The sequence below is a fragment of the uncultured Algibacter sp. genome (assembly GCF_947490405.1).
Classification (GTDB): Bacteria; Bacteroidota; Bacteroidia; order Flavobacteriales; family Flavobacteriaceae; genus Algibacter_B.
On record NZ_CANLGU010000001.1, the window covers coordinates 115343 to 173013 of the forward strand.

At 33.7% G+C, this 57671-nt stretch carries 29 protein-coding genes (2 of these 29 running past the window's edge); 3 read left to right on the top strand and 26 right to left on the bottom strand.

The annotated features are described in order from the left end of the window. The 3 genes from Q0772_RS00505 to Q0772_RS00515 form a co-directional block, all read right to left on the bottom strand. A protein-coding gene (locus Q0772_RS00505) for a glycosyl hydrolase (RefSeq protein WP_298338682.1) crosses the window boundary here: on the bottom strand, nucleotides 1-1048 show its 5' portion. 2339 nt of this gene lie to the left of the window's left edge; 1048 of the gene's 3387 nt are visible here — the first part of the coding sequence; its start codon is at nucleotides 1046-1048; its stop codon lies off the left edge, out of view. A gap of 7 nt (nucleotides 1049-1055) precedes the next feature. After that, nucleotides 1056-3170: a polysaccharide lyase family 8 super-sandwich domain-containing protein gene (locus Q0772_RS00510; RefSeq protein WP_298338685.1), complete on the bottom strand. Its 2115-nt coding sequence runs from the start codon at nucleotides 3168-3170 to the stop codon at nucleotides 1056-1058. A gap of 324 nt (nucleotides 3171-3494) precedes the next feature. Then, nucleotides 3495-6524 (bottom strand): sugar-binding domain-containing protein, encoded by a 3030-nt coding sequence (locus Q0772_RS00515; RefSeq protein ID WP_298338688.1) that lies wholly within the window; start codon nucleotides 6522-6524, stop codon nucleotides 3495-3497. A gap of 170 nt (nucleotides 6525-6694) precedes the next feature. Between Q0772_RS00515 and Q0772_RS00520 the strand changes: the two genes are divergently transcribed. Further along, nucleotides 6695-8371, top strand: coding sequence for a hypothetical protein (locus Q0772_RS00520; RefSeq protein WP_298338691.1), 1677 nt, complete (start codon nucleotides 6695-6697; stop codon nucleotides 8369-8371). 206 nt (nucleotides 8372-8577) lie between these two features. On the opposite strand, the gene Q0772_RS00525 is transcribed toward Q0772_RS00520, so the two are convergent. The 16 genes from Q0772_RS00525 to Q0772_RS00600 form a co-directional block, all read right to left on the bottom strand. Beyond that, complete coding sequence (locus Q0772_RS00525) at nucleotides 8578-12648, bottom strand: two-component regulator propeller domain-containing protein (RefSeq protein WP_298338694.1); 4071 nt, start codon at nucleotides 12646-12648, stop codon at nucleotides 8578-8580. A gap of 203 nt (nucleotides 12649-12851) precedes the next feature. Beyond that, a complete protein-coding gene (locus Q0772_RS00530) occupies nucleotides 12852-13892 on the bottom strand; it encodes a GntR family transcriptional regulator (protein ID WP_298338697.1) in 1041 nt (346 codons plus the stop codon). Between the two features lie 136 nt (nucleotides 13893-14028). Beyond that, entirely contained in the window at nucleotides 14029-15504 is a 1476-nt protein-coding gene (locus Q0772_RS00535; protein ID WP_298338700.1) for a sulfatase, read from the bottom strand. Between the two features lie 10 nt (nucleotides 15505-15514). After that, nucleotides 15515-17008: a sulfatase gene (locus tag Q0772_RS00540; RefSeq protein WP_298338703.1), complete on the bottom strand. Its 1494-nt coding sequence runs from the start codon at nucleotides 17006-17008 to the stop codon at nucleotides 15515-15517. A gap of 8 nt (nucleotides 17009-17016) precedes the next feature. Further along, nucleotides 17017-18696, bottom strand: a complete 1680-nt coding sequence (locus Q0772_RS00545) for a sulfatase-like hydrolase/transferase (RefSeq protein ID WP_298338706.1) — start codon at nucleotides 18694-18696, stop codon at nucleotides 17017-17019. Nucleotides 18697-18730: 34 nt separating this feature from the next. Continuing rightward, the gene (locus Q0772_RS00550; RefSeq protein WP_298338710.1) at nucleotides 18731-20260 is read right to left on the bottom strand and encodes a sulfatase; all 1530 of its coding nucleotides are present in this window, start codon (nucleotides 20258-20260) and stop codon (nucleotides 18731-18733) included. A gap of 25 nt (nucleotides 20261-20285) precedes the next feature. Next, entirely contained in the window at nucleotides 20286-21251 is a 966-nt protein-coding gene (locus Q0772_RS00555) for a family 43 glycosylhydrolase (RefSeq protein ID WP_298338712.1), read from the bottom strand. A gap of 4 nt (nucleotides 21252-21255) precedes the next feature. Beyond that, nucleotides 21256-24015 carry a family 78 glycoside hydrolase catalytic domain gene (locus Q0772_RS00560; RefSeq protein WP_298338715.1) on the bottom strand — a complete coding sequence of 920 codons (2760 nt, stop codon included), beginning with the start codon at nucleotides 24013-24015 and terminating at the stop codon, nucleotides 21256-21258. 14 nt (nucleotides 24016-24029) lie between these two features. Next, a complete protein-coding gene (locus Q0772_RS00565) occupies nucleotides 24030-26786 on the bottom strand; it encodes a family 78 glycoside hydrolase catalytic domain (RefSeq protein ID WP_298338717.1) in 2757 nt (918 codons plus the stop codon). Between the two features lie 229 nt (nucleotides 26787-27015). Beyond that, on the bottom strand, nucleotides 27016-29469 hold the full coding sequence (locus Q0772_RS00570) for an Ig-like domain-containing protein (protein WP_298338719.1): 2454 nt from the start codon (nucleotides 29467-29469) through the stop codon (nucleotides 27016-27018). Between the two features lie 118 nt (nucleotides 29470-29587). Next, nucleotides 29588-29902 (bottom strand): L-rhamnose mutarotase, encoded by a 315-nt coding sequence (gene rhaM, locus Q0772_RS00575; RefSeq protein ID WP_298338721.1) that lies wholly within the window; start codon nucleotides 29900-29902, stop codon nucleotides 29588-29590. A gap of 120 nt (nucleotides 29903-30022) precedes the next feature. Next, nucleotides 30023-30862 (bottom strand): T9SS type A sorting domain-containing protein, encoded by an 840-nt coding sequence (locus Q0772_RS00580; RefSeq protein WP_298338725.1) that lies wholly within the window; start codon nucleotides 30860-30862, stop codon nucleotides 30023-30025. A gap of 293 nt (nucleotides 30863-31155) precedes the next feature. Then, nucleotides 31156-33330 carry a beta-xylosidase gene (locus tag Q0772_RS00585; protein WP_298338728.1) on the bottom strand — a complete coding sequence of 725 codons (2175 nt, stop codon included), beginning with the start codon at nucleotides 33328-33330 and terminating at the stop codon, nucleotides 31156-31158. Nucleotides 33331-33357: 27 nt separating this feature from the next. Continuing rightward, a complete protein-coding gene (locus tag Q0772_RS00590; protein ID WP_298338731.1) occupies nucleotides 33358-34749 on the bottom strand; it encodes a cellulase family glycosylhydrolase in 1392 nt (463 codons plus the stop codon). 137 nt (nucleotides 34750-34886) lie between these two features. Next, on the bottom strand, nucleotides 34887-36467 hold the full coding sequence (locus Q0772_RS00595) for a RagB/SusD family nutrient uptake outer membrane protein (RefSeq protein ID WP_298338734.1): 1581 nt from the start codon (nucleotides 36465-36467) through the stop codon (nucleotides 34887-34889). Between the two features lie 10 nt (nucleotides 36468-36477). Continuing rightward, nucleotides 36478-39522, bottom strand: coding sequence for a TonB-dependent receptor (locus tag Q0772_RS00600; protein ID WP_298338737.1), 3045 nt, complete (start codon nucleotides 39520-39522; stop codon nucleotides 36478-36480). A gap of 249 nt (nucleotides 39523-39771) precedes the next feature. Between Q0772_RS00600 and Q0772_RS00605 the strand changes: the two genes are divergently transcribed. Both Q0772_RS00605 and Q0772_RS00610 read left to right on the top strand, forming a co-directional pair. Continuing rightward, a complete protein-coding gene (locus Q0772_RS00605) occupies nucleotides 39772-41025 on the top strand; it encodes a hypothetical protein (RefSeq protein WP_298338740.1) in 1254 nt (417 codons plus the stop codon). 13 nt (nucleotides 41026-41038) lie between these two features. Then, nucleotides 41039-41911, top strand: coding sequence for a hypothetical protein (locus Q0772_RS00610; RefSeq protein ID WP_298338743.1), 873 nt, complete (start codon nucleotides 41039-41041; stop codon nucleotides 41909-41911). 78 nt (nucleotides 41912-41989) lie between these two features. Here Q0772_RS00610 and Q0772_RS00615 read toward each other — a convergent pair whose 3' ends face one another. The 7 genes from Q0772_RS00615 to Q0772_RS00645 form a co-directional block, all read right to left on the bottom strand. Next, entirely contained in the window at nucleotides 41990-44968 is a 2979-nt protein-coding gene (locus Q0772_RS00615) for a carbohydrate-binding protein (protein ID WP_298338745.1), read from the bottom strand. Between the two features lie 294 nt (nucleotides 44969-45262). Continuing rightward, nucleotides 45263-48241 carry a sugar-binding domain-containing protein gene (locus Q0772_RS00620; protein WP_298338748.1) on the bottom strand — a complete coding sequence of 993 codons (2979 nt, stop codon included), beginning with the start codon at nucleotides 48239-48241 and terminating at the stop codon, nucleotides 45263-45265. A gap of 85 nt (nucleotides 48242-48326) precedes the next feature. After that, the gene (locus Q0772_RS00625) at nucleotides 48327-49088 is read right to left on the bottom strand and encodes a DUF1080 domain-containing protein (protein WP_298338751.1); all 762 of its coding nucleotides are present in this window, start codon (nucleotides 49086-49088) and stop codon (nucleotides 48327-48329) included. 8 nt (nucleotides 49089-49096) lie between these two features. After that, on the bottom strand, nucleotides 49097-50689 hold the full coding sequence (locus Q0772_RS00630; protein WP_298338753.1) for a sulfatase: 1593 nt from the start codon (nucleotides 50687-50689) through the stop codon (nucleotides 49097-49099). A 232-nt stretch (nucleotides 50690-50921) separates the two neighbouring features. Further along, nucleotides 50922-52712, bottom strand: coding sequence for a glycoside hydrolase 43 family protein (locus Q0772_RS00635; protein WP_298338756.1), 1791 nt, complete (start codon nucleotides 52710-52712; stop codon nucleotides 50922-50924). A 36-nt stretch (nucleotides 52713-52748) separates the two neighbouring features. Then, nucleotides 52749-55607 carry an alpha-L-rhamnosidase gene (locus Q0772_RS00640; protein ID WP_298338759.1) on the bottom strand — a complete coding sequence of 953 codons (2859 nt, stop codon included), beginning with the start codon at nucleotides 55605-55607 and terminating at the stop codon, nucleotides 52749-52751. 262 nt (nucleotides 55608-55869) lie between these two features. Further along, a protein-coding gene (locus tag Q0772_RS00645; RefSeq protein WP_298338762.1) for a glycosyl hydrolase crosses the window boundary here: on the bottom strand, nucleotides 55870-57671 show its 3' portion. 1039 nt of this gene lie beyond the right edge of the window; the window shows 1802 of its 2841 coding nt (coding positions 1040-2841); the start codon falls outside the window, past its right edge; its stop codon occupies nucleotides 55870-55872.

Sequence of the window (57671 nt, forward strand, 5' to 3'; positions counted from 1 at the left end):
AAACACCATTATCGTCCATTTTATCAGTTAGTACGACAATGTCTTTTTTATGAATAAACGTTTCCTTATCAGGATTTCCGGTAGGACGTTTGCGTCTTCTGTAGGAAGTAAATTCTAGTTCGTTTCCTAAGCTATAATTCGCTAAAAGTTTCATTTCATAAATACCAGTATCTAAGTCTGTAACCAATCTAAAATAGCGTGCAGTAACAGGTTTAAACTGTTCTTTAAAATAACATTCGTCTTTTCCAATACGTTCTTCATTGGGTTTACGAACTAAAATGAAATGTATACCATCGTCTGATTTTAACAAACTAAATCTTCCTTTTCTTTTATTAATAAAAATAGACAACGAACGTATGGTGTGTGGTTTACCATAATCGAACTGAATCCATTCTTTTTGCTTTAAATCTGCGTGCGTATTGGTTTGTTTATCGGTTGCTAATTTTGCATTAAACGCCTTATCTGAAGAAGTAATTATAGGCTCTACTTCTGCGTCTATTAATTCCGTTTTTAATGAAGGATACGCAACCACAGCAATATCTTTATAAAAATTGTGTCTTGAAGGTGGTTGTTCAAGTTTGGTGTTTATTTGACCTCCCTTTACAATCTGCTCACTATGTACCACAACTTTCATGGCGTTTTCTGGAGTAACCCAAGGACCACCACTAGACGTCCATCCATCGCAGTTATGCACACCAAAACTCAATCCTAATTTTTCGCACTCTTTGGCTGCGTGTCTTAAAATATCTCTATGTTCTTGCGAATTGTATTTTACATCGCCTTCTGGCAAACCCATAGAAACGTTAAATACCAAAACACCTCCAATACCCGCTTCTTTTATGGCTTTTAAATCTTTAGTAAACCCTTCTTTAGACATGTTATCACTATTTACATGATACCAAGTTCTCGGTTTTGATTCGTCAGGCGGATTTTGAAATCCTTTTGCTAATTCTTTTGTTGTTTTTACTTCCTTTTTAATGTTTTGACATTTTACTGCAAAAGCAAATGTGAACAACATTAGTATATAAAATACAACTGTCTTTTTCATCCTTTTTTTAATTTCTTTTTAATTGTAATTGAACCGTTTTTCCTACTTGTTCTTCTTGAGGTAAATGAATTATAAAATGAGTTTTACCATTGATGTATTTACTATTTTCAATACTATAATTCCCCTTAATAGATACGCCAATTTTAGTGAGCTTTTGAGAAGGATCGCTAATTGCAAAATCTAAATAATCTGATTTTTCTTCTAATAATATCACACAAGGTGCGTCTACAGAAATTCCTCCTTTAATTGTAGCTGTTCCTTTTTTATAAAATACAATACCAGCTTTTTTTTCATCAGACGAAACAACAGACTGCTGCACTTTGGTATTCACAATTTTAAAAGGATTGCTTTTGTACAAGCTCTTCATTTTTTCTTCAGAAGCATTTGGCACTAAAATGTAACTATAAGAGGCATTTTTAGGTTTTGCGCCATGAGACAACCACAATTTAAAAATATGCTCTGTTAAAAGTATTGGACGGTAACGTTCTGCCACATTATTCCAACTTCCAACTAGTATATTCGTTGCTAAATTGGCTTTCTGGTTTTTAGGAAAAAAATAGCCGATGCTATCGTGTAACACCCAATCTAAATCTGCATTTTTTTGTTTATGTACCGCTTTCTGAATATTACCTGCTTTACTGACAACAACATTGCCTTTTAAAAAGGATTGGTTAATTGCTGAAGTGATTTCAGCATTTTTATCCGATGAAATATCACTTCCCAAACACACGATAGCGTCATCAAACATAAACCAAGATTTTTTAGCCTTTACCCCATCTCTATCATAATCCATTACTGCAATGCCATTTTCTCCATTGGTGACACCGCCAACAAATTCACCATTGGTTTTAAAATCTCTAAATTTAATAATAGGCAGTTTTTCTGTATCCTGCAAAATGGTTGTTCCAGGTAGTTTTTTCCAATCCCAAAACGGAAATACATTTTGATAAGCTTTATTATTAACCGCTAATAAAGCAACCCCATCTCCCATATAATAACCTTGGATATTTTCGCTATTTACAGATTCTGTGCCCACCACTCTTTGAGAACTCATTTTAACAGAAAAGTAAAAGTTTTTACGACGGTGTACATGAAAATCTGATTTCCAAAAGTGTTTGTTTCCTGATAACATTTTAGTATCTAAAGCTTTATCATATTCTTCTGAAAAGGCTTTATCTAACTGTTTCATCTGCTCTAAACAGACTTTTAAGCGTGCTGCTTTCTTTTGCTGTTCATCTTTATAGAGATGTCTTCCTAAGGCGTTAACATCATAAGAATTGTTCCAATGTATCCATTGTTGACCCTCTAAAACGTAGTTTCTTAAAACAGCTATTTTATGTTTTTCAAATTGAAAAGGAGTATCATTTACAAACGCATAGCATTGTATCATATTTTCTAAATACCACAGCCCATAATTGCCAAATTGCAATTGTGCACCGTGTTCGTGATATGACCAATCAGATTTAATCCCAACATTTTTAGCTACTTTTAATTCTTCTTGAATGGCTTTACTTGCCTTGGCTACAGTTTCTGCATCTCGCAATAACAACGATTTTAAAAGTACGTTGGTGGCCAACCACACTTTATTTTGCCCAGACATTTTTATTTTAGCACGATTGGCGAGCACAATACCTTTATCTAATTGCGTTTTGGTCAATTCACTTTCCATTAGCAACAGCGTTGGTAATAAAAATTTAGGTACACCAATATGTTGATCGTGCCAATTGGCACTCAAAAAATCATGCTTTAACCAATAGTCTAAACTTTTGTGTATTTTTTTTGAAAGCGTTTTATCCTTATACAATTTAGAACTTTTAGTATTGTAACTAATAGCTAAGGTTTGCAGATATTTTAAATGATTTTTTACAGGCCACTCACTCTTTATTTTAGTGGTATAATCTATAGTTTTCCAAGAACCATCTTCCTGAAGGATTGACAATAGATGGTCTACTGTTTGCTGTTCTGGTTTGTCTTGCAAGTAATAATTTAAAACATTTTCATGCAATTGTGTTAGTTCTTCTGGGTAAGAGACCACTGTATCATTTTTCATTTTTGAATCTGCACAATTACATAGCATAGTTGCTATAAGTGCGATAAAAAAACGTGTAACGTATAACTTCATGAAAAAGGTGTTCTTTTGTGCGATGTTCGCTTTTAGTAAGCTAATGCATTTTTCTATTGTTATTTTTTAGTTGTAGAAGTACGCTATTAAAAGTATTGTCTTTGAACAATTTATCAATATAGAATAGACCTTTTTCTTTAGCTTAACTAGTTAGTAATACATCTAGTTTTTTTAAAATAAAACTAATCTATTTATACATATTAATTTTTTAAATTCAGAAGTATTTACTTGCCGTCATTATTAGAACTAAACTTAAATAACAAAATATTTATAAGTAACAAAACTGCAATTATATAAACAACTATCATCATATGCTTTCAAAATTTAGTCAATAAACAGTTCATCAATATAAGGTCCGCTTTCACCGGTTGTTTCTATCCTAATATTATTTGCTCCGGCTTTAAGTCTTAATATAGCGGGCACAAACTTCCATTCTTTTTCCCATCCTCCAGTTGGTTTGAATTCCAAATTCCTTACAAATTCATCATTCAAATACAATTTCATAGTATGCAATTTCCCTTCATTATTATGCATATATCTAAAACGCATACTGTAATCCCCTTCTTCACCATCGTTTTCTTGATAAAATGTTATTGCGCCTTCTTTTCCATCAAATCTCACAAAACCGCTACCTTTATAACGGCGCGCTTTGTTGCTTACTTTTGCATCACCTTCAAGAATACCCTCTTCGGCAGAAATATTTACTCCTCTTCCAATCCACATGTCTTTAGAATGTTCATCACCCCAAAACAAGCCTTCATTTTTACCAAAAGTTTCTTCCATATGTAAAACCACTTTTCCGTTTTGTTTTACAATGGCTTTTACAGTTGTACCATCTGAAATTTCAAAAGCACCTTTATACTCTAGCCCATTTGTTTCTGGGTTTTCTCCGTTTAAAGTGTATAGAATTTCTAAATTTGAAGATTTATTTTCGCCTAAAACTTGAACTGAAGCTGCATTAATACTTATTAGATTTGAAATGTATAGTGCTTTATCTCCTAAAATTGATGCGGTAACAATAGTCGCATTTTTTGCATTTGGTAGTTCTCTTAAAAACAATCTTGTTTTTCCAAAAAACAATGCTCTGTAATCTGATTTTGTTCTACTAGTTTGGTCTATAGGATTTCCATTTTCCATAGAAACCTTATTTACATCGCCTTGAATATTATAATATACCTTATTTTCTCCGTAAGGATACAAACTGTTGTTGCTATCTAAACTTTCTGATGTGATGATGTAACTTGCTTCAAAATTACCTTCTCCTGCTAATTTCTGCAAACTTGTCTTTAATTTTGAAGGCTGTTTGGCTGTAGAAAATGAGGTTTTTTTTACTTCCTTACCATCAATATACGCTACCGCTTCTAGTTTCCCTTCTTGGTAAGGCACCATCCATTCGCATTGCATTTCGTTCCAAACCGTTCCTGGTTTATCTTTTCCTAAAGATTTTCCGTTTAAAAATAATTCTACCTCATCGGCATTAGAATATACCCAAACAGGAATAACCGTTCCTTTTTTCATTCTTGGATGCGTCCAATGTGGCAACATGTGAATCATAGCTTCTGTTGTCCATTGGCTTCTATAAAAATGGAATAAATCTTTTTTAAATCCAGCTACATCTAAAGCGCCACCCATAAATAAATTAAAAGGTAAACCGCCATGTACCAAACCAGCTTCTCCATAATAATCGAAACCTGTCCATCTAAAATTTCCGCTATGCCAAGGATTATCCCGAACAACTTCCCAATATTTTCTTGCAGAAACTCTTACGGTTGTATTATCATAAGACGAATTGAAACTTTGTTTTCTATTTCTCCAGTTTTTAGGATTGATGCCTTCGTAAAAGAAAATTTCTTTTTCTGTTAAATTGGGTAATTCGTAAGTTCCTGGTAATTCGTTATCGCGCCACCAAGTTTGCGTTCTGTAGTACCCTCTAGTTTGCCAAGTATGAGGTGCTTCAGTTGAGATAAACGGTTTCTCTAACGTTTTACCTTCAATAAAGGATTTGGTTTCTGAACCTCCGTTTACACCCTCAATATCCATATCTTCTGGATTTCCTGCGCCTGAAGTAAACAATCGTGTTGGATCTAAATTTCTTCCAAATTCCACCATTTCTGGGGCAACATCACTATGTGTTTCGTTACCTAAACTCCAAACAAAAATACTGGCGTGATTTCTATCTCTTGTAATCCATTCTTTTACATCGCGTTTCCACCATTCGTCAAAGGCTTGTTTTCCATAATCTTGAGGTGCTTTTTTGTGCCAACCATCAAAAATTTCATCCATAACCAACAACCCAATTTCATCACAGATATCATAAAACATCGGTGGTGTTGGGTTATGAGAGGGACGAATGGCATTGATTCCCATGTCTTTTAAGGACTGTAATTTCCAACGTAACATTGGTTTTGTCCAAGCACCACCTACTGGTCCGCCTTCCCAATGTTCGCAAACACCTTTCAGTTTTACGTTTTCTCCATTTAGCCAAAAACCTGTTTTGGTTTCCCATTTTACAGTTTTGAATCCGAACCTTGTTTCTATTTCATCAACAACTTTTTTACCATCTAAAATTTGAGTCACGGCTTTGTATAGCGTTGGACTTTCTGGACTCCATAATTGTGGATTCTCTATTTCAAACTGATATGATGGATTTGTATTCTCTAGTTTTTCACAATTATTGGTCAACTCTTTTCCTTCTGGAGAGAATAGTTTCACTTCATATTTCAACTTTTTAATTTCACCATTAATTGCAGCATCAACCACAACCTGTGCTTTATTTTTATTGATGGAAGGTGTTTTTATAAAAATGCTGTTGGGTTGAATGTGGGTTTTGTTTACCTCAATCAATTTTACAGGTGCGTATATTCCACAAGGGTGATACCATCTTGCAGAAGGTTCTAAAGCATTATCTACTCTCACTGCAATAGTATTTTTTCCTTCTTTTAAGTATTTTGAAATATCGTATCTAAAACTAATATATCCGTAAGGTCTTTTTGCAATGTAATTTCCATTAATCCAAACTTCACTATTCATATACACGCCATCAAAATTGATATAAGTGATTTTTGATAGGCTTTCTTTTTTAATGTTGAAGTATTTTCTATACCAACCAATACCACCATCATGATAACCACCACCTTGACCTTGATCTCCGCCTTTTCTTACCCCTTTTTCAAATGACCAATCATGTGGAACGTTTAGATTTTTCCAATTGGTATCATCTACATTTTCTTTTGAAAACGATGGATTGTCTTCTAAAATAAAATTCCAGTTGTTATTAAAGTTGGTTTCTTTGTGCTGAGCATTAGTTATTAAAATACTAAGGAGAAAAATTAAGACAAAAAAAATGTTTTTCATTTTTATTAAGCTGTTTAGATGATAATTAAACAAACTTAATTTTTTAAAATTTATTTATAATCCTGTAGTGTTATGTATTATTCTTTATTGCGACGTATTTAATCAAGACACTACAGGTGAGTTATTTTACTACCAAATTGTAAATTTGAATCTAAATAAATTATTATGCTATGAAATATTTAAAAAAACATACACTATTATTTTTTATCTTATCGATATCAGTGAGTACTATTTTGTTCACTTGTTCAGATGAAAATGAGGTAGAAAAAGAGTTAGAGGAGGAAATGGAAAACCCTGATCCTGATCCAGATCCAGAGGATGATATAGACCCTAACAGACTTATAACCATCAATACTGGTAGTATTGTTGGAGAGCTTTACAACTTTTGGTCTACACGACCAATGGTAAACCAAACACGTTTTAATAGTCCAAATTTTAGAGCTGCAATTGAACCTATTAAAGATTATGTACAAAGTTACAACTTGGTAAGAACTATGGGTGGTAGAAAAGATAACCTAAACACGTTCTACCAAGGTGTTGATGCCTCTGGTAATATTATAACAAATTTTGGAGGACTTTTAACTAGTATGCGCAACTTTATGAGTACAGGATTTAAACCTAGAATTGTATTAAGTAAAGTACCATGGGCTATGGTAGAGAATGCTGTTGTAAATGATTTTGGAAATACTGCTCCACCTGATGATTATAACCTTTGGAGAGCTTATGTTAACGCATTTTTAACTACCCTTGTTAATGAGTTTGGTTTAAATGAAGTTAGAACATGGCGTTTTAGAATTAGTACAGAACCTAATTACACGCCTAACCACTGGGATGGTACTATGCAAGAATACTTTAGACATTATGATATTACAGTTGATGAAGTTTTAAAAGTAATACCTGATGCTATAGTTGGTCCTGGAAACATGCTTACTGAAAATAATGTAGCTACATTTACTACCGAATTTATTGACCATTGTGCTACAGGCACCAATTTTGCAACAGGTGAAATAGGAAGTAAGATGGATTTCTTTTCAATTTCTTATTACGAGAAGTTTGATCAAGAGCGCATTAATTTGCCTGAACTTGCAGCGCCATACAGGGCAAAACTAGATAGCTATTCGCAATTTGCAAATATCCCTTTTGATATTCAAGAGTTTGGTGTATTAAGAGATGAAAATGGTGTAAGAGGTGTTAGCTTAAGTGACGGTTCTGAAATGGGTGCCAGTTGGTATGCAAGAGTAGCTGATTTAGCTTTTGATTTTAGAATAAATGAAATATACGATTGGGGACAAGAAATAGAAAATAGTAATTTACCCGCAGCTCGTAAAAACGTAATGAGAATGTTCCAAATGATGGAAGGTGGTAGTAGATTACAAACTCAAGACATTATAAACCCTAACGTACACGCTGGAGCTATTCCTGTATTAAAAAACGGTAATATATACCTATTAGTTTACAACCATAACGTTACAAGAAATAGTACATTTAGAAGAACTTATTTTACTAGATTAGAAGGTGGTGAGATTTCAGGAAATTCGTCTTGGAAAATGAATGAATGGACTGTTGATAAAGACAATGGTACATTTTTACATGAACTTTATAAAGATGTAAGAGCTGCTGGTGTTAGTGAAAAATCAAACGGACGTATTTATGGAAACAGACCGTCTGACCGTTTTGAAACTGGATGGGTGGATGTATTAAACGCTAATTTTGCAAAATATGAGGCAATAGCCGAATTACCTCAAACAATTACAGACTCAACTGTTACAAAAGAAAATGAAAAACTAACTCTAGAAGTAAAGTTAGAGCCACATAGTGTTAAACTTATTGAATTAATTCCGCAATAAATAAGAATATTAAATTAATATAGAAGCCTTTATACACTGATTGTATAAAGGCTTTTTTCATGTAAACAACTCTTCATCTAAAGATGAACATTAATTAAAATTCTATAAATTGTTACTTTTTTCTTTTTAAAAAACGTTACGTATTTATACTTGAGTATAAATATCTCATCTTCATCATAAAGTGATACTAGTTTTTAGTTTACAACTTAAATATCACCATTTTGTTCAATATCTATACTAGTAAATCTTTTTGAAAACTCTGATGGTGTTATACCATATTTTTTTTGAAAACATTGGCTAAAATATTTAGGTCTTTTAAAACCAACTTCATAAGCAATTTCAGAAATATTCAATTTATTTAACTCTAACATTTTAGCAGCATGATTCAATCGTATTTCTTGAATAAACTCATTTGGTGTAGAATTTGTCCAAGCCTTAATTTTTGTGAAAAGTATAGAACGACTTACACCCAGTTCTTCAGAAAATTGAGCTATGTTAAAATCTTGATTAGATATATTATCTTTTACAATTTTAAGAGCCTTATCAAGTAACTGTTCATCTAAAGAGGTTAGTGAAATATCCAATGCTTCAAAATCTTCATTTGATGTAAATTTATCTTTCAAACGCTGTTTAAAATCTAACAAGTTCTGGATTTTAAGGTTAAACTCTTTAAGGTTAAACGGTTTACTTATATAATCATCTGCACCACTTTCTAAGCCTTCAAATTTATAGACTAAAGAGGAACGAGATGTTAAAAGAATAACAGGAATATGGCTTGTTACAAGAGTCGTTTTTATTCTAGAGCAAAGTTCTGTTCCTACCATCTCAGGCATAATAACATCACTTATTATTAAATCAGGTAAATGTTCAATGGCTTTTTCCAATGCAACTCTCCCATTCTCTGCCTGTATAATATTATAATTTGTCTTTAAAATTTCTTTGATGAAAGACCTTAGAACGATATTATCTTCCACGATAAGAATAGTATATTTTTTCTTCTCAATAATTAAATCTTCTGGGGTATTATGTATATCAACATTTGGCATACCAATTTGTGTAACATATTGAGACACATCATCACTCATTTTAAAATCTTTTAACAATTCATTATCAGATAAATGCTCTCGCCCTAATTTTAGTTTTACTATAAATACAGCTCCTTTCTGCTGCAGATTTCTAACCTTTATACTACCATGGTGCAGTTTTACGATATTACTAGCTATTGACAACCCTATACCTGTTCCTTTTCTATACTCTTCATCAGAGTTATAATTGGGTATCTCAAAAAATCGATCAAAAATTTTATCTAAATACTGCTCAGGCACTCCTGGTCCAGAATCTTTAACTTCTATAATAACCTCATTGGCTTCTTCATAAATACAAACCTGAATCCCTCCACCTTCCTTTGTATACTTAAATGCATTAGCTATCAAATTATAAAATACACGCTCCAGTTTATACCTGTCGTAAAATACTTGAATTACATCGCTTGTATTTTCAAACTTATAATCATATTTACCATTTTTGGCATGCTCGGAAAATGACAAGAAAATTTCGTGTAAAAATTTAACAATATTTCCTTCTGCTGCAGATAGCTTTAATTGGTTACTTTCCAATTTTCTAAAATCCATTAATCTATTTATAAGCCTCAATAACCTATTTGCACTACTTTCTATAACTTTAAGTTTTTTATAGGTAGTATTTGAGCCAGAATAGTTTTCTAATATATTTTGAAGCGGTCCTAAAATTAAAGTTAAAGGTGTTCTAAATTCATGAGAAATATTAGTAAAAAATTGAAGTTTTGCTTTATTCAATTCTATATTCTTTCTGTTTTCTGAAGACTCTAATTCTAGTTTATATTTTAATCTTGACTTTGATTGAAGCATCCAAGTAACACCATATAATAGAGTAAAGGCTAATAAAATATAAGTTGTGTAGGCCCACCAAGTTTTCCAGGGAGCAGGATGAATAATAATTTTTAGTCTTGTTACTTTTTTTCCCCATACATCATCATGGTTCGATGCTTTAACTTGAAAACTATAAGTACCTGCGGTTTGAAGTGTAAAAAATGCCTCAGTTTGCTTAGTAAATGTCCAAGCATCATCTAACCCTCTTAAACGATATGCATATCGATTCCCTTCGGAACTGAGATAATTAGGCAAAGCATAGCTTATTGAAAAATTAGAGTTATTATGATCCAATTCTAATACATCTGTATAATTTATACTTTTAGATAAAATACCTTCTTTATTAGTTATGGGTACAATTTCATTTTTAATCTTAAGATCAGATAAGATTACCTTAGGTACATTTGTACTTTTTAATATATTTTTTGGATTAAATGTAGTAACCCCTTGGAGGGCACCAAAATAAATTTGATTATTGATTTTTAAACAAGAATTTGGTCTAAAATCATTATTTGATAAAATTTCTTTCTGATTATATACTGTACTGGTCTCTTTTATGACGTTATATTTTACAATACCTCTATCTGTACTTAACCACAAAAAGCCTTTATCATCTTCTAAAATTGAGTTTACAGTAGAAAATATATTTTTTTTAATAACAGATACTTTTTTAAAAGAGCCTCTATCTAATTTATACAATCCTTTTGTAGTTGTTCCAGCCCACACATTATTATTATTATCCTTATAAACAATATTAATATTAAAGGTTTTAAAAAGTTTGCTTTTTAAATAACTTTTTGCCTTTGGGTTTTCTTTTTCTCCTAAATCTAGCATAGTTAAGCCTCCTACGCCCCCAACTAACAAATTATCATTTTTATCTATGTGAATACTTTTAACAATATTTGTGGATAATAATGGTTTACTATAACTGTGTAGTAACTTATCATTTAGATGATATTTAACAAGCCCCTTACTAAAAACACTTATATATACATTATTTTTTGAATCCTTTTTGATATCTAAAATAGAAGCATTGTTTATATAACTTTGAAGTTCAACCGAAATGATATTATTTCTAATTTTTTTTGCTTTTAAATCATAGACCATTAATCCCTTATTAGCAGTGCCTATAAAAAGTAAATCAGGTTCTAAATAACACAAGGTTCTTATGGCATAATCTATATTTTTCTCTGACTTTCCTATTCTTAGAAGTTCTGAAACATTACCCGATTTATCTAACACATTTACTACACCATCGTCTGTTGCGAAGTAAATATTAGATTTATCATCAGTAACTATACTATTTGTAATATTATTTTTTAAATTATGATTTTTAAAATGCAGAAAGTTTTGATATGATTTATCCCAAGTTACGATTCCTCCATTTTGTGTGCCTAACCAGATAAATCCATTTTTATCCTTATGGATAGTTCTAATAAAATTTTGAATAGGAGCATAACCTGTTACATTACCCTCTGCTAGAGGAATAATTTTATTAGATGGCGTTAGAATAATAAGACCATTTGTTGTTGCCAACCACAAATTGTCATCATCATCTATTTCTATATCTCTAACATCTATATCATCAGGAATATCTAATCCTTTTGGACGACTAAATTGTTCCGTATTTGCATCAAAAATAAAGTAACCATCATACTTAGTGGCAACACCAATTATATTGGGAGATATTTCTAAAACTCTGTTTACAAGAAAATCAGTTTTAGTTGTGTTTATATTATACTCTTTAGAATTAAACTTACGATTTTCACCTCTCTCAACTTTTACAATACCATTGTTAGTAGCTAACCAAACATTTTGTTTTTTATCTAGAATTATATCATTAATAGCCCTATTGCCAACTTTGGCATTACCCTGTAAAAACCTTATAAATCTATCTTTCTTTTTTTCATAGATAGAAACGCCATTAGCAGTACCAAACCAAATATTACCACCTCGCATCTCTAAACTACTTATTATCAAATTACTAGATAACGAAAACTTATCAGAATTACGTCTATGGTACCTTTTAAAAGTATCTTTTTCTGGGTTATAATTGTTTAAGCCATTAAATGTTCCAGCCCAAATACTTCCATCTTTATCCACTAATACATTAAGCACTTCACTACTACTAATACTATATTTATCTCCTGGAATATTTCTATAAACCGTAAACTCTCTCCCATTAAACTTATTTAAGCCATTACTGGTTGCAAACCACATTTGCCCAAGCTTATCGCGAGCTATGGAAGTTACAGTGTTATTTGACAAACCATCAGATATGTTAATATTCCTAAAATTATAATCGCTTAGTTGCGCAAATAATAGATTTATATTAACCAAAAAAAGAAAAAAAAATGACTTAAAATTCATTAAGTTTTAGTTTGAAAAAAAGAGAATAGTTCGCATTGTATTTTTAAACTATAAATAAGAAAACAATATAAATAATGTCAACTTTTTTATCATCAAAAATGTCAAATTATTTAGTTAAGATAAGTATTTTAATTAAAAATAAAAAAGGGAAACCTTTGTAAATATAGCCCCCCTTATACTTATGTTATTCTCTCTTTTATTATTTAAACAGAACCCCTATCCATAAAATAGAAAGGTGCTTTCACCTTTTCTTTTTTATTTTCTGTAATCATTTTTGCAGTTTGTTTTCCAATAGCATCAAAATCTGTAGAAATAACGGTAACATCCAATACTTGCTTTAAAGGAGTATCATTATAAGATATTACTCCAATATCTGAGCCTAATATAAAATTAGTATTATTTATTTGATTAATTAAATTCACCAAATCTTCTTCTTCTATAGTTATGTATAGATTTTTACTATTAACTCTAAATCCACTTGTAATCTCTTCAATAATTTCAAAATCAAAATTATTATGAGAACAATACTTTCTAAAACCATCTAAAATCTTGATTGGATATGGATAAAATGCTTTCTTAGGATAAACCAATGTTAGTTTATGATACTTAGCTATTTTTTTTTGACCAGCTTCTAAGGCTGTATAAATATCGTTTTCAAAATCTTGATATACTTCTATGAAATTACCTTCTATCTGATGATGACTGTTATCTAATAAAATTAGTTTTTCTTTTGGAATACTATTAATAACACTATTTACTCTATCAGTAAAGCTTGTATAGGATAGGTTTTCTGTTCTGAAATGTGGTAAAATAATGTAATAATCATAAGAAGATTTATACTTAGACATTAATTCAATAAACAATGTTTCATCGCAATGGTAACTATGAATATCAACTTGACAATTCTCTCCCATTTCTTTTAAAAATGAGTTATAAATCATCATTTTATATGGACTTAATTTATTGACAAAAAACAAAACTTTCAACTTACATACTAGCTGATTTTCTGCTATATATGTCCCTCTGCCATGAACAGAAACTATTACTTTTCGTTTTTTTAAAACCCTATAAGCCCTTTCTACAGTATCTCTAGATAAATAAAATTCTTGACTTAATTTATTAATTGATGGAATTTTATCGCCAACCTTAGCATTTCCATTAGCGATATTAGAGATTATAGAATTTATAATCTGCATATACTTAGGCACCATGGAATCTGCATCAACTCTTATATAATCTATCATAGCTTTAACATTTTACTAACTCAAAACTATGAAACCCAAACAAACTAAAAATCTTAAATAGGGTAACCAAAAATTTTTTAACAGAATTTTAGTGTAGATTATTACTAGGTTACATTTATATTAATCCGTGTTGTGCTTATTTTTTCCGAGAAATATCATTTAGTAGAAATGGTTTCCCATTTCGTGGAAATTGAAGTTCTAAAAGAGATTTCATCTTAGCTTCAAGATCGTTATATTTAAAATTTCCAGATAAATTTTCAAAAGAAAGAAGGTTATTATCTTTATGTTCATATAATTCTGCTCCAAGTATTTCGTGCGTTTTAGCATCTCTCCATTCAGTGTAACGCCATTTTCCGTCGGTAACTGTAACACCCATAATTTTTTTGCCTCTTGCGTAAACACTTGTTGCTATAGGATCCCATTTTTGCTTTGGATTATCAATTACAGGAACTAAACTTTTACCATCAGAAGGTATGACTTCAAAACCGCAAATATCTACTAAGGTTGAAAATAAATCTACATTTTCTACCAAAGCATCTGATGTTTTACCTGATTTTCTTTTTTTATAGTTGGTTTCTCTACTAATAATTAATGGCACTCTTGTGTCTATTTCCATATTAGAATGTTTACACCATGCACCGTATTCTCCAATTTTATATCCATGGTCGCTCATAAAAACAATCATCGTGTTTTTACGTAAATCTAAATCTTCAAGCGTTTGCATTACCTTACCAATTTGTGCATCTATGTAACTAATTGAAGCATGATATCCGTGAATTAAATCACGCGTTAAGTTATCGTCTAAATCTCCTTCTTTTGGAATACCATGATACCCTTTTAACTCTCCCCATTTGGTTAATGATAGTCTGTAAACTCCCTCAGGTTTTTCTCTAGACGGAATTTTAAATTTACTTTTATCGTATAAATCCCAATATTTTTTTGGTGCGTTAAAAGGCAAATGTGGTTTGCTTAAGCCAACAAACATTAAAAATTTATCATCTTTTAATTTTTCTAAAGTTTCAATAGCATATTTAGCTGCTCGTCCATCTTTGTAGGCTTCATCGCTAACGTCAGCCGATTCAAAAGCTGGTCCTTTTACTCGTTTCTTCCCTTCGCTTTTAAATTGTTCTATCAAGGCAATATTCTCTGGGTTATTGTACGTGTTTGGTTCTTTTCCAAAATAAACAGACCATTCCTTTTTATCATCAGTACCATGATGATACACCTTACCAATACTTACTGTTTTGTAACCATTTTTATTAAACAATTGTGGCATAGATACTACATCTTTATGCACTTTTCGAAGTGGTGTAAAAATGCTATAAATTCCCAATGTTTCTGGACGTAAACCCGTTAGTGTGCTCATTCTTGAAGGTGCACAAATAGCTTGTTGTGTATACGCTTTATTAAATAAAACACCATCACTGGCCAATTGATCTATATTTGGTGTTATGGCTGTCTCACTTCCATAGCATCCTAATTCTGCCCTTAAATCATCCACATAAAAAACCAACACATTGGGTTGTGAGCTATCTTTACTTTCTGTCGTCTTTTGAGCTTTACAAGATGTAACCGTTAAAGCTAAAAGTAATACTACTATAATTTTTTTCATTTGAATTAGTTTATTGAACTGGTTTTGGTGATTGTACAAGACCTTTTCCATTATCAAATTCCCAATAAGGAATCGCAGGTTTTTTATCATCAAAAACGTAATTGTATTTTTTAAGATAATAGTCTCTTGATTCAAATTCATCGTCTATTTCAGCTAATTTTTCTTTTAATTTAGTATCTAAATCTCGCTGAATTTTTTCAAACTCTGGGTTACCTAACAAATTGTTCATTTGATAAGGATCTTTTACATTATCAAAAAACATACTCGGACCTTCTGTAGTTCTGGTGTAGGTATATTGCTTTGTTCTTATAGCTCGATAAGGAAGCTGATTGTAATTACCAGCAAATGGTGCAACATTCATTACCAAAGCAGTACGATCTGCGTTTGGATTTGGATTTTTTATCAAGTCCGATAAATCATCGCCTTGAATCCCTTCTGGAATTGTAATATTTGACAAACCTAAAAGTGATGGTAAAATATCAGGTGTGTTGATAGGTGCATTTACAACAGCTCCCTTTTGAGAATTAATCCCCGGATATCTTATTAAAAAAGGGACTTTAATTGATTCGTCCCAAGCCATTTGTTTTGCCCACGGTCTTGTTCCATGAGCTCCCATCATTTCTCCATGATCTGCAGAAAATACAATAATGGTATTCTCTAACAGTTGTAAAGCTTCTATTTGCTTTAATAATAAACCTATGGCTTCATCGGTAGCAGTGGCATGCGCATAATACCCTTGTAATTCCTCTCTACTTCGTTTTTCGAATTTTTTAGCAACATTTGGGTTTAAGGTTAAAGTCGCTGGCGGATACATATCTTTGTACTTTTGTGGCGCAGAATGGTGTGGAAAATGGGGTGTTGCAATAGACAATACTGCTAAAAAAGGTTTATCATCTTTTGCTTGACTCGCTAAATATTGGTTCGCATCTTCTACAATAGCAAAGGGCGAATATTTGTCCCAATATTTTAATTCGGTATCATCATTATCATAATAAGGCATTTTATTATAATTATGAGAACACTCTAAAGCTTTCCAATAGTCAAAACCTTGGCGTCTTTCTTTTGGAATAAAACCCGAACGCCCATGACCATCTAAATGCCATTTGCCCCAATAAGCAGTGTTGTAACCTTCGGACTTATAAATTTCTGCCATGGTTACTTCTTCGTCAGGTAAGTACAAATCATTAACAAACATTCCTGTGGTTGTTGGAAATTTGCCTGTTAATAATGCTGCTCTATGAGGTGTACAAACAGGTAAAACCGAAACTGCATTGGTAAAGTTTACCGATGTTTTTGCCAATGCATCTAAATTTGGTGTTTTTACATCTGAGTTACCTGCATAACCTAAGGCAGAACCACGCCACTGGTCTGTTAATATATAGATGATATTGGGTTTTCTTTTGTCTAAACTTTCTTTTGCTGTAGCCTGTTTTTCTTTTCCTTTACAGCTTATAAAAGAGATAAAAAGAACTGCTATTAATTTAGAAAATACTTTAATTTTCATGTGATTTTTTAAATTTTTTGGGCTTTAGTATACGCTCCAGTTCTATTTAATTCGTCGTAAATTCTCATTTTCCAGTAATAGGTTTTACCCTTTTCTAACTTGAGTGCTTTTGGTTTTACAACTTCTTTGGTATTGCCTTTTATTTTAGTGCTGTTCCAAACATCTGCAATATTTTTGTTGATGTTTTCCTGAGAGGAAGACACTAAAATTTGATAAGCCGACTGTTTTTTTGAATCTTTAGATACATTCCAACGGAATGCTTTACCATCAAACGTGTTATTTTCAATAATTAAAGCATAAGGATCTTTATACTTTTCTATTAAATCTTCACATTTTGCTCTTAAGTTGTTTAATACATCTTGATATTGCTCATCATGAATAAGATTGTTTATTTCTCTAGGATCATCCTCTAAATTGTACAATTCTTCAATAGACTTGTCATCTACATATCTAAAATACTTCCACTCTTGGGTTCTAACCCCTTCACTTGGCGCTATATTTTTAAAGTCCCATAAATGCTCTATTAAAATCGTATCACGTTCTAAATTCACTTTTTCTTCGTTAATAAATGGTTTTAAACTTTTTCCGTGCCAACTTTTAGGTGCTTCTACACCTGCAAAATCTAAAATAGTTGAAGGTACATCTATATTCAAAGCCATTTGTTCTACATCTTTATGTTCTTTATTTCTAGGATCGTAAATAATTAAAGGCACTTTTAAAGAATTATCGTACATCAACCATTTCCCAGAAATTTGTCTTTCGCCTAAGAAAAATCCATTATCTCCCATTAAAACAATAATGGTATTATCTGCTATACCTTTGGCTTCTAGTTTTGTTCTAATTTTAGCGATTTCATTATCAATTCCAGCAAGCATTCTAAAATATCCTTTAACACTATGTTGGTACTTTTCTGGAGTATCATAACGCCAATACCAACGCAAACGATTAAAGCCATCTTTTACCAATTGTGGCAATTTATTATAATCTTCATCTGAAGAAATGTTAGCATCTGGCACGGTTACATTTTCTAAAACATGATTGTTTTCTTCTTGCCAAAAATATTGCTCAACTGTATTATCGCTTGCATGAGGTGCACTAAAACTCAACTGCAAACAAAACGGTTTGTCTGTTGGTGCTTTATCTAAAAATTGCAGTGCTTTTTCTCCTGTATAGCGCGTTAAATGTACCGTATCTTTACCTAAAGTTTTATAGTAATAGCTGGTAATATCTTTACGATCGTATCTTAAATCATAATTTTCATGAACATCATAAAGAGAGTCTAGTTTTTTATATTTTACTCCAAATTTACCATACAACCCCGTATAATATCCTGATTGTTTTAAAACTCGTGGAAAAGCCTGCTCCATATACTCATCTTTCATAGCTTTACTAGTAAAACTGTAATTGTGTGTACGTTCTTGCAAACCACTAAATATACTTGCTCTACTTGCTGCACAAATAGGTGTTGTTGCTATAGTATTTTTAAAAAATACGCCACTTTTAGCTAATTTATCCATTTCTGGAGTGTGCGCTAGCGCGTTACCAGCATAACCTAAAGCATCCCATCTTTGGTCATCGGTAAGAATAAAAATAATATTAGGTTTTTCTTCTTTTGTTTTAGAAGATGTTTTTTTATTACAAGCTAAAAATGATAATCCTATTATTGATAGTGCTAGTAATTTATTCATTTTAATAATATTGATTAATGTTTATATAGAAACCTTAGTTTACTGGTCTTGGAGATTGTACTATAGGTTTTGTATCTCCAATATTTTTATATTTTCCTTTTCCCTCATTAAACCCCCAGAATGGAATGGCATGCTTCTTTTTATCAAAAACATAATTGTATTTTTTAAGATAATAGTCTCTCGATTTAAATTCGTCGCCTATTTCTGCTAACCTCGCATTTAGCTTTTCGTCTAAATCTTTTTGAATGGCTTCTAATTCAGGTTTACCCAATAAATTATTCATCTGATAAGGATCTTTTACATTATCAAAAAACATACTTGGCCCTTCAGGTGTTCTAGCATAGGTATATTGTTTGGTCTTTATGGCACGATAAGGTGGATCATTAAAATTTGCTCCAAAAGGTGCAACATTCATTACCAAAGCAGCACGATCTGCATTTGGATCAGGCTTTTTCATTAAATCAGCTAAATTCTCTCCCTCAATCGTTTCTGGTATTTTAATATTTGATAAACTTAATAAAGAAGGTAAAATATCTGGTGTGGTTAAAGGTGCATTTACAACTGCTCCTTTTTGAGTATTTATTCCTGGATATTTAATTAAAAAAGGCACTCTAATAGATTCATCCCAAGCCAATTGTTTTACAAAAGGCTTAATGTTATGTGCCCCCATCATTTCGCCATGGTCTGCGGAAAATACAATAATTGTATTTTCTGAAAGATTTAAAGCTTCTATTTGTTTTAATAAGCGTCCTATAGCTTCATCCGTAGCTGTAGCGTGTGCATAATATCCTTGCAATTCTTTCCTGCTTCGTTCTTCATATTTTTTGGAAACATTCGGATTCAATTTTAGAGATTCTGGAGGATACATGTCCTTATATTTTTTTGGTGCAGAACTATGTGGATAATGTGGTGTAGCTATAGAAACTACCGCTAAAAAAGGTGCTTCATCTTTGGCATGCTGCGCTAAATATTGGTTTGCATCTTCTACAATTGCAAAAGGCGAATATTTATCCCAGTGTTTCAACTCTTCATTATCGTTATCATAATAAGGCATTTTTGTATAATTATGAGAACATTCTAAAGCTCTCCAAAAATCGAATCCTTGACGTCTTTCTTTTGGGATATAAGTAGAACGACCATGACCATCTAAATGCCATTTACCCCAATAAGCTGTATTATAACCTGCTTCTTTATATATTTCTGCCATACACAATTCTTCCGAAGGCAAATACACATCGTTTACAATCATTCCTGTTGTTGTTGGGAATCTTCCTGTAAATAATGCTGCCCTATGCGGAGTACAAACTGGTGTTACAGATACCGTATTTGTAAAATTGACAGCTTCTTTCGCAAATGCATCTAAATTAGGTGTTTTTACATCAACGTTTCCTGCATATCCTAACGCAGAGCCTCTCCATTGATCGGTTAAAATATATACAATGTTTGGCTTTTTAGATACTTCTTTAGAATTCTCTGATACTGACTCAGATTTTGTTTCTTCTTTACAACTTGATAAAGTAACTACGGTTAGTAATAGAGTTATCGAAAATAATTTAATTTTCATTTTTTGAATAATTGTTGGGTTGGTTTTATTTAATTTTTTGAACTCCTTCTTTGGTTGCGTTAATTTCTTGTATCGCTCCGTCTTCGTTATAATATAAATATTCGATACACGTGTTTCTTCTAAATTTTGAACCTCCATTCCAACCTTGCCAGTGGTAAAAGAAATAATGTTGTCCTTTATACTCGACTATAGAATGATGATCTTGTCTTTGCTTTGGATTGATGGCTCCTTTGTATTCAAATGGTCCGTAAGGGCTATCTCCCATAGCATAAAAACCACCTAAACCTGCGTTATAAGAATAGTAATACTTTCCGTTGTATTTATGCATATAACTGGCTTCAAAGAAATTTTTAGCTCCATACACTATACTTCTAGGAGTTTCAGCCAATTCCAAAAGGTTATCTTTTAACAAAGCCATTTTTGGTTCTCTAACGCCCCAATACAAATAGGTTTTTCCATCATCATCTGTAAAAACGCAAGGATCTAACCATTGTCCTTCTACACCTTTTATCCAACCGATGTCTTTAAATGGTCCTTGAGGTACATCACTAACTGCTACACCACAACGCATATCGTCTTTAGAACCTTTTACAGAATGTGGATACAATAAATAGTACTTGTTATTTTTATAAATGGCAGTTGGCGCCCACATCCATCCTTTTGCTCCCCAAGGGATATTCTTAGAATGTAATACTTCTCCATGGTCTGTCCAATTTACCATATCTGTTGATGAAAAAGCGCGATATCCATCCATAGAATTATAATTAACCGCATCTTCTGCATCACGAGAAGTGTACATCCATACTTTCCCGTCTTCCCATACATGGGCAGACGGATCAGCAGTACGAATATGACGAATTACAGGATTGTTCTCCTGTTTTTTTACTGATACTTCAAGTTTTTCAGCCTGTTTCTCTTTTGTTTGGTTTTTCTGATTTTTACAACTTACCAAAGTAATCACAAAAAAAAGAAGTGAAATTTTAAATTTCATCAAATTAAAGTTGAGATGTGAATTTATAATCTCCAGGTTGAACTAACAATTCAAAACCAGATGCTGAACTATCAAGTAGCTCTGCTCTATTATTTCCTTTAAATGCTTCTCCATTTAACACCAAATCTTTTGCTGTATCTGCAGGAATAGTAACTTTTGCCGTTGTATTTGGAGGAACTACTACATGTAATTCAAATTTACTTCCTTTTATTTCCCAAGAAGAAACTACTTTTCCGTAAGGCGTATTTAAACTAGCTGCCGCAGATGTTAATGGTTCTTTTGGTACAGGTGCTATTCTAATGGTTTTGTAACCCGCTTCTAAAGGCGCTATTCCTGCAATACGCTCGTACATCCATTCGCCAATAGCTCCATAAGCGTAATGGTTTAAGCTATTCATGTTTTGCGGATTGAAACCATCTTTTTTGCTATAACTGTTCCAACGTTCCCAAATAGTGGTTGCACCTTGATTTATAGAATAGAACCAAGACGGATACGTTTCATTAAACAAAATCTTATACATCAAATCTATTTCTCCTGTTGCATCCAACACTTCAGATAATAACGGTGTTCCTAAAAATCCTGTTCTTAAATGATCATCAGCTTCTGCTATTTTTTCCAATAGATGTTGTTTAGCATTTGCTTTATGCTCTTCAGAAAGTAAACCAAAAGCTAAAGCTAATAAATAAGAGGTTTGTGTTTCTGCAACACCTTTTACTTTTCCGTTTTCAAAAAACTTATTTTCAAAAGCATTTGCAACCGTTTTGTAAATCGCATTGTATTTTTCAAACGCTTCGGTTTTACCTAAAGCTTTAGCTGTTTTTGCTGTTAAGTTTGCCGAATGTGCAAAAAACGCAGTTCCTATTAATGAATGTGATGTATCGCCTTTAGGGCTATCATTTTCTGGAAGCGGCTGTAACCAGTCTGCAAAAAAGCCCATAGAAGAAATGTAATTTTTAGTTACGCTTTCATGGTATTTTACCCAACCTTTCATGGTTTCAAAATTCTCTTCTAGGATTTTTTTATCTCCTGTTCTTAAGTAAATCTTCCAGGGAATAATGGTACATGCATCTCCCCAACCTGCACTTACCTTATTATTGAACAATACATCTGGCACTACCCAAGGCACAGCTCCATTATCATATTGCGACTCACCAACACTTTGCATCCAGCTTGCCCAAAATTTATATACATCTGCATTAAACATAGATGCTGGTGCAAATACTTGCGCATCGGCTGTCCATCCCATACGTTCGTCACGTTGTGGACAATCGGTTGGGATATCAAAAAAGTTACCTCTTAATCCCCAAACGATATTGCTTTGTAATTGATTTAACTTCTCGTGAGACGATGTAAATGTTCCGTTTTCTTCAAAATCTGAATATTGCACTAATCCTGTTACCCAATCTTTTGATGGGGTTTTTGAAGTGTCATATCCACTTAATTCTACATACTGAAATCCGTGAAATGTAAATTTTGGCATCCATTCTATAACACCATCTTTTGAAGCTGTATAGTAATTCGTTGACTGCGCACTTCTATAATTTTCAGTATAAAATGTACCATCTGGAGATAACTTTTCTGCAAATCGAATTTTTAGCGTTTGCCCTTTTTTCATAGGTACTTTAAGTAACGGCACACCCACCATATTTTGTTGAAAATCAAAAACAGCTACGCCACCTTTTTCTACAACTTCTTCTGTTGCTAATTCAATTTTAGTTTTAACAGTGGTATGTCTTTTTGGCTCTAAACGGATGTTATTCGTTACAGGAAACGTATTTACAGACTCCCATGTTTTATCATTAAAATTATTTGTAGTCCAATTTGGCATTTCTAAATTGGCATCATAGGTTTCTCCATCGTAAATCTCTGATATTCTTGTTGGTCCGTTTGTTGTACCTTTCCAAGTATCATCAGACAAAATCATTTCTTTAGAACCGTCTTTCATCGTTAATTCTAATTGAGCCAAAACCTTCGGAGATTCTGTATCACTCCAATATGTTTTCATCCAACCTAAACGTCCTGAGTGCCATCCTGCAGCAACTTCAATTCCAATCGTGTTTTGCCCAGATTCTATTAAATCCGTAACATCATAAGTAATGGTTTCTATACGCACTTTGTAAGGTGTATATCCTGGAGGCATTACATCATCACTTACATCTTCTCCATTTATAGACACATCAAATACTCCTTTTGCTGTAATGTATAATCTTGCTGATGCTACATCATTAGACAATTCGAAACCTTTTCTTAAGTATTGTGGTCTGTGAATGATATTTTCTTGACTTCCTAAAAGCTTTTCCTTTTTGGTATCTAAGCCAATCCATTTTGCTTTCCAATCGTTATTCGTTAATAAACCTAACTCAAAATGGTTCATTTCACTCCATTTGGAAGCTTCATTATCTTGGTTCCAGTATTTCACTTGCCAATATACTTTTTGACGTGATTGTAAAGCTGTTCCAGCATATTTTACCCAAGTAGATTGAGCTGTTTGTTGCTTTTCTGAGTTCCATAAATCTGCATTGTCAGGTAATAAGTCTGGGCTACTAGCCACTACTATCTGATATGCTGATTGACTTAAAACGCCTTCTAAAACTGGCAATTTCCATGAAAAACTAGGTGTTTTATCATAAAACCCTAACGGATTTTCAAACCCTTCTGAAATGGTTAATTTTTGAGCTTCTGCTATAGTTACCTGTTCTTTACATGCCGTAAAGCTCAAAAACACACAAGCAAACAAAGCACATCCAAAATATTTTAAGTTCATTTTTTTTAACATGATTAAAGTTTAGTTTGAAAGTTATAGGTTCCTGGTTCTGCTAAAATTATTACTGAATTATCATCAGAACTCATTAATTTTAAATTTGAATTCTCTGTAAAAATACTTCCATTTTCTAATAAATTATCTTTATTTCCATAAGGAATATGTACTTCCGCAGATGTGCCAGGTGGAATAACAATATCAAGGCTAAAAGAAGCATTCTCAATTTTCCAAGATGATGACGCTTTTCCATAAGGTGTTTTTACACTGGCAGAAGCCGAGGTTAAAAACTCGGTATTTGGTAAAGGTGCTATTCTAATTTTTTTGTATCCCGGTGCTAACGATGCTAAACCAGCGATACGCTCGTACATCCATTGGCCAATAGCTCCGTATGCATAATGATTTAGGCTATTCATACTTTGCGAGTTGTAACCACCTTCTTTACTAAAGCTATTCCAACGTTCCCACATCGTCGTTGCCCCTTGATTGATAGAATAAAACCAAGATGGATAGGTTTCTTTAAATAGAATTTTATACATCAAATCTATTTCTCCCATATCATCTAAAACCTTTGGTAGAATTGGTGTTCCTAAAAATCCTGTTCCTAAATGATAATCGGCATTCTTAATTTCTTCAAGCAAGTGATTTTGTGCTTTTAGTTTGGTTTCTGGTTGAAATAATTCTAAATATATACCTAGTAAATAACTTGTTTGCGTTTGTCTTTCTTGTTTAAACTTTCCGTTTTCATCAAAAAATTCATTTTCAAAAGCGTTGGCAACAGCTTTGTATAAAGCTGCATATTTTTTTTCATCGTCTGTTTTACCTAAAACACCAGCAATTTTAGATATTAAATGTGCGGAATGCGCAAAATAAGCGGTGTTAATCAACTCTTTTGGTGTATCTCCTCTATTTCCCTTTTTTAAACTTTTAGAAGGATATGGCTGCAACCAATCTCCAAAAGAATGCATTATCGGGATATAAGGTTTTTTTCTAACTTTAGATTGGTAGTATCCAACCCATTTTTTTGCAGATTCATAACTATCTTCAAGTACGGTAACATCTCCTGTGATGTTATAAATATCCCAAGGAACAATAACGCAGGCATCGCCCCAACCAGAACCACCGTTTTTGTTTTGCAGTACATCTGGCACTATAAAAGGTACTAAACCATTTTTGTGTTCAGACTGATTTTCTCTTAAACTTTGCAACCAAGCCGTCCAAAAAGCGTGAGTACTATAATTGAACAATGCTGTTGGTGCAATGACTTGTGCATCTCCTGTCCAACCCAAGCGTTCGTCACGTTGCGGACAGTCTGTAGGCACATCAAAAAAGTTATCTCGTAACCCCCAAGTAATATTACTTTGTAATTGATTTAACTTATCGTGAGATGATGTAAACGTTCCGTTTTTCTCAAAATTGGAATGTTGTACTATACCTTGTACCCAAGAAGCGTTTGGTTTCGCATTTTTATCGTAACCACTCAATTCTAAAAATTGAAATCCGTGAAACGTAAATTTTGGAACATATTCTACAACACCATCTTTAGCTGCTACGTAATAATCTGTTGACTTTGCAGAACGGTAGTTTTTAGTATAAAAGGTATTGTCTTTCAGCAACATTTCAGAAAAACGTATTTTTAAGGTATCGCCTTTTTTCATGGGTACTTTTACTCTTGGCACACCTACCATATTTTGTTTCATATTAAAAACCGATGTGTTTTCTTTAACCGAAACAATTTCTACATCGTTTAAAACGATTTGATTTTTTACGGTATGATGTCTTTTGGGAGCTAATTTAACATCCTTAGCAATTGCCTCAACTTCAACCGATTTCCAGTTAGAGTCGTCAAAAGCAACAGTGTTCCAATTTGGTATTTCATAATTTGCATCATATACTTCGCCATCGTAAACACTTGCTAAACGTATTGGTCCGTTGGTTGTTCCTCTCCAAGATTCATCAGAAACAATGGTTTGTTTTGAACCATCTTTCAGCACAACTTCTAACTGACATAGAATTTTTGGTGATGCAAAATTTTCATATAACGCTCTACCTCTACTAATTCTTCCAGAATGCCATCCTGAAGCTAACTCAACCGCTAAAGCGTTTTTACCAGTTTGTAAAAGTTTAGTAACATCATAAGCCAATGTTTCTATACGATGATTGTATGGTGTCCAACCCGGAGTCATAACATCGTCACTAACGTCTTTTCCATTTAAATGCACATCAAAAACACCTTTTGCTGTAATATATAGTCTTGCTGAAACAACATCAGAAGCTAACTCAAAACCTTTTCTTAAATATTGTGGTCTGTGCATTAAAAATTTACGAACGCCTTTAATGCTATCTTTTGCAGTATCTAATCCTGTCCATTGGGCTTGCCAATCGGAATTATTTAATAGTCCTAGCTCAAAAGAATTGATTTCGCTCCAATCTGAAGCCTTTTCATCTTGATTCCAATACCTTACTTGCCAATATACTTTTTGTCTAGATTTTAATGCTTTTCCTTGATATTTTACAAAAGTAGATTGCGTACTTTTTTGCTTTTTAGAATCCCATAAATCAGCATTATCTGGTAATAGTTCTTTTGATGATGCTACAACTATTTGATAAGCAGATTGCGATTTAATTTGTTCTGAAACAGGTAGTTTCCATGAAAACGTTGGGTTTGCATTATAAAATCCTGTTGGATTTTTAAAACCTTCGGAAAGTGTAAGTTCCTTTGGTTTTTCTACTATTTCTTGAGCACAAGAAAGCACAAGAAAAAGAGATACAACCAAGTATACTGGTTTAACTAATATTTTTATTTTAAATGTACCAAACAATACCATTATTCTAGTTTAAACTGATTCCAAAAATTTATACTAAAATCTATTTTTTTTGAAGAAAAACTATCCTGTACTGTCTTAAATAGTAATTGATAGAAAGGGATTAGCAAAAAGATTATTAAACAAAAAAGCTAGGAAACATATTCGAATCCTAGCTCTTTTAAATCATTAATAAAAATTTTTATTCAATAACAAGTTTTGAATGGAAAACTCTTTGGTTATTATCAATTACTTTTAAGAGATATAATCCTGATTTAAAGCGTCCATTGTTTTGAATCTCGATTTTATTTGAGTCCATTGTATTTTGATATACAACTTTACCAAGCATATCGTTTATTACAATATCTGCTTTGTTAACACCATTAAGTAGCACTGTAAAATTATGGTTAGCAGGGTTAGGAAAAATCTTTGCAGAAAACGGATTAACATCTAAATTTTGAACACTTAAGGTACTAGATTCAACAATCCATTTAGACCTATCATCTGAAGCATTAACATGCTCAATAATTCCATTTACATTATGATACAAAAATCTTGACCCATTTCGTGTTCTAAATTGATACGTTTCATCAGAACTATTATAAACTACAGTAAATTGTTTATCTGTATCCCCATTCGGAGCAGCAAAGCCTGTATTAATAATATCTCCAACTGGATTCCCAGCAGCTCTTAGCACACCTCTGTCTGATCTTTTACTCTCTATATTATAAAAATCACCTACTTTTATAAATTCCCATTCCTTATCACCTGACGCATTATTATCACCTGAATCACTTTCGACTACATCTGAGCCTACGGAGTATAAATACTTTCCTGACACAAAATTCTTGATTTTATAAATATCACCTGTCAAGTCAGCAGGGTCAAAATCACTAAAACCAACTGTTATTTGTGTTGAAGATGTGGTTTCATTACTAGCATTATATGCTATAGCTTGCAGCGTATAATCTGCTTCGTTAGTTGGAGTCCAATCTATTGAATAAGGCAAAGTATTATCCTCTCCAAAATATGAACCGTTTATCCAGAACTCGACTTTAGAAATACTTCCATTTTCATCAACAGCATCTGCTGAAATTTGTATTGTTTCTCCAATATCAAAAGATTCACCGTTAGATGGCGAAGTTAAAGACACCCTAAAAGGCTCCTGTATAATACCTAAATCAATTATTTGTAAGTAAAGAGGCTGCGCACTACCTGATGCATTTTCCATCAAATAATAGTACAACTTGCCATTACTAACATAAACTCTACCATGATCAAAAGTTCTTCCTGAGCTAGCTTGATACACTCTGGTAAAATCATTGGTACCACCTATAGCCTTTTCCACAAATACTCTACCTCCAGATAAACCTATAATAAACACATCATTTCCAGAAGTATATATAGATGATGCACCAGAAAAATCTTCAGACGTTATAAACTCAGTAGCACCAGCAGGTTTGTAGGTATGTAAATTTTTGGTTACACCAAATTGATTATCTCGTACTCTACTTATTATATGTACATCTTCATTTTCAGTAACTGTCCAATCAAAACCAGCAACTATACTTAATGCATTTGTATTTGTTCCTTGAACATAATCTCCTGGCTCCATAACTTTTATAAAATCAGCATCATAAAGTGGGGTATTAAAATTTTGTCCTTGATGATTTTTCCAATTTGTAGCACCGCTTTGATCATCAGAATACGCATAATATACGCCATTTTGATATTGGTACTTATCACTATTATTTTGTGATCGCCTTTGAAAACCAATACGCATTTTACCATTAACATATTTAATATCTCCATATAGCCCCCAATTGTATGTTATTCCTGGTTGGTTTCTGGCATTCAATGCATTAAAATCTATAAAATTAGACCAAGTAGAAGTATTAGCATCATATTTAGAAAACTTATACATACCATTATTATTACCTCCTTCTCGCATCCACATAAACAAATCTCCTGCATCGTTTAAGAAAAAATTAGGGTAGGTTAAGGCAATAAATTCATTTTGTGACACACTTCCTGTTAACCTCAAGTGCTTATAGCCTCCACTATTATTTGGAACAAACTTATCCAGTGTAAATTCGTCATCTGGTAAAGATGCAACATTTGCTAAAGAATAAGAATATCTAAAATAATCATTAGCAAGAGAACCGTCAGATGGTCTAGAAGCACTGTAAGCATGCATGTCATATAATAAATGTATAGTTCCATTTAAAGGGCTTACTCCAATCGCGATAGCATTGTGTGATTCTCCGAGCCACCACCTATTTTGAAAACCAGTATGCCTATGAGGAAACTCTATAGTAGCCATACTACCTGTAACAGTATTATAGCGTGTTAACATGACATGTCTATCTGTTTTGCCTCCTCGATACCAAGTCATAAATACATAATCACCATATGTTTTTATACAATCTCCATGTGCTGATATATTACGACCAAATACATAATCATATGTAGTAGTAGTTCCGTTATCCCCTGAAGAATTACCTACTTTACTACCATTAAAGTGCAGACCAAAATCAGTGATTTTAATTTCATTTTCTAGAACAACTTGGGCACTTAAAATACTTGAAAACATTAGTATTACACACAGCATTTTGCAGCCACGAGACCCCATTTTGAGAGCGTGATTTCTTTTCATAAGCTTTTTTTCTTTTTTTTAACTAGACTATTTTCAATTTAATCTACCTAAACAAATATACTCATGTTATTGCTAAAAAGTATCCTGCACTATTATGTACATCTCTATATAAACATAATCATTCTAAATAGAAAACTTCTTCTAAAGGTATTGAAACTGGCGAGTTGTCAAGGTTTACTTCCATAATATCTGCCATAAAATCCCACCATTTTTTTACTATGGGATTATCTGCTAAATCCTGTGAACTACTATTACCTGAAACCTTCTGAAAAGCAAAAAGCGTGCTTGTTTCTTCATCATAAAAAATAGAATACTCACTTAAACCACTGTCCTTAAGTAGTTTCTTTAATTCAGGCCATAATTGGTCATGACGCTTTTTGTAGGCATCTTTTTGGCCTTTGTTTAATTTCATTTTAAATGCTAATCGCTGCATATATTCCTAATTTTTTGTATAAAATTTTAATATTATAGAATTTATAAACATAAAAAAACCATTCTGCTAGAAAAGCAGAATGGTTTTTAAAGCGTTTTTGTAGCCTTTTAAAGCACTACACTATTGTTTAATAATCTTTTTTGAGAAATTTAAGTTGGTTCCTTTAAAATCCAAAATATAAATTCCACTTGCTAGAGTACTAACATCTAACTTTAATGATGACTCTCCGTTCAAGCTTCTTGTTGAAACTTCTTTACCTAATAATGAGTAAATAGAAACTTGACTAACTTTTGAAGACAATCCACTTATAGAAAGTTCATTTTGAACAGGGTTTGATATAAATATAGAACTTGTATCAAAATCCTTACTACTTAGTGAAGCAGATACCCAATCGAAAGCTAAAGGACTTCCTCCACTAAATTTAACTTGTTCGCCTGCAGCAAGAGCCGCACCACCAGAATTTGTATTTTGAACCCTTCTCTTCGCAGATAAAGTTGACCATGCAAAAGACGCATCTCTATCATTTTCATTAAACAACTGAGTTCCAGCACCTCTTGTAGGATTCCAAACATCTAATAAATTAGGATCACCAGCGACATTACCATCCACTCCTAATTCTGAAGCAACATTATCAGTATCTAATGGAATAAGCACTCCTCTACCAGCAATCGCAGAAGTGATGTAAAAATGACTCGCATTTGATGGAGCTTGAGACGTTGTCCACATCTGTAATTCAGGTTTTGTAGTGTTTAGTGGCTCATATGTTACATCTTGTGTCCAATCACCAAAAACAGGAGGATCCATATCTGGAAGAGTAAGATATAAGTCCTGACCTTGAACCTTTATTAACCAAGTGCCTTCTCTTAAAGTAACATCAGCTGGAAAAGCCTGAGCTTGCAAATTTAATGAACATAATGCGATTGCAATAAATGCAAATAATTTTAAAGTAATGTTTTTCATAAATATTTAGTTTTAATTAATGTTATTCTCACCTTATTATTATAAAAATGAGAGATTTTAGTTTTTAATATGCTAAAAATAAATTAAATAAGCAAACAGAGTATCCTGCACTTCCCTGCTTTTAACTTAAAATACGTTGAAATGTTTGATTTTCCTCATATAAAAATTTTTATGCGAATTATACTTACTAAATTATTTCTCTTAATATTTATTATAAAGTAAGGATGCATTTCTTATTATCTTAAAAAGAAGTTGTTGTAATAATCTCTATTATAAATTTTATGGTAGAATTATTATTTAACTGAAAGACTCACTTTTTGCAAGTCTGTATCTTTAGAAGATTTTCCGATAGAAATAGTAAATGAGCCCGGTTCAACTACTTTATTCATTTCAACATTTAAAATATTCAATTCATCAAAACCTAATTTAAACGTCACCGTTTTGGTTTCTCCTGGTTGTAGCGTTATACGTTTAAAACCTTTTAATAATTTTAGATAACGACCTACTGATGCATAATCGTCTCTAACGTACATTTGTACTATCTCATCTCCTGCCCTTTCTCCAGTATTAGTAACTTCAACTGAAACAGTTGTAGACCCATCTTTAGAAATTGACGCATTGGCTAATTTAGGCTCACCGTACTTAAATGTAGTATAACTTAATCCATAACCAAAAGGGAATAATGGTGACTTATCATTAAATCGGTACTTTCCTTTTCCTGACCCAATAAAATCAGGGCGCTCTAGATACGTAACAGGAACTTGCCCAACTGAGCGGGGAAAAGACATTGTTAATTTACCTGCTGGATTAACGTCTCCAAAAATCACATTGGCAACAGCATCACCAGTTCTCATGCCACCATACCAAGTTTCAAGTACAGATGGTATGTTTTCTGCGATATAATTTATACTTAATGGTCGGCCATTAATTAAAACAACAATGACTGGTTTTCCTGTTTTATGAATTGCCTTTACTAATTCGTTTTGAACACCATACAAATCAAGATCAGAACGATCTCCACCTTCACCACAGGTTATATGAGAACTTCCCACTACTAGAACAACAGCATCTGATTTTTTTGCAGCAGAAATAGCCGCAGGAAACCCTTCTTTTGAAAAACTATCAATATCACAGCCTTTAGCATAATTTATTTTTACGTTGTCTCCTACTTTTTTCTTTAAACCATCCAAAACTGAAACATAATATGGCGGTAATCCTGAATAGCCACCCAATAATTTATATGTTCCTTTCTTAGGTTTTTCTTCATGAGCATTAGGCCCAATAACTGCTAAAGATTTTATTTTTGACAAATTAATTGGTAAGAGGCTATTATCATTTTTTAACATGATAATAGATTTTTCGGCAACCTCTAATGCAAACTCACGGTGTTCTTCACGACCTGCATTTACTGTAGCTTCATCAATTTCTTTTGGCTCAGTATCAAATAATCCTAACTTATATTTTGCAGTCAAAATACGCGATGTAGCTTTATCTATATATGGCATTAACGATGCGTCTTGAGTTACCGTGTCTTTTAAAATATTACTGTGATACGTTGCTAACTTCACATGCTTCCCAATCACCAAATCCATATCAACACCCGCTTTTAATCCTAAAATAGCCGCTTTAGTTCTTGTTTCAGGAATAAAATGCATAGTTTCTAATCGGCCTACATCATTATTATCTGAAACAATAAAACCATCAAAACCTAGCTCGTCTCTTAAAATATCCTTTAACAACCAAGTATTCATATGACATGGCACACCGTTAAAATCTTGATGCCCTGGCATAACAGAACCTACTTGGGCTTCTTTTACTGCTGCCTCAAACGATGGCAAGTAAACCTCACGTAAACGACGTTCAGACATATCGCTAAAACCACCGTTTATACCACGACGGTTTTCTGGGTATCCCACAAAATGTTTAGCTGTAGCGATAACATGGTTTTCATCAAATTGCTCATCACCTGTACCTTGTAACCCCTCTATGAACGCAACCCCCATTCTCGATACTAAATAAGGGTCTTCTCCATACGATTCTTCAACACGGCCATAACGCGCATCTCCTGCATAAACATCTAAATTAGGTGAATAACAGTGTGTAACCCCTAAAGCTCTTGCTTCAAGTGCTGTTTGAGACGCCATTTTTTTAATAAGTTCTGGTTCCCAGGTTGAGGCACATGCCACCGCTTGCGGATAAACAGTTGTATTACCGTAATAGTCAAGCACAAGCCATAAACCATGTAATGCTTCCCCGTATTTCATTAAAGGAATACCTAAACGCTCGTTTGCAGGAGCGTCTTGTGTTAATTCTGCTATTTTTTCATCTAAAGTCATTTGGCTTATGAGGTCATTTACTTTTGATGCAATTTCAGAATCCTTTTTACTAATAATCTTATCAGTTTTATTTTCTGATTTACAGCTAAATAATGAGGCTACAACAAGCCCAACAACTAATAATTTCTTCATAAACTTTTACTTAATATTTAATTTATTTTAATCAAAATTTCGCAATCCAGGAACTACTTTTATATTAATTGCTCCTTCAGTTTTGGGCCATTTTAATACTATTAATTTTTGAGTATTGGAATCCCAAATAAAATCTGTAGGATCCATTCCAGTAGACAATTTATAAACTTCAAGTCCTACATTTTTTAAAGGATTATAATACAAAACTGATTCTTGACCTATTAATATCGAAAAACCATCAGGATAATGTCTATTTGCGCCAATAAATATTTTTGATGCGCCTTTGCTATTATCTGGTTTTATTTTAACATCTAAACTTCTAGTTGCATGATTAAACAAAAAGGATTGAATATCCCCTGCAATGGTTTGAGGAAATGGTCTGGATATAACGTCCGTAATATATTTTCTTTCAACAGTTCCCGCATCTGTACTATCGCTAAAAATTGACCAAGTAGATGGTCCGCCTGATAAAAAATGTTGCATGGTCCTATTTCCTAAAAACCAAGCTTTTATAGAACCTACACCCATCTTATCGAAAACCTCAGCAGTTCGTATATAAAGCTCTCTATACTTTAATTGCCCTAAATTGCCCTCTATTATAGTATCGGTTGTTGCAAATGTTGGAAAACCCCATTCTCCAATTAAAATTGGAGCTTTTAACATATCAGATTCCTTATCAAATCGATCCATATTACGCTTTATAAAGCTTATATCATTTTGGTATATATGCGGTGCAAAAATGATATTTTTTCTGTTAATTGGCTTTGTAATTTCTGAGTATTGATTATTATCTATTTTCTCTCCTTTATTCATGAAAATAGATTGAAACAATATCATTTTATCTTCATTTATTTTTTGACTTTCATCAATTATTTTTTGATATAAAGGTATAAGGTATTTATTTGTTAAATTTTCATAAGAAATATCCATGGTTAGCTTTCTAGGTTCATTAACAACATCATAACCTAAAACAGAAGACACATTGGAATATCGATTCCAGATGACTTTCCAAGCATCAATGTATATTTCATATTCATTCTTCTTATTTTGCCAAAACTCTTTCCAAACAAACCTATCCACACCATAAACTGTCATTTTAAAAACTGTTTTTATACCATGGTTTTTGCCTAAAGCTACTAAAGTGTCTAGTTTTTTAAGGTAGTTTGGTTCTAACTCTCCTCCTGGAAAATCACTTAATCTGCCTAACTCCAACCTAATAACTTGAGTATTAGCGCCCATTCTAACCATTCTAGCATAATCATCGGAATCAAAAAACACTTCACCTGCATGGTCATTAGTATTTACAACAAATCCTCTTGGGATGATATGACGTTCTTGTTCATCCCTTAGTCCATGCTTTATTTGGGACGATGTATGCATCGAATAAAAAAATAAGAACACGAAAATTATTCTAGTCATGAGTTAATATTTAAAAAATGAATGAACGAATTTACAAAATAGTATTTGCCAGAGTATCCTGTAATGTACTGTAACAAAATAAGCCGAAAAAAAATTTTTTTCGGCTTATTAAAACTAATAAATAAACTAACTACTAATTATCTATATCCATTATTCGTTGGGTCAGATTCTAATAATGCTGGATTATTATCTAACTCCTGCAAAGGAATTGGTAATTTTACATGCCATGGTCTGATATTATCAGCTGGATTCCAGAAACGAAATTCTAAATCTTGAACTACGTCCAATAAAATTCCCCATCTAATTAAATCATATCTTCTATGAGCTTCCGCTGCTAATTCCCATTTACGTTCGTCATAGATGGCTTCTCTAAACTCTTGTTGACTTAGACCTAAAATAGCCTCAGCTTCAGCAACAGTTGCAAAAGCACGCTCTCTTACTTCTCTTATGTATTCAAAAGCAGTATCAGGATTTCCACCAGGGCGCTCGTTCTCACATTCTGCAGCCATTAAATGCACATCTGCTAAACGAAATACCATTCTGTTATCTGAGTGATTAAATCTTGGAGATCTATCTAATTCTAAATTCCAGAATTTTGCCATGTAAGGAAAATTCAACTGAAACCCTAAATAGTTATCTACTATGTTTAGCTCTCTTCTTAAATCATTCATTGGGAACTTCTCAGCAAAATCTTTAGAAGCTACTTGTAATCCAGTACCATTGAAAGCTTCTCCCCTAGCTGCTAGTGCATCAGCTAGTGCATCTCTTTCATCTGTATTAGCAGGTTCATCTCTTAAGCGTGGGTTGAACATACTTGGACGCCAGTTATTATTACCAGCGAACGATCTACCTGGAAATGCTGGATCAAATTGACTATTAATATCTCTAGCAAAATCTAATGACCATATAATTTCATCATTATATTCATTAAATTGATCGAATACCTCATTATAAGAATCCAATAATCTGTGAGACGATTGGTTTATGATTTCTAAACACTTATCTAAACCTTGTTGCCATTGTTGTTGCTTCATGTAAATTTTAGCCATAACAATAGCTGCAGCCCATTTTGATGCTCTACCACTTTGATCTCCTGTGTAAGCGTCTTGCAAATTGTCTTGTGCAAACTGTAAGTCTTCTAAAGTACCTTCAATAATTGTTGCTTCGGGAGCTCGTCCTAACGAACTAATTTCTTCAAGGGTAAGTACCTCGGTATAATAAGGCGCATCTCCCCAAAGGTTTGTAATATGCCAATAACATAAACCTCTAATAAATCTTGCATCAGCAATGATATCAGTTCGTACTTCCTGAGTCCCCACTGCTTCATTATCCGTTACTCTTTCTATAATTACATTAGCATTTAATATGGTTCTATAAAGGTCTTTCCAAGTATCTGAAACACTCATTTTTTGTACAGAAACATCTGCTAAGGCTTCATTCATTGAGTAATTCCCAATAGGTTCTACAAAGTTTGCTGAACGGTTTGGTTCAATAATATCGCACCCATTATCATAAAAATGATCTAGTCCTACTTGCCCATAAATGGAGTTGTTCTTTAAAATAGCGTACATCCCTTGAACCGCTTGTCTTGCATCATTTTCAGAAGCAAAAAAGGTTTCTGGAGAAATAAGTGCTTTTGGGTCTTCTTCTAAAAAGCTTTCACAACTAAAACATGCGAAAACCATAAAGACATATAAAATTAAATTTTTTGTTCTCATATTATTTTTTTTAAAAAGTTACATTTAGACCAAGTGTTAAAACTCTTGGGTTTGGATACTGAGCACTAAGATACCCTTGTGCTATATTACTACGTCCAAAATTACTAGCTTCAGGATCTATTAATCTCGTTTTAGAAAACAATAATAAATTAGTTCCTGAAAAATAAACGGTTGCATTTTTTATACCATTTAACCCCATTTTATCAACAGGAAAATTATAAGCTAATCTTACCGTTTTAAGACGTATATGTGATCCATCCTCAACATACTCTGAGTTACTTGGTGTGTTTGTTACAGAATCTGCACCAGCTCTAGGAATATTTGAAGTTTCATTTACCCCCTCTATCCAGCGGTTACGTAAATCTCCAAATTTTACAGTCTCTCCACGGTTAAAGTAATTATTTCTCATTGATAAATTGTACACTTCATTTCCTTGAGTACCTTGAAAGTAGAAAGAAAAATCCCAATTTTTGTATGAAAATGAGTTTTCAATACCAAAAATTAAATCTGGTAATGGACTACCCAAAACTACATTATCTTCTGTAGAAGCAATACCATCTCCATTCAAATCCTCAAATATAGGTCCTCCTACAACTTGTGGATCTGTTCTACCTGAAGCATCAATTTCTGCTTGACTTTTCCAAGTGCCTAAGTATCTAACACCTGTATAAACAGGAACTGACTCTCCCACAATTAAACGCGTATTACCTGATCCTATGATAGGATCTACTACAATATCTTGAGATTGCTTACCACCAAGATCCAATATTTCATTTTTATTTGCGGATAACGTTACGGTAGAATTCCAATTAAAATTTGAGGTACTTACATTAGTAGAATTAATAAGAAGTTCCCAACCTTGATTTTGTAAAGCTCCAATATTCTGTATTTGACTGTTAAAACCAGTTTGTCTTGGAATAGTTACATCTAATAATAAGTCTTCTGTTTTCTTATAATAATAGTTAAACTCTGTAAATAATCTACCTCCAAATAAAGATGCTTCTATAGCAATATCAAAGGAACTCGTAGTCTCCCACTGTAAATCAGGGTTTGCAGGCCTACCTAAAGTTAAACCTGGTACTTCTACGCCATTAAGTGTTGTGTTTGCTCCTGTATAAATACCAAAAGTGCTATAAGGATCAATGGCTTGGTTACCTGATTTACCCCAACTCGCTCTCAATTTTAAATCTTGAAACACATCTTGATCTTGCATAAAATTTTCTTCAGATATTTTCCAAGCTCCTGCTATTGAAGGGAAAAATGCATATTTATTACCTTCAGTAAAACGGGAACTACCATCTGTTCTACCTACTAAAGTTAACAAATATTTATCTTTGTAAGAATAATTTATTCTTCCAAAAAAAGATGCGATTTGAAATCCAGTAAAGTTACTACTCACAACAGATCTTGTAGGATCTGAATTACCTAAGTTATTAAATCCTGTAGCATCACTAGTAATACCAAAAGCCTCAGCCTCGGCTGTCTCTGTAGATACTTTTTGAAAAGAAGCACCTGCAAGTGCGGTAACACTATGATCTTCTCCAAAATCTGATTGGTATTGAATGGTGTTTTCATTATTCCATCCATTACTATTAACTGTACGTACACTAGCACTTCCTTGTCCAGTATCTCCAACCGAAAGTAAGTCTGGTGCTTGACTAGATCTAAATATATTTTGTTTTGTATTGTTAAACTCTGGACTAAATGTAGAACGTATTGTCCACTTTGGTGCTGGATTCCACTCCAAATAAACCGTTGCTAATAAATTATTTGCAAATGTTTCGTTTGTGTTTAATGCTATATTTGCAAGTGGGTTTGAAAATGGCGAACCTACAACATCATTAAATCCATTAAAAGAGCCATCCTCATTACGAACAGGCTGCGTTCTAAGTATGCCAAAGGCTGCTTGACTAAAACTCGCCAAAGCATTATCTTGCTCTAATCTAGAATAATTTATTCTGAATCCTGTTTTTACTTTATCACTTAATTTAAGATCTAAATTTGCTCTAAAAATATATTTTTCAATACCAGAACTCTTTACTATACCTTCTTGATTAAAATAATTTAATGAGGTATAGTAGTTAACATTATCTGAAGCTCCAGAAACAGACACATCTGCATTGTAAATTGGAGCTGTTCCTAATACTAAATCAACCCAATCGTTGTCTGGATAAGTAGATGGATCATTAGGAAATGGCTCAGCAGCGGATCTAAAACGAGCACTTTCGTTTGTAAATTCTATTTGCTCTCTTTGAGATAATCTATCTGGCAATTCTGGCAATATTTGTGAACTTGTGTAAAGATTTAAACTCACCTGAGGTTTTCCAGTTCCTGCACCAGCACCATTTTTTGTAGTAACTAATACTACACCATTTGCTCCTCTAGAACCATAAATAGCGATAGAGGATGCATCTTTTAATATTTCAATGGATTTAATATCATTACTATTAATATTGTTCAAGTTAAAATTAGTACCTACAACAATACCATCAATAACCCAAAGAGGCTCATTACTACCCGTAATGGAGTTACCACCTCTTACTCTAATAACTGTTCCTGCACCAGGCGCACCACTAGTTTGTGTCACTTGAACACCAGATGCTCTACCTTGTAGTGCCTGATCTACCCTTGCTACAGGTATTGCAGTTATATCTTCAGAACTTACAGATGCCACTGAACCTGTTAAATCAGACTTTCGTTGTGTACCATAACCGATAACGACTACTTCATCTAGTGCATTATCTTGCTCTAAAGTTACATTGATTGTTGTTTGGTTTCCAACTACAACTTCTTTTGTAGAATATCCCACGTAAGAGAACTCAAGTGTACTAGAAGCATCTGCATTAATTGAAAAGTTACCATCAAAATCTGTACTTGTTCCAGTTGTTGTCCCTTTAATAATTACGGTTGCTCCAGGAAGCGGTTGGCCATCTGCTGTAACTGTCCCTGTGACAGTTTGAGCATAAGACATTGCAATACAAGAGAATAGCATAAAAGCAAACATCCTAATTTTCTTAAAATGGGACGTTCCATTTTGCATAGTTTTTAGTTTCATAAAATTTTAGTTTGTTGTTAATGAAATCTAAATTATTTCTTAAATACTTATTGAGTATCCTGTACTACCTGTTATGTTCTGTGCTGCTTTTTGTTATTTAATCATAATTCTTCAAGAGTAACTATTTTATTGTAATAACCGATTACAGGATAGCACAGGTCAGAAAAACGAGCCACTAATACTAATTTTATTTTCTAAATTATTTAAGTGTTATTTTCAACTAATTATTAATTTACAGTATACTTTTTTATGAAACTAAAATTATTTTTAATGTTGTTCTCTACTATTGGAATCCACCATTCAATACTAAATGCACAATCATTTAACCTTGAAAAACCTACAATTAACAAACGAGCTATTTTTGAGGAAAAAAATGGTATTATTGCTATTGAAGCTGAACATTTTACCAAACAAAGCAAAAATAATTTAAGACAGTGGTATCTGACTACTAAAAATAAAATTGCCAATGTAGGACGTGATGACGATACCCAACATTGTTACGAAGCAAGTAATAATGCTTATATTGAAATATTACCCGATACCCGAGTAACCCATTCCGATAAATTAATACGAGGAGAAAATTTCTCTGACAAACCTGGTGAAATAGCAATATTGAATTACAAGGTGAAATTTAATAACTCTGGACGTTATTATGTTTGGGTTCGTGCAAAAAGTACAGGAACAGAAGACAATGGCATTCACGTTGGCTTGAACAATACTTGGCCTGAAAGCGGACAACGTATGCAATGGTGTGATGGTAAAGGAAATTGGACCTGGGAAAGCAAACAGCGAACTAAAAAAGAACACTGTGGTATCCCTAATGCTATCTACTTAGATATTGATAAAACTGGAACCCACAATATACAATTTAGTATGCGAGAAGATGGTTTTGAGTTTGATAAATTTATTTTAACCAATAATATTAATTACGTACCAGTTAAAAAAGGTCCAAAACCAATCCTAGTAAAAGGAAAATTACCTAAACCATTTCCAGTAGCTGAAACTGCTAAGCCTCAAGATTCATATTTTATAAGTATTTCTAAATCTTTAAAAGGAAACAGCCATATAGCTGCTCAAGAATTCCCTATTGATGGCACAGATTTTTATAAAAATGGAAAAAATTGGTTAGCCATAAACCCAAATACACACAAAGAAGCTACAACAAGTACGACTTTTAATTTTGAAAGTGGCAATTATGATATTGTTTTTGTTGGAGTAGGAGAAAATGATGGCAGATCAACATTTAGTTTATTAATTAATAGTAATGAAATTGGCACCTATAACCCTCCGCTTAGTAAAAGATTATGGGAAGAAGGCAAAAAATTTAATGCTCTTTGGAAGAATATAAACCTAAACAAGGGAGACAAAATAACAGTTAAAGCAAAAATAGGTAGTGATGGAGAAGAATGGACTCGTGGACGTTGGGCTGGTATAGTTTTTACTCCTGTTGGGCAAGGAAAAAAAATACAAGATTCTCCTTCTACTTTTACATTTGAAAAATAAAACAATAAAAATCATGAATAAATTATTAATTATAATATTTGGTTCTTTAACTATTTCTTCAGTATTTTCACAAACAGCCATAAAAGCACCTAAAGGTAGAATTGCCATAGTAGCCGACGGAAACTCTCCTGACCCTGATGATTTAGGAGGTACAGCTATTTCTATTGCGCTTTTAAGAGCAGCTGGTCTGGAAGATAGATTAGTACACTACTCACATAGTTGTGATTTAGTAAGAGATGATCGCATTTCTGAAAAAGCTGAAAAAGAGCGCCACCACTTAATGCAAGTTGCTTGCGATATGACAGCAAGACGCTGGGGTGGTTTTCACCAACTTACGTTCTTTGATGCCATATGGCAAAAAGAAGAAACCATAAATGATTTGGCTTGGGCTATAAATGCTTCAACTGCTGAGAGCCCTTTGTGGATTATTGAAGCTGGAGAGCCTGATATTATTGGTATGGCGTTACAAAAAACCCAAAAAGAAAAGCATAAATATGTTAAAGTAGTAACACATCATCCTGCCAATGATAACGCTGGCGATTTTTACACTTGGAAACAAATTCTTGATTTTGGTATTGAAGAAGTACGTATACCTGACCAGAATATAAATTTAAAATTAGACCACGAAAAATGGGATTGGGCGAAAAACCACACAGACCCAAGAATACGATTAATTTGGACTATTGGTAATATTGCTGAAATAGATAATATCGTTACCTTTCAAAAAGGCAAATGGGACTGCTCTGATGCTGGTATGGTACTATATTGGATAACTGGCGCTAACGTGAACAATGGTTTGAGAGCAGGTAGTCTTGAGGTTGTAAAAACACTATTAGAAAACTATGTAAACAATAATACTGAGCTTTCTAAAAAAAAGAAAAAATAAGTATTACTTTTCTATGAATCAATAAAAAAAGGATAACAAGCTAGCTTGTTATCCTTTTTTTATTGATTTTATAATATCCTAGTTATATATCAAACGTTTTACAACACCTTGTTCTGTTTTTAAAATATAAATCCCTTTTGAATGTTTAGAAATATCCACTATATCTCCTTTTCCTTTAGACATTTTTCTTCCCAATAAAGAATAGATTTCCCATGTTTTAGATTTGCTTAAATGAAATATTCCATCTCTACTTGGTACTGGATATACCTTAAAATCATTTTGAAGTGTAAATTCATCAACACTTAAGTTTCCAATTCTATTAAGTGTAACATAGTCATAACGAGGTCCAGACCCACCATTTGGAATTTTTAATTCCAAAACCCAAAGACCGCTTTCCAAATCAAATTCATCTGAGGCATAATCCTGAAAATCACCACCTCCGTTAATTTTTCTTATCCCATCAGTAGTTGAGCCATTTGGAGCAGAAAACAATAATTCAGATGTTGACAAATCTTTTGGCAACAGGTAGGCCTGAAAAGGTTTTGAATTACTGGAAAAGGTGGCATAATTTACCAACATTTCGTAGCGTCCGCTTTCTGTGACGTTTATGGTATATCTTGTATATTCGTTACCACTAAGCCCTGTTATTACAAATCCCGTACCTCCTACTGTAATATCAACATCATCACCTACTTCTGTACGATAGACGCCCCCAGAATTCCCCACAGAAGAATCAAAAAACGCCAATCCTGAACCTCCTAAATCGTAATCTTCAGTTTGTATAACCCCGGGAACCATATGGGCTGTTCCTGAAAACGGCCTTGTTGGATAATCTGTGCTTGTCACTGTAATTGTGCTTTCCTTTGTTCTGCCTCTATCATCTGTTAAAACTAGTTTTAAATTATAGGTGCCTTCGGAAACATTCTCAAGAAGCGAATCATTTTGTCCAGAATATCCCCATGTGAACGGCGCCGAGGCAACACCACGTACCAAAACGTCATTTACAAAAAGTTCCATACTGGCAATGTTCTCGGGTGCGCTGGTTGTAGAAGCCTCAACCTCAATAACATTTCCAGGTTCAATATTGTCCAAATCATTCGGCGTTACAAACATTGGTGCAACTAAAATTGGAACCGCTAGCACATTGATTTTATCTAGATTGAAACCCCCGTTCTGCACATTGAGTTTCAACTCGTGAAGCCCTTTCGTTAAAGGAACCGTTAATTTTGTAGCGGTCTGAAAATCGGTGGCACTGGCCGTTTGTGGCAATGAAAAGTTATCAAAAACCACAACATCGTCGATCTCTATACTCACCAAAGCACCAGCTGTTGCAGAAGCGTAAACAAACTCAAAATCGTAATCATCCGTGTTTAAAACATTGACATCATATTTTAACCATTCGTCATTTTGGGTATCGCCAACGTAAGTGATACCGCCGTCCGTCCCCACATCTACTCCATCGGTATCAATGCCTGGACTCAATGTATTGTCGGCAGTTGTATCTGAAAAGCCAACGCCTTCACCTCCGTCTTTATAATCTTCGGCTTCGATAGTGCCGGCAATAAGGTGAATGGATTCGTCAAAATAGATTTCTGAAATTTTACTTACCGATAGTGGCGGTAATGTAATTGTACCAGTTCCTTCCTTAACCAATTGCAACGGGTCCGTAAAATAATCTATAGGATCTACAACACCTAAATTATCAAAAACTAGAGCTTCGTGCTTAAAGCTTCTGGAATACAACACATTATCAAATTTTAATTCGAAGGTTACAGGCTTGTCTGTAAGGTTTACGGCTACCACTTTAGTTTCCCCAAATTCATTAGTTGTTGCTCTGGCATTTACTGCGTTTACAGAACCTCTAGAAACTGTTAATTGTGCAGAAGACGTTACTGTACCATTCAACAGGGTAGCATCTCTAAATACATCTTGAATAATTTCGTAAGTAGATAAATAGCCCCTTTTTTGTAATGGGTAAACAGGCTCTCTATTACTCCCAACCACCACCATGGCATTTAAAACACGATTAAAGATAAACCAGTTAGCACGTTCATAAATATCTTGGTTTTCTGCCATAAACATAAATACATCTGCCATACCTAAACAGGCGCCACCATGAACATTACTACCAGCAGATACACCCCATTCTGTTAACCAAATAGGTTTTCCTGGTGCAAAGCTCCTTACCCAGTTTGCAGAACCTTCTAGTTCTAATTTTGCTGTTAACAATAGGCCATATGCAGTATTACTATCTGCTGCTTGATCAGGATCGGCTCCCATATATTTATGTAACGATATAGCATCAAAAAAACTTCCATCTCCGATAATGGTATTATTATAGCTTGTATGATCTATTGAACTGTCAATACCATTTCTCCAACTTAAGGGCAAAGACAATTTAATATCTGGAAATTCTGCTTTTAATGCACTAGACACTCCGGAAGCTGCGGCTAAATACATTTCGGGCGTTTCTGTTCTCAAATTACGTTGTCCGCGCCAAAAATGTTCGTTTCCTAATTCTATGGCTTTTACCTCTAAACCTAAGCCAATATCTTTTTGTGCTCTCGCTACACTACTGGCTCCGTCATCAAAATTGATGGAGTAAGTCCACATCATATCGTAACCCTCTCCTGCTGTTCTATTCTTTTTTTGTGTATTTAAATCGGCAATACCATCAATTTCACCATTTATACAACAAACGAAAGTTTGTAATGCTTCTTCATGGTCTCGATTATCGTAGGCATCGTCTTGATAACCATCAGTTTCCCATTCGTAAAAATTGGCCCACACCCCATGTGGAAAACGAATAGTTACTGGATCTACAAGGTTTATAAAATCTTTTTGAAGTTGGGTATCAAAGCCTTGAATATTATAGCCAATTAACTTATTATTGAAAGGTTCGGTACTATCAGTATCCACATTTAAAGATGCTGTTATTGAATTGGGCAATGTAAAAGGATAGTCCTGACTGAAAGATTTTAAGCTGAATATAAAGGTTAAACTTGCTAGAAATATTGCTTTATAAAATTGGCTTTTGCGAATATTACTGTTTTCCATTTCCACTTTTTATTAAAACTATTTATTTTTCTGCTAAAAAGCGTCCTTTACTGTACTGGTTTCGAGGCTAAATTCGATAAACAGTTGATTAACCGTTATAAATAACCAGTAATGTGCTTTTTTTCGTTATCAGAATCTAGCAAAATGACTTTGACCCTTATGAAGCAATTTATTTGGCAGAACTGCTGCGTTAGGGATTGAGGGATTTGTTGAAGCTCCTCGACGCAGGAGAGAGCGACTCCCGAAAGCTCGACCCCTTGCGGGTAACGCCTAAAAAATTTTTAATCCTACTTTCTAATACTTCTTGCCTATTACGGTGTACATTCTACAATCTTTTGGTGCATCACCATCACTGTTTCCAGCCATAATAATACTATCACCAGCTTCTGCAACGCGATGGAAAATTGACATTACTACGTTACCAACTTTAATATTATCGCCAGTATCTTTGTAATCACTCAATAAGAATTCTGGTCGTTTTACTGTATCATCGTGTAAAATATAGATATGCATCTTCATACCGGCAATAAATTGCAGTTGGTCTCTGGCCCAATATCTATTATCAGAATTTGGTGTTCTTATATATTCTGACCCTCTTAAATATTGTGGCACTACCGTGTAGTTTTCTTCCATATCAGTATAGGCCTTTTTACCCCAGTGCATGTTGGTGCGCAACATGGCTTTACCATCGCCTGTATAACTAAATTTTGTAAAAAGTTTACTTTTATTTGTTTTACCTGGAATGTATTCTGGGATTTCTGGCGTATAAACAGGCATAGGGTCTTCTGTAAGTACATTTTCAAATACCTGAGGTAGCTCTGCGGTTAAACCGTTTTTAATATCTACAGGATTAGATGTTACTGTTACACTAGCAACTGGCAACCCCTTTTTGATTGCTGTAATTGTAACATTTCCTGCTTTTAAAATTGAGCGCACTGCAACACGATTTATACCCGATTCAACATCTAAATATAAATTATTGGTTGAGTTTTCTTTTCCGCTATTATAGCCACCACGCCAAATGGCTGGTCCTTCTACAGTAAAATCTACGCGACCTTTTGCAAGCGGACATCTTTTACCTTCTGCATCAACCACCTCAACATCAATTAAAGCTATATCAGATCCATCTGCACGCCATCCGTTTGGCCCAGTAATTGGGGTCAATTTCAACGCTACAGGTTGCCCCGAAGTTTCTTTAGTTTGTGTGACGCTAACTTTATTATCAATAATACCTTCTGCTTTAATATTACCAGCCTCCCAAACTACATTTTTAAACGTATATAAATACCCTTTTTTTGGGGTTGTATTTTCTCCAATTAATTTGCCATTTACATATAGTTTTACCCCAGCAGTATTAGACACTACAAATATGTCTTTTTTTGTGCCTTCTTTATAATTCCAATGTCCAATAATATGTACTTGCGGTTCTGGTCGCCACATTGCCTTTAGAGCATAAAACGCTTCTTTTGGTAAGCGTACTGCATCTACTTCTCCGCTTGCTCTTGTAACTTCGGTTTGCCCACGACCACCATGAGTACCATCAGAAAAAATCCAGTTAGCACCACCAACATGATACGCTTTTCTGCCCATTTTATCCCACCAATGTTCTACCTGTCTTACTGCAAACTTTTCTGAAGTTATTTTATAAGTATTCTTTTCAATATTTGGATGGCTATAAAAATTATCATCAGGTGAATGTTTATCCCAAATACGCCTTGGTGCTTCTTCTCGCATGTATTCGCTTTCTATTAATGGTAAATCAGGGTATTCACGCTCCCAACCTTCTGTTCCAATTTCAATAGTTACATAACCTTCAGAATCATTTTTAACATCTGCGCGTCTATTACCCATTAAGCGTTTGCCTTTAGGATCGAATGTAGTAATCACATCTAAAATTTCTTGATAATGCGCAGCACTTTCAGCCCAATTACCGCCTTCCCAAATCATTATAGACGGATGGTTTCTATAATATACAATCATATCTTTAAAGGCTTTAATACGGATATCCCAAGTTTCACCTTCATCTTCAGATTCGCCACTTACACCTGGCATTAAGTTCACAAACCCATATTTATCGCCCATGGCAACCTCAGCTGGCGAACCAGCACAATGGCCCCATCTGATAAAATTACCACCTGCTTCATCCATAAGTTGGAATGTATGATCGCGCAACCAATCTGGCAATGCAGCGCCCAATCCTGCCCAAGCATTGGTAGGTTTTTGTCCCCAACCGTGGAGTTTAGCATATTCGCCGTTGTTAAAAAAACCTTTATCCTTATCAAAATTAAATGTGCGAATACCCAAAGGGGTTTTATAAGAATCAATAGCTTTTCCATCTACCTTTAACACAGTTTCTACTGTATACATATATGGATGACGTGTATACCAACGGTTGGGATTTTCTAAATTGGTTTGTGTTGAAAAGGTGAATTTCTCTCCTGCTTTTAATGCGTGTTGCGCCTCAGAAACACCCACCAGCTTCCCGTCATTATCAAATATTTTAGCTTCAAAATTCACTGTTTTAGAAGCGTTATAGTCATTTTTAATTTCAGCATTTACAAAAACATCTGCGTTAGTTTCTGATATGTTTTCAGCGTACACATAGGTTCCTAAGGTTTCTAAATTGTCGTATAGCGGTAATGTGATGTGAAGCGGCTCCATAACATGAAGAAATACGTTTCTGTAAATTCCGCCGTGGGTTGGATGCCAATGCTCGTGGTTCCAAACTAACGGAAAATTGTCTCGAAAATGGTCGCCTCTATCATTGTTTACCTTTACAGCAATAATATTGTCTTGATCAAATTTTAAGTGCGGTGTTAAATCGAAACCAAACGGAATGAAGCCTGTTTGATTTTGACCTAAATACACCCCGTTGATGTAAACATCAGCAATTTGACGAACAGATTCAAACTCAATAAATACTTTTTTACCAGCATCAGACTCTGGTAATCTAAAATGTTTACGATACCAAACCGTTCCGCGCCATTGGTTTTCTTCACCATCGTGATGGCCTAAGCTATAATCGTCAAACGTATCTACATCATTAAAAGTGTGCGGACAACTAATCGTAGTCCAAGATGCGTCATCAAAACTTTTGTTTTGTGCGTCTTGTGGATTGTCTTTCAAGAATTTCCAATCGGGGTTGAAATTATACTTTGTTCTTGTAGTTTCAAACGTATTACTAGCAGAACGTGTGCTAGTTTCACAAGAGGTAAATCCTAATTGAAAGATACCGTATATTAAGAAAAAGATTCTGTAACTTACTTTAAGCATAGTTTGTATAAATAAGATGTCAAAATTAGATTTTACTTATTAAAAAACCATACTGAACTGTCATGCAAATTTTAAAATATGTAGCCTATTTTAAAGTTTTTAACTGAATAGCTCTATATTCCACTTTCATTGGTGGACCAACATGCACTTGCACACCAATATAACCTTTTGCTGATCTATTAACCTCATCTAAATCAGTCACATCACTAAACAGTACACCATTCACATAATGTTGCATTTTGTTGTCTTTTACAATGAGATGTATCGTATTCCAATCGTTAGGTTTTATAGTGGATATTAAGTCTGATTTTAATTTGGTATTATTAACGTCTCGTGTTTGCCAACAGTTTCGTTTTACATTTTTGCGAATGTTTTGTTTTGGTATGCTATCTGGCATCTGCGGAATAGTTACAGTTTCGCCCATATAAGCCAATGTGGTTCTTTTTTTCTCTTCGTAATTCTGACCCGTATATTTATTCTTGCCATCAATATCACATTGATACCCTTTTAATGCAAACGGCATAGTTTCTATAAGTGCACTTCGGTAATTTACACCACTATTACCAGAGTTGGTAATTTTGTATTCTAGTTTTAACTCGAAATTTTCGGGTTGTTCCTGTTTGTAAATAATAAAAGAATTTCGTTTTAAAATGGTTTCTGGTGTTACCTCGCCAATTAAAACACCATTCTCAACACGCCAATAGGTTGCATCTCCTTGCCATCCTTTTAAATCCTTTCCATTAAAAATGGATTTAAATTCTGTTTTATTTACAGCGTTTTTACATGAAAAACTTAAGGCTAATAGTATTAGTATTACGAATTGGTGTTTTATAGCTTTTAATCTCATATTATATCTTAATCAACGGTTACTTTGCTTTTCCACCAATTTTCATTGGGTTGAAAATTTTTTGACAACACCTCCAAACGCTGTTTTTCTAGCGAAGGCCATTTCTTATTTACAGTATTTGAATATCTTATTTTAGCTTTTTCAGCATCATAAACTGAGTCTTTTACAGGATATTTAGCATCTACATTATTTAACCAAGACATTAAATTATGACTTAGGCTTTTAGCAATTTCAGGGTGTTTTGATAGTAAATTTTGTTGGTCTTTTTCTTCGGAAGGTAATTTGAATAATTCTTCTCGACCATCTTCCCAATAATGAATTAACTTCCAGCCATCCTGTTGTATTATTGAAGCTGGCTCACCGCCCTGATTGCCATAATGCGGATAATGCCAATATAAAGGTCTGGATAATTCTAATTGCTTTCCTTCTAATAATGGTTTGAGACTGACACCATCCATATGTTGTTCTGGATGCAATGGTACATTTGCAACATCCAAAAGCGTTGGATAAAAATCGGTGTTAATTGCTGGAAATTCCGTTGTAGCACCATCATTTTTCAACCATGGTACTTTAATAAAATAGGGCTCGCGAATACCACCTTCCCATTGGTAGCCTTTTCCTCCTCTCAATGGCAAATTACTGGTTGCGTAATGATCTCCAGAAGCTACACCACCATTATCAGAAGTAAAAACTACAACAGTATTTTCTTCTAATCCATTATCTTTTAATGCTTTTAAAACGATACCAACAGCATCGTCCATAGTTTCAACTAATCCTGCATAAATAGGGTTGTCTTGCACTTTACGAATAGGTAACACACGCTCCATAAGGTAACCAGAATCTGCAATACCTAAGCTATCAGCTTTGTCACGGTATTTTCTCCATTTTTTTTCAGTGGTTTGAATAGGTGCGTGTACGGCGTAAAAAGATAAAAATGCAAAAAACGAAGTGTCTTTATGTTTTGAAATAAAATTTGCAGTTTCGTTTGCTAAACGCAAGGTTAAATTTTCTCCTTTTTGCTTATTGGGTAATTTTGGATTGTTCCAAGGTGAAAAGAAACCACCTCTAGGCGATCCTGCATCTATACCGCCAATATTTATATCGAAACCATGATTTTCGGGATGTGACCCTTCGCCTCCTAAATGCCATTTTCCTGCAAAAAAAGTTTTGTATCCGTGATTTTTAAAAGCTTCTGCAATGGTGATATCGGCTTTAGGTAATTGCGTTACATAATCTGCTGGCAATAATTTATCATATCGATTTCTTGTACGCCACGCTTCACCAGTTTTTGCTCCTATCCAATCGGTAATGCCATGGCGTGCTGTAAACTTACCCGTCATAATACTGGCGCGAGATGGACTACATACTCTACTTGCCGCGTAGCCCTGGGTAAACATCATGCCTTCATTGGCTAATTTATCTACGTTTGGAGTTTCGTAAAAGGTGCTACCCGTAATACCTAAATCGTGATAGCCTAAATCGTCTACTAGAATAAATAGAATGTTAGGTTTGGCAATTTGTTTTTGGGTTTCTTTATTTTTTTTACACCCAAATACTGACAACACCATTAAGCAAATACAGATTATTTTTGAATGATACATATTGTAAATTGGTTAAAATCTAATCGCTTACATATTTATGTGTTTATACTAAAACTTCCTTTTGACCCGCGTTAGGGATTGCAGCGGCATCCTTTTTAATACTTAACTTAAACCAAAGAAGTTTTTAAACTACACAGTAGCAGTTTGCCACGTCACTAACTCCTCGTAATGACATATTAAAAAGATATAGCGGAAAGCCCGACCCCTTGTGGGTAACGCCCATATTATTAAATTATAAAGGTTTTGCTGCTTTTGGCCCGTCATAATTATAAGTAAACCAATCGACATCAATATACCCTGCATCCTCTTTTTCGTTCCATGAAAAGAAGCCTAAACGATCGCCCGTCCATTTCCCGAACGCTATGGTAAACGTTGGCCCAAAAGAGTTATAGGTTTCGCCATCGAGACTATATTCGTAAGTAGCTTGGTTGCTGTTGTTTGATGTTCGAACATATAAATCGTTTCCTGTTATTTCTGGCCCTTTCGTTTTTTGCGCCATAGGATCCATATAAAACAGGTGTTTTTTTCCATTTTCATCTACTTCTATACCCAATAAATTGAACACGCCGCCATAACGCACAAATCCTGCTAATTGGTGTGGTTTCATCCCTGAAATATCGAATTTGGCCACAGCTGTTCCTGTGGTGATGCCCATAATACGCTGACTTAAAGTATTGGAAGCTCTCCAGAAATCTGAGTCGGAACCATCGTTGTTTGTCCACTCGTTTATATTTGGTCCGTAGCCTTTTTCGTTTGGTAATATTTTACTTGCTTTAAGGCGTAACCACCCTGAACGTTCAGTTAAAGACCAATGTGTGTTTCTTGGATTGTGGTTCCACTCCCATTGGAACCCTAATTGGGGTGATGAAAAATCGTCGTCTGAACTTGGAGCTGTAATTGGGTAACCGTCTATGGGTTTTTTGTATTGTTTCACAGGTTCGCCAATGCCATCATTATCTTCATCAATGCCTATAATTGGCCATCCGTCAACCCAATTTACAGGTTCTAAACATTGCGGACGCCCTTGGAATGGAATGGTATCATTCTGAATCAATTGATGCATATACCACCACGATTTATCTGGCGCTTGCATTAATGCGCCTTGGCTCGCACTACGATCATTAAACGCTGTACCTTTTTCTAACACAGTTTTTACTTCGTAAGGCCCGTAAATACTTTCATTAGAACGTAGTACAATTTGTTTTCTATCGTTTTTTGGGTTTTTCACACCTGGTTTGGTGGATGTATCACCCATAGTCCATTGTGCTAAAAAGATATACCAAGTGCCATTTATTTTATAGATTTTGGCAGCTTCGGCACCCATACCCGTGTACACTAATTTACCTTCGCCTAGGATTTTTGTACCATCCCAACTCATTTCGTAAATTCTATTTTCGTTACCTTCAATTGTATTACTTGCTGCTTTTTGCTTGCCTGCTGTATTAATTATTACATAAGCTTTGTGTGTTTCTTCATCCCAAAATACTCCCGGATCATCTAGCACCTCAGCCTTTGGCAGCATCATAATAGGTTTACTCCACGGGCCTTTAATATCCTTCGCAGTTGCTACCATTAAACCATGTTGATAATCTATTTGGTAGCAATACCAAGTACCTTCGTGGTATGCTAAATCGCCTGCCCAAGTCCCAAAAGAATAGCCATTCATGCGATCCCAATTGTATTCTGGCGCCCAAGATAAACTTTCAAACACGTGCCCCACATTGGTCCAGTTCACCATGTCTTTAGATTCTAGAATTGGCATCCCTGGCGACATGTGTTGCTTTGATGTAATCATATAATACGTATCGCCTACTTGCTCGATATCAGAATCTGGATAATCTGCATTTAAAATAGGATTGATGTATGTACCATCACCTTGGTCTCCAAAACTTCCTGTTTGGGCTTGAGCCACATCTTTTGATGATGTTATTGTTTTGTTTTCTGGTTTTGAATTACAACTGATAAATGACACTAATAGCATAATAATTAGTGATTGTAAAACAGTGTTATATGTTAGTTTCATAGTATGCCTTTTAGATATTTTTATTGTCTTATAAACTTAGCTTTTAGAATACGCTATTGTGTAATCTCCTGAACCTAAAATTACAAATCCGTCTGCTATTTCAATAGGGTTATTTTGTTTAAATTCTGTAATAGGTGCACCGTTTATTTTTAAACTTTCAAGCTCTGAAGGCGTCACTAAAACCCTTGCTTTTGTATTAAACGGCACTTCAAGATTCATACTTAAAACTTCATCTTTTATTGACCAATTATTGGTAATATCGCCATAAGGTGTTGGTACTTTTACTTCCGTGCTTGTGATTGCAGTAGGAAACTCAGGGTTTACATTAAATGCTTTATAACCTGGTTGATCTTCTGAAGATTTAATACCTCCTAATGATTCATAAAAATAAGCTGCAAAACCAGAGTGCATTGGGTGATTTAAAGAATTTGTTGGCCCTTCCATCTCTTCCCAAACAAATTGGCGTTCTGGCCATGTGGTAAAACCTGAATTCATAACATACGTTTGACTTGGAAAATCTGGTGTTGTTAAAATTTGATGTGCTAAATCTGCTTTTCCGTATTTTGAAAGCACGGTGTAAATGTATCTATTACCGTGAATTCCCGTGGAATGATGCCCGCCTTTAACTTTAACAATATCATGTTCTAAACCATTAACAATACTTTCAATCTCATTTTCTGGCGCTAAGCCAAACTGTAAAGCTTGAACAGTTGCTGTTTGACTTTGATACCATTTGTGTTTTGTATTGGGTATTTCAACTAAAAATTCTTTGTTGAACGCCTCTTTCAATTCGCGTTGTTCTTGTTTCATTTTTAGAGCGAAAGCTACATCATTATTCATTTCTGCAAAGGTTTCCATAATACCTAAAACATCATAGAAATAGGCATTTGCAGAAATAATAGGGTCGCACTCCATAGCTGAAGGATTTTTACGTCTGTCCCATCTTGGTGGACACCAATCTCCCATACCATCTTGCATAATGCCATTTTCACCTTTGTAATTTAGATAAAAATTAGTCAAGTTTCTCATCTCTGGATAGTATTCTTTTACTATGGCATCATCACCATAAAACTTGTAATTATACCATGGCAAATACATAGTGGCTACGCCCCAATCTATTTTTGCGTAGGTTGATGTACGTTTTCCTGGAGCAATCATAGTTGGCACTTGAAACTTTATATCTGGGGTGTTATGCCCTTTTGTTGGTCGCATTTGTGTACGAATGTCTTCCATATATTTTTTGTAGAAATCGTACATATCATAATTATAAAGTGCATATTCACAAAATGCATGTGCATCGCCTAACCATCCACATTTTTCACGGTGTGGACAATCCTCTGGAATACCGTGAACATTGTCTACAATCGTCCATTTACTAATACTGTGCATTTTGTTTAATAATTCATCTGAAGATGCAAAGCTTCCAGTTTCTTGAATATCTGTAGCCACCAAAACAGCTTTAATCATATCTGCATCTGGTTTTCTAGAAATACCTGTAATTTTAGCATATCTAAATCCATGATAACTAAATTTAGGTTCCCAAGATTCTAAATCATCTCCTTTACAAATGTACTTGTATATTTGAGCCATTCCGTTTGCTCCGCCTCCTGTAGATCCTTTAAAAATATCTTTTCCATTTGTTAACAAGGCTTCTGTAGTAACAACCTCTATTAATTGCCCTTCTTTTTCTTTAACATTTAATTTTACCCAACCCGCAATGTTTTGACCAAAATCTACAATCCAGTTACCATCTGACCCTTTAAAAACTTTTTGCGGTTCAAACTCTTTTAATTTTTTAATTGGTGGAATTTGACTTGCACTTATTTTTTTAACATTAGGTGATGTTACTTTTGCATTACCCCATTTTGCATCATCATAGCCAACAATATTCCAGTTACCTAATTCATAACGTGCATCATAAGTATCTCCACCATAAATGTTGTTAAACACAATTGGTCCTGTAGCTTCTTTCCAGTTTTCATCTGTATAAAAGTCTGCTGAAGTTCCATCAGTATAATTCAATTTTACCAAACAACGCACTGTTGGTTGCCCATAAGAAACTCCTTTTTTATTCGATTCTGGATCTCTACTCCAAGAAATATTTTGTCCGTAAAATCCGTTTCCTAATATAATTCCGAAAGCATTTTTCCCAGACTTTAATTGTTCTGTAATATCATAATTTACATAATATGCTTGCTTATCGTAGTTAGACGGTGCTGGGTCTAAGACATGGTCCCCCACCTTATCTCCATTTAAATACAACTCGTAATACCCTAAACCACAAATATAAACTTGTGCATTTTCTACTTCTTTATCAAGCTTTAATTCATTTCTAAAATAACTAGCTGCAAAACCATTTACTGGCTTTGACTCTTTCATGTTACCTCTTTTATACCCTCTAAAACGATGCTCAGAAGTTCTCGTATCTTTATTTAAAGTAATCCATTTAGAATTTGCCCAGTTTTTAGAATTCATTAAACCCATTGTAAATTCTTGAACATCGGACCAGTTCGAAGATGCACCTTTTTCGTCCCAAATTTTCACTTTCCAAAAATACGTTTGTAATGCTTCTAAATCTTTTCCTTGGTATTTAACAAATGTAGATTTGTTACTTGCTACTTTATCAGAATTCCAAATATCAGCATCGTTATCATTTAATTTTCCTTTTGATGATGCTACCAAAATATGATAAGCAGATTGCAACTTATTGTATTCTTCTACATTAACAACCCAAGAAAACAAAGGTTGTTTACTTTCTATTGCTGAAGGATTATGCTTTGTATTTACCGATAACTTCTCAAAAGACATTGGTGTATTTGAGGTAGAAATCTGTTTACAGGACACATAGAAAATAGCTATGAAAATTACTAAAAAGAGAGATTGTTTTTTTATCATTTTTTGGTTCGCTTTATTTTCTCGAAAAGTACTGGTAAAAACAGTAAATATTATCCTGTACTATCTGTTATAAATAGTACTACCAAAATTTACATGAAGAACTACAAGATATTGAAAAACCAAATTTATCTCTCTAATTTTTATCACCTTATCACAAAACTCTACAATAAAGTTTTATATTTTTTTTAATATCGCTCTGATGAAAATGACCTTACATGTACTCCTGAAAAATGATGGTGCACGAATTTCCACTTGTCTTGTCTCAATTAACCTGTAAACAAAACAACTTTATCGGCCCTTGCAACCCTATTGAAACCAAATCTTTATAGTGTCTTGTCCATACATTTGTTAAAGGATTGTCTATAGATTTGCAATAATTAGCTAACACGGTAGTGTATTTAATTTCCAATTTATTTTCTCCTTGTTCTAAATAATCTGCAATAGCATAAACTGCTTCTCCATACCAACGTTTGCCTACTTTTTTTCCATTTACATATAATTCTGTAACTCCTCCGTTTACATTTCCTAAATCTAAATGTGTATAATTACCGTTGTTATTTAAAGTAATTTTATAACTGATTTCTCCGCCAAATGAACTCTGGTTTTTATCCTCAGATTTACTAAAATCAATCAATTCATTCATTTGCCAAGTAAGTATTTTGCCATCTACTCTTTTTCCTGTAACATTCCAAATTCCAGTAATTGCTTTAGATTTTTCAACTTTAGTTGGATTCATCATCGGAGTTTCTATTGGCTTTTCATCTTCAAAAACCAACAATAAAGATTCTAACGGTTTAAGTGAAATAGATAATTCATTGGTGTTTTTAGCATAATAGAATGGCTTTCTTTCTCCTGTTTCTGGGTTCCACACATAAGGATATTTATGTTTTACAGGAAATTTAGCATTAAAATTTGCACTGGTAAACCTATGTACATTTGTAAAAAAATATAGGTCTTTATCTTTAGTATATTGATGAATTTGATATACTTTTTTAGTAGGATTATCGATAACTACATCTGGAGTAACTTCAGATTTTTTAAGCAAGTTCTCTGTCCAAGTAAATAATTGCGCTAACGAATTTGGTTGTTTTATTTGAATGATAGAATTCGGTTTCTCTGCCAAAATCTTCTCTATAATTTCTTTTACACGGCTGTCATTCTTATCAAAATCTTTAAAATGTAATGACTGTTTAGGCAATTTATCTATTACCACAACTTTACCTCCAGAGTCAACAAATTTTTGAATTGAAAGAGCTGTTTCTGGATGAATAGATTGTAGACTAGCCAAAATCAACAATTTATAATTCATATTCCCAAAAGAGATTTTACCATTTTCTATTGTTGCTTCCGCTAAAACTTTTTGATTGATATATTCGCAAGAATACCCTAACTGACTAATGGGTTCCCACATTTTATATAAATACCTTGGTTCTAAATGGAAAGGTGCTCTTGCCAAACCTTTGTCTCCCCATAAATCGGCAGTAGGCCCAAGAATAGCTATAGATTTATCGGCTTGAGAATTTTGAAATACCGCTGATAATCTTGCATTGTAATCTACCCAATTATTTAGATGTTTCCACCAAGTGTTTTGCTCACTAAAATAAGCTCCATAACGTATCCAACCTGGAAATGGCTCTTCTTTTGGAGAATAGTTGTAACCGTGTAAAATAGAATGATTGATACCTGTGATAAAATTCATATCATCATGTTGCTTAATTTCTTCTAGAGTAGTTTTAAAAACACCTCTTGTATTGGTCATAACCTCAGAACTTACAATTTTTTTATTTGTTAAATGACCTCCAGCAGAAGCATACATATTCCAAGTCATATACCCATGACTTTGATTCCATTGCCATAAAGAATCTTTCATTGCCGCAGAATAAATCCAATTATTACTTTCTGGAATATCTGGTATCATATACCCATCTAACATACCCATTAAAAATGGCGTCCCATAAGCTTGGTATCTACAAAGTACTCCGTTTGCTTCACAAAAATCTTTATATGTTTTTGTAAAATTTTCTAAAAACACTTCTACCAGTAGTTTATTGTAATCGTATCGAA

Coding starts and splice junctions, on each gene's coding strand:
- Q0772_RS00510 (WP_298338685.1), bottom strand. CDS start 3,170: ATGAAGTTATACGTTACACGTTTTTTTATCGCACTTATAGCAACTATG.
- Q0772_RS00515 (WP_298338688.1), bottom strand. CDS start 6,524: ATGAAAAACATTTTTTTTGTCTTAATTTTTCTCCTTAGTATTTTAATA.
- Q0772_RS00520 (WP_298338691.1), top strand. CDS start 6,695: ATGAAATATTTAAAAAAACATACACTATTATTTTTTATCTTATCGATA.
- Q0772_RS00525 (WP_298338694.1), bottom strand. CDS start 12,648: ATGAATTTTAAGTCATTTTTTTTTCTTTTTTTGGTTAATATAAATCTA.
- Q0772_RS00530 (WP_298338697.1), bottom strand. CDS start 13,892: ATGATAGATTATATAAGAGTTGATGCAGATTCCATGGTGCCTAAGTAT.
- Q0772_RS00535 (WP_298338700.1), bottom strand. CDS start 15,504: ATGAAAAAAATTATAGTAGTATTACTTTTAGCTTTAACGGTTACATCT.
- Q0772_RS00540 (WP_298338703.1), bottom strand. CDS start 17,008: ATGAAAATTAAAGTATTTTCTAAATTAATAGCAGTTCTTTTTATCTCT.
- Q0772_RS00545 (WP_298338706.1), bottom strand. CDS start 18,696: ATGAATAAATTACTAGCACTATCAATAATAGGATTATCATTTTTAGCT.
- Q0772_RS00550 (WP_298338710.1), bottom strand. CDS start 20,260: ATGAAAATTAAATTATTTTCGATAACTCTATTACTAACCGTAGTTACT.
- Q0772_RS00555 (WP_298338712.1), bottom strand. CDS start 21,251: ATGAAATTTAAAATTTCACTTCTTTTTTTTGTGATTACTTTGGTAAGT.
- Q0772_RS00560 (WP_298338715.1), bottom strand. CDS start 24,015: ATGAACTTAAAATATTTTGGATGTGCTTTGTTTGCTTGTGTGTTTTTG.
- Q0772_RS00570 (WP_298338719.1), bottom strand. CDS start 29,469: ATGAAAAGAAATCACGCTCTCAAAATGGGGTCTCGTGGCTGCAAAATG.
- rhaM (WP_298338721.1), bottom strand. CDS start 29,902: ATGCAGCGATTAGCATTTAAAATGAAATTAAACAAAGGCCAAAAAGAT.
- Q0772_RS00580 (WP_298338725.1), bottom strand. CDS start 30,862: ATGAAAAACATTACTTTAAAATTATTTGCATTTATTGCAATCGCATTA.
- Q0772_RS00585 (WP_298338728.1), bottom strand. CDS start 33,330: ATGAAGAAATTATTAGTTGTTGGGCTTGTTGTAGCCTCATTATTTAGC.
- Q0772_RS00590 (WP_298338731.1), bottom strand. CDS start 34,749: ATGACTAGAATAATTTTCGTGTTCTTATTTTTTTATTCGATGCATACA.
- Q0772_RS00595 (WP_298338734.1), bottom strand. CDS start 36,467: ATGAGAACAAAAAATTTAATTTTATATGTCTTTATGGTTTTCGCATGT.
- Q0772_RS00600 (WP_298338737.1), bottom strand. CDS start 39,522: ATGAAACTAAAAACTATGCAAAATGGAACGTCCCATTTTAAGAAAATT.
- Q0772_RS00605 (WP_298338740.1), top strand. CDS start 39,772: ATGAAACTAAAATTATTTTTAATGTTGTTCTCTACTATTGGAATCCAC.
- Q0772_RS00610 (WP_298338743.1), top strand. CDS start 41,039: ATGAATAAATTATTAATTATAATATTTGGTTCTTTAACTATTTCTTCA.
- Q0772_RS00615 (WP_298338745.1), bottom strand. CDS start 44,968: ATGGAAAACAGTAATATTCGCAAAAGCCAATTTTATAAAGCAATATTT.
- Q0772_RS00620 (WP_298338748.1), bottom strand. CDS start 48,241: ATGCTTAAAGTAAGTTACAGAATCTTTTTCTTAATATACGGTATCTTT.
- Q0772_RS00625 (WP_298338751.1), bottom strand. CDS start 49,088: ATGAGATTAAAAGCTATAAAACACCAATTCGTAATACTAATACTATTA.
- Q0772_RS00630 (WP_298338753.1), bottom strand. CDS start 50,689: ATGTATCATTCAAAAATAATCTGTATTTGCTTAATGGTGTTGTCAGTA.
- Q0772_RS00635 (WP_298338756.1), bottom strand. CDS start 52,712: ATGAAACTAACATATAACACTGTTTTACAATCACTAATTATTATGCTA.
- Q0772_RS00640 (WP_298338759.1), bottom strand. CDS start 55,607: ATGATAAAAAAACAATCTCTCTTTTTAGTAATTTTCATAGCTATTTTC.